Raw genomic sequence first — 47,945 nt, forward strand, 5'->3', positions numbered from 1 at the left:
ATTTCATTCAAAGATTATGCCTGAATGTTTAAGATTCTTCGGTACAAATAATCAGCAATAGATAGGTCGTTTTTTGATTTATGAAAGAGATCTAGTGATTTTGGTAAAATATGATCTATATCCCAATATCTACCATGCTGAGATGGGATCTGATGCTTACAATAGAAACATACATTATTGGTTTCTGTTAAATAATGAGCGCGAATTAAGCTTTTAAGCTCTAGAATTTCTTTACATTCCTTATTCCAAAATGTGTGATCTTCTTTATCATAAGTATTAATATATTCATCAAATTTTGAAGGAATAACAAATATCTTCATTATTCTGCCTCAAGATCTAATAAAACTTCAACTAAGGATTTTACTTTATCTTTCTCTTGGAATTTTTCTTCATAATACAGTTTTTTAATTAATTCCTTTGTGTGAATTTCATCTTCATTTAAAGCTACATTAGTATTTAATTTATTAAGGATAATAAGTATTTTTCTTAATAAATATTCATTATTATTCCCTGGGGCACTAAATACTTCTGTTAATTGAAAATCAGCAGATCGGTTAATAATTTCTTTAGAACTTTTTAATTCTTTGGAGTTTAATTTTAGTACAAAAGAATTTTCACTGTTAATATTTGATATTATTTGAGGAGAGTGAGTCGCAATAAAAAATTGGCAGTCAGTATACCTGTTACTTAGTATCTCAATTAATTTAATTATTTCTGTTTGCCATTCTGGGTGAAGATTCAATTCAGGTTCATCGATACATACTAAGCTACCATTTTCAATCGATGATATTAATGCTAGTCCTAAAGTTAGAATAGATAGTTGCCCTGAACTTAATGATGTTAAAGGTAGTTTTTTATTTTCATGAGGGTATGAGATTTTAGTAATGGATAATAATTTGAGTTGTAATAATTCTATAGTTTCTTTTTTTAATGAGAATATATTTTCTATAGAAATGATGAAATTATCTTCTTTACATAATTTATCTATCTTTAGTTCTGATCCATTTTTATTTTCTTCTAAGTATTTTTTTAATTTTTTAAAATGAGAAGATTTTGTTATTTTGAATTCAATAGAATCGGGAAGATTTAAGAATTTAGAAATAATATTCCAATCATTAGCTTTCATTTCTTGATTTTTATTAGAGGTTATAAAAATTTCAAATAGTTGAAATATATGTAAGGAGCTAATGTTGCTCTTTATCGAAAAATCTATTTCATTTTTTTCAATGTAATTTTCTATTATTTTTTTATATTTGTCTAAGTCTTTATGATATTTATCTTGACCGAATACAAAATCTGCTGGATTTGTAGAAAATTTAATATAATTTTTGTGAATTTTCCAAGGTGTGGGAAGTTTGTTAAAATGTGCTGAAGAAAAGCCAATGATTTTAGAAAAATTATAATCTTCTTTACTAGCTAACATAATTATTTTATTGAGTAGTCTACTTTTCCCTGAATTGTTTGAGCCAATTATAATTGTAAATGAATTTTTATTGGAATTTAGATTTTCTATTGGATAAAGTGAAATTTTATGATGATCTAAATCGGTTTCTATAATTTTTTTCATATTAAACAATAAAGGGCTGAATAATCAGCCCTTTATATTACAGATTAAATTGTAGTCTTTAAAGCATTAAAGCGCTGCAATCTGTTCCATATTCGCTTTAATCTTCGCTAACTGGTCAGCAAACTCAGCCAATTTCACTTTTTCTCCTTCAACCACAGCCGCAGGTGCTTTGGCTACAAAACCTTCATTCGAAAGTTTGCCTGCAATGACGTCATGTTGCTTTTGCACTTTGTCTAAGTCTTTCTGTAAACGCCCCAATTCTGCTTTCGGGTCAATTAAACCTTTCATTGGAACAAAGACAGACGCATGTCCAACCACAGAAGAAGAAGACAATGGCGGTTGCTCACCGTCAGCCAAGAACGTAATGCTTTCTACTTTTGCCAATGCTTTAAACAAGGCTTCGATACGTGTGATCTGTGCTTTCTCAGCTTCTGTCGTGTTTTGTAGCAATACTGGTAATAAACGCGCATTACCTAAGCCCATTTCACCACGGATGTTACGTACTGCACCAATCAAACCTTGAAGCCATTGCATATCTGCTTCAGCTTGTTCGTTTACACGCTCAGGGTTGGCAACAGGGTACTGCGCCAGCATGATGGTTTCGCCAGAAATACCAAGTTTCGGTGCAAGTGTCTGCCAAATTTCTTCAGTCAAATACGGCATGATTGGGTGTGCAAGACGTAAAGACGCTTCCATCACCGCAAGAAGTACACGACGAACTTCAGCTTTACGCTCAACCGATACATTTTCATCGTTCAGAACAGGTTTGGTCAGCTCTACATACCAGTCACAGTATTCATTCCAAATGAACTCGTAAATCGCTTGTGCAGCCAAGTCTAAACGATAAGTTGCAAAGGCTTGTTGTACCGCAGCTTCTGCTTTTTGCAGACGACTCACGATCCACTGTTCAGGCAATTCCCAAAGGTCTTGACGAACTTCAGTACCAATCACTTGTTCTTCACAATTCATCATCACGAAACGGGTTGCGTTCCAGATTTTGTTGGCAAAGTTACGGTAGCCTTCAACACGTTTCATATCGAACTTGATGTCACGCCCCGTATTCGCAAGCGCACAGAAGGTGAAACGCACCGCGTCCGTACCATAGGCTTGAATGCCTTCTGGGAACTCTTTACGGGTTGATTTTTCAATCTTCGCCGCTTGTTTTGGGTTCATCAGACCTGTAGTACGTTTTTGTACCAAAGTCTCAAGGTCTACACCGTCAATCAAATCGAGTGGGTCAAGCACGTTGCCTTTCGACTTCGACATTTTTTGACCTTCGCCATCACGGACTAAACCGTGAACGTATACCGTTTTAAACGGTACTTGTGGCGTACCATCTTCATTCTTCATGAAGTGCATCGTAAACATAATCATACGAGCAACCCAGAAGAAGATGATGTCAAAACCAGTCACCAATACATCAGTTGGGTGGAAGGTATTGAGGAAATAGTTTTCCGCATCTTTCTTGGCATCGCCAGTCCAACCCAAAGTTGAGAAGGTCCAAAGCGCAGAAGAGAACCATGTATCCAGTACGTCTTCATCTTGGCTAAGCGCAACATCAGCAGGGATGTTATTTTTGGCACGGACTTCCGCTTCGTCACGACCGACATAGATGTTGCCTTCAGCATCGTACCAAGCTGGGATACGGTGACCCCACCAAAGTTGACGAGAGATACACCAGTCTTGAATGTTGTTCATCCACGCCATGTACATGTTGCTGTACTGCTCAGGAACAAACTTGATACGTCCATCTTGAACCGCTTCAATGGCAGGTTGTGCCAATGGTGCAATTTTTACATACCATTGATCTGTCAATAATGGTTCAACAATTACGCCTGAACGGTCACCGCGAGGTGGTTTCAAGGTGTAGGGTTGAATTTGATCTAACCAGCCTTCAGCTTCCGCTTGCTCAACCAGTTTCTTACGTGCTTCAAAACGCTCTAAACCGATGTAATCTGCAGGTGCAGGGATGGTTTTAGAAATTTGCTCACCCGCTTTCGCGATGTATTCAAATTCAGCCAATACTTCTGCATTTTTATTGAAGATATTGATGATTGGCAATTCACAACGCTTACCGACTTCATAGTCGTTAAAGTCGTGCGCAGGCGTGATTTTCACACAGCCTGTACCGAATTCTTTATCCACATATTCATCTTTAACGATTGGAACAGCACGACCTGTAATTGGTAGAATAATGTTCTGACCTACAAGGTGCGTATAGCGTTCATCATCTAGTGCCACAGCAACAGCAGTATCACCCAACAATGTTTCAGGACGTGTGGTTGCGACAACGATGTGGTCTTTGCCATCATGGGTACGTAGATTTTTATCTTCAAAGAAATATTTGAAGTGCCACAGGGAACCTGCTTCTTCTTTATCCGACTCAACTTCTAAGTCAGAAAGCGCGGTTTGTAGTTTCGGGTCCCAGTTTACTAGGCGTTTTCCACGGTAAATCAAACCGTCTTCGTGCAGTTTAACGAACACTTCTTTTACGGCATTCGATAGACCTTCATCCATGGTGAAGCGTTCACGCGACCAATCGACTGATGAACCTAAACGACGGATTTGACGGGTGATGGTGTCGCCTGATTGCTCTTTCCATTCCCAGATTTTTTCGATGAATTTTTCACGGCCAAGGTCATGGCGGCTGACACCTTGAGCACCCAATTGACGTTCAACCACCATTTGCGTGGCAATACCCGCATGGTCTGTACCCGGTTGCCATAAGGTATTTTTACCTGACATACGGTTGTAGCGTGTTAAGGCATCCATAATGGCATTGTTAAAACCATGACCCATGTGCAAGCTACCGGTGACGTTTGGCGGCGGAATCATGATACAAAATGACTCACCTTTTTCAGAGGGCTTGAAATAGCCACGCTCTTCCCAAGTTTGGTACCATTTTTTCTCGATCTCGGTCGGATCGTAAGTTGTAGCGATATTTTGCGCTGAATCAGTCATAGTTCAAACAGTTCAAAAGTAGATAAAAAATTGCATCTATTGTAGCAAAGAAATCGCAAATGGGGGCATGTAAAGCAAATGCGTTGATCTAGCAATTGCGACATGATGCAGAGCGCTTTATGATGTGTCTAAACCTAGAGTGCGCTTTGTTCGCAGTAAAAATCAAAAAAAGGGGGGATCACGATGACTTATCAAATATCATTAAAATTAAAACCTGAAACTCACCAACGCTTTGCCCACATTCATCAACAGCTTAATGCCGGCGAAAGCCAAAGTCTTGCCAAACCTTTGGGTGAGGTTTTAGCGGATATTTCATGTGAAGTGATTGATCAAGTCTTTGGCGATCTTGCGCGCTTGTCTACCTCAGGCGATGGGGAGTCTGAGAAAATTATTCAGCACATTGTGGAAACTATGCGTAAGTACATGCCGTGGTCCGTGTCTTTTTTTTCAAATGACCGTCTAATTCCAATGGTGAATTATCTAGAGCAAAGGATGTATGACACCGAGAGCATACATTTTTTAAGTTACCCAGTAGAAAAAACCTTAGTTACCGAACTTTTGGGTTGTGCGGAACAGATGGAAAAGGGCAATAACAGTTATGTTGCTCCAGCTTTGAAGGTATTTACGCAAATTGTCGATCAAGGGGTGACCAGTCTGGTCCGTGAACCTAAAAAAATGCTTAAATTTAATCTGGTGGTCGATAAAACACTAAATGGGGTGATTAACTTGACGACCCAGTTGGGCTATAAACGTTTTGATAAGTTAGGGCGTATCTATGATGCGCAGATGATGAGACAATATTTCGATCATTTCCTGACTTTTTTAAATGATCAATCTGCAAATAAAACTTCGGTATGAGGCAATAAGGACATGGCACAGTTAAACAGTTTAGACGCTAAGGTGGTGTGGATTACGGGGGCATCTTCAGGGTTAGGAGAAGCACTGGCTAAAGAATGTGCTTTACAGGGTGCTGAGGTGGTCCTCACGGCAAGACGTTTTGACGAACTCGAAAAAGTTCGTGTCGGGCTGCTCAATCCAGATCAACATATTTCCATTTGTGCCGACATTACCGATGAAGCTCAAGTTCGTCATGCCTATGAGCAAGTGCTACAGAAAAAAGGTCGAATTGATTGGTTGATTAATAATGCGGGTTTAAGCCAACGTGCCTTGATTACTGACACCAGCATGCAGACTGAACGTGCGATTATGGAAGTGGATTATTTCTCACAAGTGTTTTTAACCAAAACCGTTCTGCCGACATTTTTAGCGCAAAAATCTGGCCGTATTGCTTTTGTTTCGAGTGTTGCGGGGTTGTTGGGGACGCAGTACCGTGCCAGCTATTCAGCAGCCAAGGCTGCCATTCATATGTGGGCAAATAGCCTGCGTGCCGAAGTGGCCAATGAGGGTGTGGACGTATCGGTGATTTTCCCAGGCTTTGTTAAAACCAATGTCTCGTTTAATGCTTTAAATGGCGAAGGTAAACCGCAGGGTCATCAAGACGAAGCGATTGAAAATGGTTTAGAACCCGATATTTTTGCGCAAACGGTGGTGAGTGCTTTGCTTAAAGGTGAAGAATACATCGTAATCGGTGGACGTAAGGAGAAAATGGGGGTTCTGGTGTCTCGTTTATCGCCTACAACGTTGTATAAAATGATTCGTAAGATGAAAGTGAAGTAAATTTAAAAAGGCAGGAGGAACGTCACTTCCACCTGCCTTTTTGGGGATGTTGTTCCCATATTCCCTATACTTTGATAGGGGAGATAGAGTTGTACTACTTACTGATTTTATTTAAATAGTTTAAAAACAATTCCGCATTTTTCCCACGCACTTGCCAAGACAAACAGCGCACACCGCCGCCCATATGACAGACATTAGAAGACTGTATTGGGACAAGAGTACGTTTGGTTACGCTACGAATTTGTTGTAAAGCGACAGTATCCTCTTTAATCCCAAATTGCGGGAAGTAAATCCGTTCATGCGTCACCAGCATATTGGTGTATAGGCCACATGCAGAACCAAATTTTTCATCGTAGATTTCGCTGCCATCATAAGGGGTGATGATTTCACGAATTTTAACATTGGGAATGCCGCGCTTTAAATCGGCTTTGAGTTGCTTGGCATAGTCGGGATCTTCAGGGTAAGAGTTAATCACCAAGGTGTTTTGATCGACAAAGCTGACCACACCATCGGCATGTTCCAAGCCACCTTGTTCATCGGCTTCAATGAATGCAATCTGCTTTGCACCTGTTAAAGCCATTAATTTCTTACGGGCTTCACTTTCGGTGAGCTTGTTATCCGCTAGGAATTTGGTGCTGAGGACGACATTGCCATAACCATCTTCCACCCAGTTTCCGCCATCATTCAATAGTTTGCTTTGCGTAAACTGTAAGCCAGCCTTTTGGCTGTAGTATTTAAACTCGTCTTGCACTTCATCTGAAATGGCCTGACCTTTTTTAGCGCCACCTTGTCCTGCCGCCGTGTAGCGGAACATGATGGGTTGAGCTGGGTTGAGCTGGGTTGGCGCTGGTGAAGTCGCGCATCCAAATGTCATGCATCGGTGCGATTGCCACATGCTTGTTGCCCAAAGCTTTTACATAGTCGGGGTAGAGGCCCTTGTCCGTCAGAACAACGACATTATCTCCATTTTTAATAATTTTTTTTGCATAATCGACGTGAAAATCAAAAATATCATCAATCATTTTTGCATAGTACGCATCATTACTTTGAGGCGATGCCAGTATAATTAATTCAGCTTTGGCTACAAGTGGAATCATGCTGAGTACAGCCATACTTATTTTCAGTGCTAAAGATTTCATTATCTGTGACCTATTTACAGTGTAGGTAATGTCCATTTTTATTGTGTTCAGTGTAGAGAATTATGCTCTAGTGAGCAATCTACCATCCGAATGTACGATAGAAGGTGAGCGAGCATGAGCTATTTTGAACGCTCATGCTGTTTGAGTTTAGTGAATGGATGATTGGTCAATAGTCGCTGTTTAAGGATTTTGAATGGCAGTCCCATAAGCAAAGACTTCGACTATACCGCCTTGCATGCCCATTTCTGTGGTCGCCAGTCGCATACAAGCAATATGCATTGCGCCGTGTTTTTCCGCTTCAAGTTTGAGTCGGACGATGGCTTCACGACGGGCGCGATCGACGACACTTTCATAGCTGGTGAGTCTCCCACCAAAAAAGTTTTGTACGGTCGCCAATACATATTTGAAATAATCATGAGAAATCACAACATTGCTACTGATCATGTGCCCAGACTGTTCGAAGCTTACTTTGCGTAAATTACCCACGGTAATGTAGGCAAGACGCTTCTCATTCTGTTCAAGCTCCGCCAAATGTTTACGTTCATTGTAGCGACCAAAGCCAAAACCGACGCTAAAGAGCACCGCAAAGATCAGCAGTTGGAAAACTAAACTTTCCATTGCTTAGGCCTGTGTTGGAAATGGATCGGGGAGATGGTTGTCTAACGGTGTGACACGGACTGCAGTGCCATAAACAAATAACTCAGATGCACCTTGGGCAATATTTGAGGTTGAAAAACGAATACCTACAATGGCATTGGCCCCTAAGCCTTGTGCTTTTGCAATCATACGATTCATGGCTTCTTGGCGTGATTCTTCTAAAAGCTCGGTATAGGCAGTGAGTTCACCACCGACAATATTTTTTAACCCTGCCAAAAAGTCGCGCCCGACATGTTTACTTCGAACCGTACTGCCATAGACCACATCCAGTTGTTGAGAAATGGTATGTCCAGGAACAGACTCAAGGTTACTTAAAAGCATAATGTTCAATATTCAAATGATTTGATTATCTTTGAAGATAGGAAAAAGCCCAGCAAAAAGCAATAAAAAAGCCCACCGAAGTGAGCTTTTGATGTTGCAAACCTTAGTTTGCTGTTTTGTTGTATTTCACATCTGAAGATGAAGGCTGTTTCACCACTTGATCCGTCGTGTTGGCTTTTACACCGCCACCGAGGGTTTTATACACTTCAACTTGGTTGTTTAAGTTTGCTTGTTCAAGCAATAACAACCCTTGTTCCGCTGAGTACGATGTACGCTGTGCATCAAGTACAGTCAGGTAGTTATCGATACCTGCACGGAAGCGAGCAGTTGAAAGTTTATAAGTGGTGTTGGTTGCATCTACCAGACGACGTTGCGCTGCTAGACGGTCACCAATATTTTCACGTACTGCCAAGGCATCATTCACTTCACGGAAAGCGGTTTGAATGGTTTTTTCATAATCTGACAACGCAATTTTTTGGTCAGTTTCTGAAATCTTCACATTGGCACGACGTGTGCCCCAGTCAAAGATTGGAATATCCAAGCTTGGGCCAAGTGACCATACAAAGGCACCTGATTTAAACAAATCGCTTAAATCTGTCGATGCATAACCGGCTGTACCCGTTAAGCTGATGGTTGGGTACAACTGTGCTTTTGCCGCACCAATGTTGGCACCCGCAGCAGACAATTGATATTCCGCAGCACGGACATCAGGACGGTTATTCAACAAGTCGCTTGGTAAGCCTGCTGTCAACGCCGTACTTTGAGTAATGCGTTTCACAGGTTGAGGAGACAATAAGTTTGCAGGAACAGGCTGACCCACCAACAGGTTGAGCAAGTTCTGAGCTTGTGCAAGTTGAGTCTTGTAGTTCGCAACGTCATTACGCGCGGTTTCAACCGAAATTTGCGCTTGACGTACAGGGACTTCGCTGTCGATACCTACATCAAAACGTTTTTTGTTTAGATTGTACGACTCAAGCTGTGCTTTTAAGGTTTGGTCTGCCAGTTTTAAGTTGGCATTGGCAAACGAATAGCTCAGCCATGCTTGCGCAACCTGACCAATCAACGAAATTTGTGTTGCATCACGTGCACTTTGAGTTGCCAAATAGCTGTCTAAAGCATTGTCTTTTAAGCTACGAACACGACCCCAAAAGTCTAACTCATAAGCAGTTACGCCAAGGCCAACATTATAGGTTGTCATGGGTTTGTTGCTGCTGAGTGTATCTTGGCGAAGAACACTACCACTTGCACCAATGGTTGGTAGTTGGTTGTTTTCGCTAATTTGATACGCTTGCTGAGCACGTTGAATATTTAAAGTCGCCGTACGGAGGTCACGGTTATTGGCTAATGCTAACTCGATGACTTGGACTAAACGCTGATCAGCAAAAAAGTCTTTATAGCCTTGTTCTGCAACAGAAGGACCTGTCGTTGAACCAATATATCCTGTTGGGATATCCGCTTGAGCGACGGGTTCTGGACCACGCATGCTTTGACATGCAGTCAAAGCAAGCGCAAGTGCAGATACCGCAATGCTACGACCTGAAATAGACCATACTTTTTGCATCACGATGTTTGCTCCTGATTATTTTGTTTCTTAGGTTTGTATTTGAAAATACTACGAATCCAAACAAAGAATACTGGAATGAAGAAAATACCCAACAGTGTAGAAGTAATTACACCACCAAGGACACCAAAGCCTACTGAGTGTTGGCTACCTGCACCAGCACCTGTTGAAAGGGCAAGCGGAAGGACACCAAAACCGAAAGCAAGGGTGGTCATGATAATTGGGCGTAAACGCATTTTTGCAGCATGAAGGGTTGCATCAAACAAGTCTTCACCTTGTTCTTGCAACTCTTTTGCAAACTCTACGATCAAGATCGCATTTTTCGCAGAAAGACCAATTACGGCAACAATTGCAACTTGGAAGTAGATGTTAAACGATAAGTTTGGATCGCCCTTAATGATCATACCTAACCATGTCAATGCAAATGCACCAAGAATACCGAGTGGTACAACTAGTAATACTGAAACAGGGATAGACCAACTTTCATACAATGCGGCAAGACATAAGAAGACGATAAGCATTGAAAGAACAAGCAGCGGAGCTGTTTGATTGCCCGAATCACGTTCTTCTAAAGATAAGCCTGTCCATTCATAGTCGAAACCTTGTAAGCCCATAGATGGTAACTTACCAATAATTTCTTCCATCGCGAGCATTGCATCACCTGAACTTACGCCCGGTGCTGGAGTCCCTTGAATGTTTACAGAAGATACACCGTTATAACGCTCTAGACGTGGTGAACCATAAGTCCATTCGCCTGTTGCAAATGCTGAGAAAGGAACCATTGTGCCGCTACTATTACGTACATACCACTTGTTCAAGTCTTCAGGCATCATACGTGCATTTGCTTCGCCTTGCACATAGACTTTTTTCACACGACCACGGTCTACGAAGTCATTAATATATGAACCACCCCAAGCCATGCTCATGGTTGTATTGATATCCGCAATACTGACACCCATTGCGCCTGCTTGTGCTTGGTCAATACTAATTTGATACTGAGGTGTATCTTCTTGACCATTTGGACGCACACCTGTAAGGCGTTTATCCTGTGCTGCCATACCTAAAATCGCATTACGTGCAGCAATCAGTTTTTCATGACCTTGACCACTCGCATCTTTTAATTGGATGTCAAAACCAGCAGATACACCTAATTCAGGCATTGCAGGTAACTGTAATGGCATGATGTAAGATGCGTCTTTCACAATCATATTCAATGCCATACCACGTTGGATGATGGCACCAATTTGCGACTCAGGTGTCGTACGCTCACTCCAGTCCTTCAGCTTGATAAAGGCAAGACCTGCGTTTTGACCAACACCTGTGAATGAGAAACCAGAAACAGTAAAGATAGACTCTACATGTTCTTTTTCTTTATTCATGAAATAGTCTGTCATTGTGGTGATGACTTTATCGGTACGTTCAAGGCTTGCACTTGGTGGAAGCTGAACTAAAGTCATGACGACGCCTTGGTCTTCGTCAGGCAAGAATGAGGATGGTAAAGCTTTATATAGGCCAACTAAGCCTGCAAGCACCAGTAGATAAACCACACCAGAAAATACTTTATGATGGGTCATACGGTTGACACCACCTTGGTATTTTACGGATAGCTTTTCAAAGCTGCTGTTAAACCAACGGAAGAAACGCGCAAAAATATTATTACTTTCTGCTTTATTCGGATCGTGTTGTTTTAACAAGGTTGCACACAGGGCAGGGGTGAAGGTTAATGCCACGATCAGTGACAAAATCATTGCGGTAACTAGCGTAATCGAGAACTGACGGTAAATAACACCGGTTGTACCTGCAAAGAATGCCATCGGTACAAATACCGCAGTTAATACACTGGTAATACCGACCAAGGCACCAGAAATCTGTTGCATTGATTTTTCGGTCGCAGCTACAGGGTCGAGGTGTTCTTCTTGCATTACCCGTTCGACGTTTTCCACCACAACAATCGCATCATCGACCAGAAGACCAATCGCTAAGACCATCGCAAACATGGTGAGCGTGTTGATTGAGAAACCGAAGATGTTAATGACAGCAAATGTGCCCAATACAACCACTGGAACAGCCAATGTTGGGATAATCGTGGCACGCCAGTTCTGTAAGAATAAGAACATGACAATGAACACCAACACGACAGCTTCAATCAACGTGTGTACAACACTTTCAATCGACAGCTTAATAAACGGTGTGGTGTCATAAGCCAGTTGATCTTTTAAACCATTTGGGTAGTTTTTACGAAGTTCACTGAGGCGCTTTTCTACAGCCGCTGCTGTATCTAGTGCATTTGCACCAGTTGCCAGTTTAATCGCAACACCGCCAGCAGCCTTACCATTAAATTTAGAGTCGAACTGATAGTTATCTGACCCGAGTTCAACACGCGCAACATCACCCAAGCGAACCTGAGCACCTGAAGCTGTATTTTTTAGAAAAATATTTCTAAATTGTTCAGGGGTTTGCAACATGCTTTGAGCATTCACTGTTGCGTTCAGCACTTGACCTTGCACAGATGGTGCACCGCCTAACTGACCTACCGCCACTTGTGAGTTTTGCGCATTAATGGCAGTTGCAACATCACTTGGAGTAATTTGTAAACTGGTCATTTTCGCTGGATCAAGCCAAATACGCATCGCGTATGAACCACCAAAAACTTGGACTTCACCCACACCTGCAACACGGCTCAGCGGTTCAGAAATGTTTGAGTTTACATAGTCTTTAATGTCGGCAGCAGATAAGCTTCCATCTGGAGAGTAAAATGCAAGAACTTGCATAAAGCTCGCACCAGACTTGGTGACTTTTAGACCTTGACGTTGTACATCTTCAGGTAAAAGCGCCGTTGCCGATTGTAGTTTATTCTGTACTTGAACTTGAGCAATATCAGGATCGATGCCTTGTTCAAAGTTTAAGTTAATAGACGCTTGACCGTTACCCGCACTGTTTGAAGAGATATAACGTAGACCATCCAGACCATTCATTTGTTGTTCAATGATCTGAGTGACTGTGTTTTCAACAGTCTGTGCAGAAGCACCCGGATAAGTTGCAGAGATTGTCACCGAGGGCGGTGAAATCGTCGGATATTGGGCAACCGGCATTTTTGTCAGCGTGATAATACCCGCCAACATAATCACCAGTGCAATCACCCACGCAAAAATGGGGCGATGAATAAAAAATTGAGCCATTCAGTCTACCCCTTATGCATTTGAAGTAGCTTTTTGTTCAGTTTTCGCACCAGTTTCTGTCTTTTTAGCATCCGTTGTTGGAGCTTGAGGTGCTGCTGCTTGAGGTTGATACGGTTTCGCAACAACTTTCTGTTCAGCTTTAACTTTCGCTATTCCGTCAACAATAACTTTTTCACCTGTTTTAAGGCCTTCAGTCACAATCCAGTCTTGGCCTTGAATACCAACTGTGGTGATTTGACGAGGCTCTACTACGCCTTTGTCATTCACAATCATTGCCATCGCTTGACCTGTTGGTGTGCGAGTCACCGCAATTTGCGGCACTAACATCGCATTTGGGATTACGCCTTGAACGATTTGTGCATTGGCAAACATACCAGGAAGCAACAAGTGATTCGGGTTCGGGAACACCGCACGAATCGTCACAGTCCCTGTATCTGGATTGACACTAGCATCAGAGAACGCTAAACGACCTTCGACTGGATAGTCACTGCCATCTGCAAGTTTCAGCTTCACACGCGTGTTGTTACTGCTGTCTAAGCTACCTTTACTCAATTGTTGACGTAAACGAAGAAGTTCAGAACTCGATTGGTTGATATCAACATAGATCGGGTCTAAACGTTGAATTGTCACCAATGGCTCTGTTTGGTTTGCAGTCACCAAAGCACCTGCAGTAACTGTAGAGCGGTTGGTTTGACCTGAAATTGGTGAGCGGATGGTTGAATAACCTAAGTCCACTTCAGCATTTTTAACTTGAGCACGTGCTGCTGCCACTTGTGCCTCAGCTACATTTACTTGACCCACTAAGTCGTCATAGTCTTGTTTTGCAACAGCGTTGCTTGAAACCAGTTGCTGATAACGATTCAGTTTGGTTCTGAGTGTGCTTAAATTCGCTTCTTGTTGTAATAATGCTGCTTTGGCATTATCAAATGTTGCGCGATTGGTACGAGAATCAAGTTCATAAAGTGCCTGGCCTTCACGTACATAACTGCCTTCCGCAAACAAACGTTTTAGAATGATCCCACTCGTTTGTGGGCGAACTTCAGAGATTTCAAATGCCGTGGTTCTGCCAGATAACTCTACAGATTGTTCTACATTTTGCGGTTGTGCAACAATGACACCGACTTCAGTAGGTGGCATTTGTTGAGAAGCGCCAGCTTGCTGCGCATCCTTTGGATCTTTGCTACAACCAACAAGTGCAATACTCGTTGCTAATGCGCAAGCGGTAAGGGCTGGGGCCCAAAGCTTTGCCGACATCATTGTTCCACCTCGATTAGATTCTTATCTAAAAATAATGTGTATTTAATTGGGTATATCTGCCACACAAGATGTAAAGCAGTGAAATCCAGATAATACTAATGCTCCAACCTGCGAGAACGTCGGATGGGAAGTGTACTCCAAGATAGACTCTTGAAATTCCCATCATCAGCATCCATAAAAGAGCAATGCATACAACATAACGATGTGCAGGAAATGGTCGACTTAAGAAAATGGCAAGACACGCCAAAGTGGCAGCATACATACTGTGCGCACTCGGAAAGGAAGCACCATAGCTCGTCACTAGGTGAAACATTTCTGGTGGGCGTGGTCTTGAAATTAGAAATTTAAGTAGCCAAGCAGAAGCAATACTTCCAACAACGCCTAAACCAATAAAAACAACATCTCTATACTTTTTATACCATGCACGATGGAAACACCATAGAGTGGTTAGAAATAATACAAACGGCATGCCACCGAGTGCCGATAAAAGTATTGCAAGTTTATCTATAGGCTCAGTTCTTAATGTGCTGAAATATTCGACCATCGCCAGATCTAAAGCGGTGAGTGGTTGAATGCTTAGAGCTAATGCACTGATTATAAATAAAATAATACCGATAAAAAGCAACAAGTAAGGCATGCTGGAACTCGTGTCATTTCAACCGATTTAAGCGCGGTTATTTACTGGGTTAAAGTGTACTCATCAGTACACTTTAATTCAAGTGTTGATTAATCATGTATAAAATTTTGTTCACAGTGTAACAAGAGCTCAAAATGGGTACAAAATCATTTTGTATGGTGTTTTGTATTGTTCGAACTTTCATCAACTTCAAGAGGCACTTTTGGTGGCCAAAAGAAGTCACTTGGTCGCGTTAGAAAATGGGTTAAAACCAATTTTGCTAACGGTTTCCACTGTTCAAAACGTACCCGACGTGCGCGTAAAGCCACAATAATCGTGAGGGTAAAACTGACAAATAAGTTCGTCAGGCCAATAGCGAGTACCCCGAGGAAAGATACAATAATCAAGCCAATCTCAGGACTACCATTAATATTCATCAGGCCTTGAATGAAGTTTGCTGAAGCAAAGGCAATATGGCGAATATCTAGGGGTAAACCCAAAATATAACCAATGGTTCCCATACTTCCTAACATAATCCCGAACAGAAAATTACCCGCCAACGCACCTAAGTTGCGTTCTATATAGCCTGCAAATTTGTCGAGTCTTTCTTGTCCCATGATGGTTTTGAGGCGAGGGTGTGCTTTTAAGCGTGGGCCGACTTTGCGATAAACCGCCATATTGTCAAAATAGCCTGCCAAAAGTCCCGATAAAAACAAACAGACGCCAGCAATGGCGGCATGCGGAATGGCCAAAGAGGTAAAAGGGTTTAAGTCATGTAAGACTTTCGCTGCTTTTGCATGGTTGAGTAACGGTTCATGCATGCCAGTTGCCCATGCCCACGTAATAAATGCGGCAACAGGGATGGCAATTGAGATATTGCCTAAAATAGCAATAAACTGCGTGCGAATAATGTTAATAATCAGCGCCGCCAATTCAGCAATTTGTGCTGTTTTTGAACCTTTACGCTGTTGTACTGTTGCCGCGAGTGCCGCCGCGGTCATCGCTGGTTGTTTGGTTGCCACAGTAAAGTGCAACACATGAATCAACATAAACCCTAATGAGTAGTTCATGCTGTAAACAAAGGCTTGCATGAGCGGTGCCATGATCATCCGTGCGGACAAGATTTTCAGGGTGGCCATGGTTGCAATAATGACACCCGCACCCGCTGCGGATTTATACATGGCTAAAAAGCCTTGCTTGTCTGTACTTACATAGTGTTCGCCCGTTTTACTGGCATTTTCAGTCACCTGTAAAGCAATCAATTCACTATTGGTCGTCAGTAAAGAGCGCACACTCCGTTCACTATAAATCGCAGCGGTAATATCGACTAAGAGCAAGCTCACCGCTTCATAGTGTGCTTCGCCTTCTTCTACAATTAAATTGAGCAACAATTCGACACGGTCTAAGCATTGCTCAAGTAAGGAAATCAGATAGGTTAAACTGACACTAACCCCAATGCGTTTGGTCGCACGGCGAATTTTTAATACTACATCACGACACTGCTCAATCATGACCAGTGCTTGAGAGGCATCGGGTGGGGCAACCACACTCGAGGTTTCTGCTTCTTGATGTGCCTTTTTATACTGTTGAATGAATTCAACAATTTCGCGGTTCTGCACTAAAAAAGGCGATTCATATTCGGTCAGTTCAGGATGCGCATTAATAAACTCTGGATATAAACCAATACCACTAATCCGATAAGACAGCACCGTAATGGCTTTAATCACTTCACTGCGAATTTTGACTTTTTCTTTTTGATTGGCATGTCCGTGATTGAGCAGGTTCAGCAGTTGTAGCCAGTCACTGTCCCGGATGTTATCGAGCCAATATTTATCACTTCGGTTGGGGAAAACGCGACGGACTAAATCTTGTAGTTGAGTTTCGTCATTAATCAGCGGGAGAAAATGTGCCCCTAAACGCTGCGACAATTGGTTCCAAAACCCATCTAAAGACAAGATGCCTGTGTCGGCATAAAGACTGGTTTGTTTATATTGGGAAATAAGCCGCAGCACAAAGCTTTGTAAGGTCGATGCGGCATCGGGTGTGATGAGTAATGCTTGAATGAGCGCTTGAAATTTTTGATGGATTTCATCGGTTTGATACGCATCTATTGGACGAATACGCTCCACCAACTCAATTAAAAGTTGATCATTTAAAACAGCTTGAGGTTGCTCAAGCTGTTGCTGCATTTGAGAGAACAGATCATTAAATTTTATATGCATAGGCAAGTTAAAAACATTTTAAAGCATCATTTGTTATTGAATTCGATGTAAAGCCAGTTGGGTTAAATTGACCAGTGCTTGACGATATTGGCTGTCAGGTAAAGCCTGTAATGCTTGAAGTGCGGCTTCGGTTTCTTCATGCGCCCGTTGTCGACAGTAATCTAGTGCGCCAGAACTGTTTACGATAGCAATGACTTGATCAAGATCTGTTGTTCCACCTGTCGCAATACTTCGACGAACAATGTCATGTTCTTCACCCGTTGTATTTTTCAATGCTGAGATTAACGGCAAAGTCGGTTTACCTTCCATTAAATCATCGCCAATATTTTTACCTAATGTTTCAGCATCTGAGGTGTAATCTAAAATATCATCAATGATTTGAAAGGCATTGCCAAAGTGGCCTGCAAATAAACGTAGTGGTTTACGGTACTGCGGTGTCCCAGAAAGAATGGCAGCCCCTTCAGTTGCCAGTTCAAATAAACGTGACGTTTTACCGTGAATAATATCTAAATACGTTTGTTCTGTGGTTTCAGGTTGGTGCTGTGCTTGAAGTTGTAGCACTTCGCCTTCGGCAATTTCACAAGTCCCTGTAGAAAAATCTTTGAGTAAGGTCATATCACCGAGATCGACCAATAAATCAAAGGCACGTGAAATTAGAAAGTCACCCACCAGTACAGCGGTCTGATTGTTCCAAGTTGCATTGGCCGTTGGGCGACCACGACGTAAGCCAGATTCATCGACCACATCATCATGGACTAAGGTTGCGGTATGCAGCATTTCAATGATTGCAGCAAGTTTACGCTGGCGTTCTAGGTCTTCTGCACCACAGGCTTTGGCAGCCAATAAACACATAATGGGACGCATGCGTTTACCACCTGCTTCAACCACATGTTTACTCACCGCCATGACCAATGCCACTTTAGAGGTAATGCCTTCATTAATAAATGTGTCCATCGTGGCAAAGTCTTGAGCTACAGGGGCGAGAATATCTTGCTTAAAGTCGATGGTCATTTGAAGAGCGGCCTCATCTATATAAAGTGATAAAAATCAGCATTACCAGTATTGTGTAAATAGGAATACCTGTCTAAATGATTCATTTCAATCATAAATAAGACTCGCTAGTGTGCGAGACTGTATTTTACGAAAGACAGTTCCTTACTTCCCCAATGTATAAGCGTACTGCATTTGTAGGCTTATTTACATTTTAAAAATCAATTCATCTATACTATAGCGGATTGATTTTAAAAATCTATTTCATTGTAAGCAAAGTCAAGCCAGAGTTGAACTGTAATTTGTTGATTGAGTTTTTCTCGATTATTAAATAATCGTTAATTTAGTCTAATAAGTTCGGCAAATCTCTTGTTGTTTGAGTCAATATCACTTAAAATCCTTGCCCTTGATTAACCCCAGTGGCGTTCGTATTAAGATCGATATCTTCCTTTATCGGCACGACGACACGGGCATGTTTGGAGTACATTATGTACGCAGTAATCCAAAGCGGTGGTAAACAGCACCGTGTTGTAGAGGGTGAAACCCTTAAAGTTGAATTGTTGAAAGCTGAAACTGGCGCAACTATTACGTTTGATGACGTATTAATGCTAGTAAATGGTGACAGCATTCAAATCGGTGCTCCAGTTGTTGCTGGCGCTACTGTAACTGCTGAAGTAGTTAGCCATGGTCGTCACGACAAAATCCGTATTGTAAAAATGCGTCGTCGTAAACACTACCGTAAACAACAAGGTCACCGTCAATGGTTCACTGAGTTGAAAATTACAGCTATTTCAGGCTAATCACGAGGAGTAATGAGACATGGCAACTAAAAAAGCCGGTGGTTCGACTAAGAACGGTCGTGATTCGAACCCTAAAATGCTTGGTGTTAAAATTTACGGTGGTCAATCTGTGACTGCTGGTAACATCATCGTTCGTCAACGTGGTACAGAATTCCACGCAGGTCAAAACGTTGGTATGGGCCGTGACCATACTTTGTTTGCAACCGCTGACGGCGTAGTAAAATTCGAAGTGAAAGGTCAGTTTGGCCGTCGCTACGTAACTGTTGAAGCGTAAGTTTTAATAGTAAGAAAAACCCACATTCTGTGGGTTTTTTTTCGTCTATTCATATGGTTAGCTTAATTTTCTTGTGTTTTTATATTTTGAAATAAAGCACTAAATACCAATAAATAGTGATGTGTATCACAAAAAATAGGTGTGTAATAAAGAAACAAAATTAAAAGAAAGGCAGACGGATATGAATAAAATAGATACAAATGTCTTGGGTAATCCAGACAGCTAGATAATGAAAGTCTCTGGTCAGAACTTAAAACAAGAACATACTCATATTAGTACTGCAGTTTCTGCTGCAATGAATCTACAAACACTTAAGCCAAACCATTGTCTACAAAGGTTTGCTATGAACGTGCTTGTTTTAAGTGCGATTTTAATGACAGCGAATACAAATGTTTTTGCAGGTTCGTGTAATTCTAATCAAGACACAGGTAGTTGTCCTGGAAGTGGAATACCAGGACCAGCAGGACCTGCAGGAGCTGATGGTGAGGATGGGTTGAGTGCATATGAAATTGCGGTCAATACAATGAGTTATAATCCTGATCCAAATAAAACTGATCTCGAAAATGAAACAGCTTGGATAGAGAGTCTTCAGGGTGCCACTGGAGCACAAGGTGAACAAGGTCTCCAAGGTTTACAGGGTGAGCAAGGTATCCAAGGTGTGAAAGGTGATACTGGAGCAACGGGTGCTACAGGAGCCAAAGGTGATAAGGGAGACAAGGGCGACAAAGGTGATACTGGAGCAACAGGTGCAACTGGAGCGCAAGGTGAACAAGGTTTACAAGGTGTGAAAGGAGATACTGGAGCACAAGGTGTGAAAGGAGATACTGGAGCACAAGGTGTGAAAGGAGATACTGGAGCACAAGGTGAACAAGGCCTCCAAGGCTTACAGGGTGAGCAAGGTATCCAAGGTGTGCAAGGTGAAACGGGAGCGACAGGATATAATGCTTATCAAGTTGCGCAAGTTAATGGTTTTGACGGTAGCATCACTGAATGGCTCGCGAGCTTAAAAGGCGATATGGGTAACACAGGGATGACTGGTGCAACAGGTTTTAGTGCTTATGATGTTGCAGTTGGTAATGGTTTTGAGGGCAGCATTACTCAATGGTTAGCAAGTCTTAAAGGTACAAACGGTACCAATGGGATCTCTAAAGAAGTGATGGATGCTGCTGACACCTACATCCTGAATGAAGCAAAAACTTATGTAAACCAAGTTGGGCAACAAACCCTCAACCAAGCAAATGCTTATACTGATAGTCGTGTAAATGCTTTGAACCGAGACATGCGAAAACTCGAAGATCGAACCTATGCAGCAGTGGCATCAAGTATTGCAATAGCATCTTTACCGCAACCGACAGATGCTGGCTACAATATGTTTAGTGCCGGCGTGGGTACATGGGAAGGTGAGCAAGGTTATGCTTTTGGTCTCAGCGGTGTGACTGAAAGTAACAAATATGTATACAAAGTAGCTGTGACAACCAATAGTGAAGGTGATTTCGGTGCAGGTGCAGCAATTGGTTGGCAATGGAAATGACAGTGATAATTCTTAACCTCAGTTAGAAAAGCCTCTGCACATTCAGAGGCTTTTCTATATGTAAAGAGCACATCTGATCTTCATCATGATGGATATTTCACAACATTAAGCACCAATAAATATACAAATCTTCTTATATTCTCAATTATTAGCCATAAAATTTGATTTAAGATAGCTCATCTAACAAATTGCGACTGCGCAAATTATAAAAGGTGAGATTATGAAAATGCTTCGTAAGACTTTATGTGCAATGACAGTAGGTGTAGTAACACTTGGCCCTGTTATGAGCAGTACAGTATTTGCAGCTCCGGTTGCAGCATCGGAGCAACAAGCGACGACGAGTTTAGTGAAACAGTTGAGTGGTATTCAAAGTATCAGTTCTAACTTTGAACAAACCACCAAAGTCACAAATTCATCTAAAGCGCCGAAGAAACAAGGTTTATCAGCCCAGCATATGAATCAGACCTTTAAAGGGGTGATGAAAGTTGAGCGTCCAGGGAAATTCTATTGGGAAACCACAAGCCCTGCAAAACAAACCATTGTGACTTCGGGCAAAACGGTATGGATTTATGATCCAGACTTACAGCAAGCGGTTCGTCAAACTTTAGATGAACAGGTGGCGAATACCCCTGCACTATTATTGTCGGGGAATACGGAACAGATTCGTAAGTCATACCGTATTACGCAACCAAATCAGAGCAAAACCTACTATACCTTGTACCCAAAAAGCGATGATGGTGCATTTCAAAGCTTAACGATTAGTTTTGGTGCGAAAAATGCGCCGACGTTAATGATCTTAGAAGATTCTTTGGGACAAACAACCTATGTGCGTTTTAATAACACCAAGGTAAATACCAATATTCCAGCTTCAACCTTTAATTTTACTCCACCTAAAGGCACAGACATTATTGACCAATAATATGAGTCTGTTGTTCAAAACCACCTTCGGGTGGTTTTTTATTAGATCAAGTTCAGTTACATAACGTGGTGGGAAGTTATGGCTGTGCTTTGTATAGTCTGTGCTATTGAATACTTAACAGCGGGTAAATCATGATATTACTTCATAACAATAAAATTGGATCTGTCTTCGCAATGATGTTGTGTGCTGGATTACTCAGCGCATGTCAGCCACGAAATGACAGTAATGCTGCAAAAAGTGAAGAGACAACTAAACCAGCTCAAGTCACACAGACTTTGCCACTGATTGAGGCAAAAGTTCGACCATTACAATTGGCGCATTCTATTGCTTGTGATGAGGAAGGATGTACCCAATACCAGCTGTACAGCTTGGAAACCAATGTCCCATGGATCAATCAATATTTTGATGAACGGATGAAAAAAGCCAATCCTGTGGCATTTGAAAGTTTGAAGCAGTCAAAGCCACAGATTGATGAAAACATGCTCAGTGAAACTTTGTCTGATGTCCGTTATGTGGCGCAGCGTGGAAAATATGCTGATTTTGTCTTGATGTATTATCACTACCCAGCGCGTGCCGCACATGGCATGTATCACAACGAGTACATCACCTTAGATTTGGCAACGAAAAAACGGGTTGCGCTGAGTGATATCGTGGTAGACAAGACAGAGTCTCAATTATTAGATGCATTGTATGGTGCCAATAGCATGTGGCTGTCCGATCATAATATTTCACGCGAGCAATTGAAGCTGACCGATAATTATTATATGAGTGCCAAAGGTGTGGTGTTCGTCTATCCCTTATACGAATTAGCATCTTATGCAGAAGGGATGTCTGAATTGGTTTTACCTTATCAACAAGCCAGTGGCTTAATTAAGGCGGAATATTTGCCAAGTTTTGTCGATTATGCAGCTGAACGAGAAAAAGCGAGCAAAGAAAAGCCATGAAAATTGCTGTAATAAGCCACAGCTAGTGATCGCGTGACTGTATTTTTCGGCTTGAAGCGCTTACACTATAGCCAGTTTTTTTCTTTGCAAAAGATTGGCTATGATCGACCCGAAATTACTCAGAAATAATATTGAGGCTGTAAATTTAGCCTTAGCAAAACGTGGTGTACAACTGAATGTTGAAGAATGGGCATCACTAGAAGCTCGCCGTAAAGAGATTCAATCCAAAACTGAATCTCTTCAGGCTGAACGTAATTCGGGTGCAAAACAAGTTGGCCAAATTAAAAAAGCTGGTGGTGATGCATCTGAAATTATGACGCGTATGTCAGCGATTGGTGATGAAATCAAAGCTGCAGAAGTCGCTTTGTCTGAATTACAAGCTGAACTTGAAGCGAAATCACTCAGCATTCCAAACTTGCCAGATGAGTCTGTTCCTGAAGGAAAAGACGAAAGCGATAACGTGGAAATCCTCACATGGGGTACCCCGCGTACGTTTGACTTCGAAATTAAAGATCACACTGACTTAGGTGAGTGGATGGGTGGCCTTGAGTTTGAAACTGCGACCAAATTGACAGGTTCTCGTTTCAGCGTGCTCAAAGGACCACTTGCTCGTTTACAACGTGCGATTACCCAGTTCATGTTGAATACGCATACTTTGGAAAATGGTTATACCGAAGCTTATGTGCCGTATTTAGTCAATGCTGACTCACTCCGTGGTACAGGCCAATTGCCTAAATTTGAAGAAGATTTATTCAAATTACAAGGTGAAAAAGAGTATTACCTCATTCCAACTGCGGAAGTTCCTGTAACCAACTTCGTGCGTGATGAAATTATTGATGCAGACCGTTTACCACTGAAATATGCAGCACATACGCCATGTTTCCGTAGTGAAGCAGGTTCATATGGTCGTGATACGCGTGGCTTGATTCGTCAACACCAATTCGACAAAGTTGAAATGGTGCAAATTGTTAAACCAGAAGACTCAATGCAAGCGCTTGAAGAGCTTACAGGTCATGCTGAAGGGATCTTGAAAGCACTTGGTTTACCGTACCGTAAGATCATTCTTTGTGGTGGTGATATGGGCTTCGGTGCAACTAAAACTTACGATCTTGAAGTCTGGGTACCAAGTCAAAATACGTACCGCGAAATTTCTTCATGTTCAAACATGGGTGACTTCCAAGCGCGTCGTATGAAAGCACGTTACCGTGCAGATCAAAAGAAAACTGAATTTGTACATACGCTGAATGGTTCAGGTTTGGCTGTGGGCCGTACTTTACTTGCGGTCATGGAAAACTACCAACGTGCTGATGGTTCGATTGAAATCCCAACCGTGCTTCGTCCTTATATGGGCGGCGCTGAGTACATTGACTAATAAAGTCGATGTACTGCACAGTTTTGTGCACAATAATTGCTTTAAGACAGTCAGATAAAACTCATTGAGGTCGTGTGTGGATATTTTTCCAATCTCTTTAAAGTTGCAACAGCAACCTTGTCTGATTGTCGGTGGTGGGCATATTGCTTACCGTAAGGCAGTGTTGTTACATAAAGCAGGAGCGGTGATTCATGTCATTGCTCCTGATATTGATGCAAATTTATTGCAACTGGTTGAAGAAAGCCAAGGGCAATATATCCAAGCGCTATATCCTGCGCAGATTCAACTCAATGACTACCGTTTAGTGATTGCTGCAACAGATGATTATGCGGTGAATACTCAAGTCTTTGAGGACTGTGAAGCGCTGAAAATACTGGTCAACAGTGTTGATGATCCACCACATTGTCGTTTTATGGTTCCTGCCATTGTCGATCGTTCGCCTTTGGTGATTTCAGTGGCCAGCAATGGTACATCCCCCGTGTTATCTCGCCAAATTCGAACCCAGCTTGAAACCAGTATTCCACATGGGATGGGTAAGCTGGCTGAATTTTCAGGAAAATGGCGTGCAGCGGTGAAAGCGAAGATTTCTAATCCTGACGAGCGCCGTGTTTTCTGGGAAGATCTATATGCAAGTCCACTGAAAGAACAAGTTTTTCATGACAATCTGACAGAAGCAGATAGTTTAATCGAGCAAGCACTGGCAGAGTGGAAAACCCCGAAAGGTGAAGTGTATTTGGTTGGTGCAGGTCCAGGTGATCCTGAGTTGCTGACCCTTAAAGCACTGCGTTTGATGCAACAAGCCGATGTGGTGATTTATGATCGTTTGGTTTCCCCTGCGATTATGGAACTCTGTCGCCGAGATGCAACAAAAATTTATGTGGGTAAAGCCCGTTCTAACCATGCTGTTCCGCAAGAAGGCATTAATGCCTTACTAGTGGAATATGCCTCAAAAGGTCAACGTGTTTGCCGTTTAAAAGGTGGTGATCCTTTCATCTTTGGTCGTGGTGGTGAAGAAATCCAAGAGCTTTTTGCTGCAGGTGTACCATTTCAAGTAGTGCCGGGGATTACTGCCGCTTCGGGTTGTTCGGCTTATGCAGGCATTCCTCTGACACATCGCGATTATGCACAAAGCGTGCGTTTCCTTACCGGACATTTAAAAGAAGGTTCGCCTGAGTTACCGTGGGATGAGTTGGTCTATCAGAATCAAACGCTTGTGCTGTACATGGGCTTGGTTGGTTTAGAAAAAATTTGTGAAAAGTTAATTGAGCATGGCCAGCGTCCAGATATGCCCGTTGCTTTGATCTCGAAAGGTACCACGCTAGAACAAAAAGTGTTGGTCGGGACCTTAGCGGATATCGCATCAAAAGTTGAAGAAAATCATATTCAAGCGCCTACATTGACCATCATTGGTGATGTAGTGAGTTTGCGTGAACAATTACAGTGGCAAGATTAACTTTTGCCATATTGAAAGAGTAGAGAAAAGCTGTGATCCATGTTGTTTTATACGAGCCCGAAATTCCTGCAAACACAGGGAATATCATTCGTTTATGTGCCAATACTGGAGCGCAGCTGCATTTGGTTAAGCCACTTGGCTTTGAGCTGGATGATAAAAAACTCAAACGTGCAGGTTTGGACTACCACGAGTGGGCGCGCATGCAAATTTGGGAAACATTCGATGAGTGTTTAGCAAATTTAGCTGAAAAAGGTGTCGATATAAACGCGATTTATCCTCTAACCACCAAAGGAACGGAAACACCGCATACTTCGGATTTGAATCGCCCTGTGGCTTTACTCATGGGACCTGAGACACGTGGTCTGCCTGAACAGGTTCGTATGTTGTTTCCAAAAGAGCATTGGATTCGTTTGCCCATGGCTGAAAACTCGCGCAGTTTGAACTTATCCAATGCGACAGCCGTGATTGTGTATGAAGCATGGCGTCAGCAGGGTTTTAAGCCTTTAGCCTAATCAAATTACTGTGACAGAGCCCGCTTAAGCGGGCTCTGTTTTTTCTAGCTTTTGATCGAATCCAGCTCTGGATTTTAAAACTTTAAGCATATTGGCTTCGACCCAATCTTTCATTTGATAGGCATTTTGAGCAAAGTCTTTGCCAATTTCAGTTAACGCATATTCCACTCGAATCACATTGTCTTCATGAATGGTTCGCGTCAAAAAACCATCGCGCTCTAAGATCTTTAATTTTTGTGACAGTACTTTAGGTGAAATACCTAAAACATTTTTCTTAAGCTCATTAAAGTGCTGTGACTCTTGATCCAGCGTATACACAATCAATAAAATCCACTTGTCTGCAAATTTTTCAAAAAAAAGACGTGCAGGACAATCTGGATGAAAAATATTAAATTTCATTGGCTTATTCATTTCTAATCATGCTCCTTTTACGTTCTATCTTCATTTGAAACAGCGAATTTGACCAGTTACCAAGTAGTAACTAATTGATACTAGGTTTCATAAGTGTATCATGAATACAGACTTAATGCAGCGCTGTCATCAGACTACGCTTTCACAAGATACTGGCAATTGGATGGATCACATGATGAAAGTTTCAGAGGCTGTTGTTTTTATTACGGGTGCGAATCGTGGCTTAGGACTTGCCATCGCTCGGGAGGCACGTCGTCAGGGCGCTAAAAAGATTTATGTGGGTATGCGCCAGATCGGCAGCTTTCAGGAAGAGGGGCTTATTCCGATTCAACTGGATGTAAATGATGAAGCATCTATTCAGCAGGCAGCAGAACAATGTGCAGATACCACGATTCTTGTGAATAATGCGGGCATTGCACTTTTGAATGAACATCCTGTCGAAGCCAATATTATTACGACTACGCAAAAGATTTTGGAAACTAATTTATTGGGCTTGATGCGGGTGACGCAAATTTTTGCTCCGATCTTACAAAAGAACCAACAGGCTTATGTGGTCAATATTCTCTCAGATGTATCTTGGGAGACAAGCACTTTTTTGACCAGTTATGCCATTTCTAAAGCGGCAGCATGGTCCTATACCAACTCAAGTCGTCAGTGGTTGTCTCAATTTAATATTCAGGTCATGGGGGTGCATGTGGGTTTTATTGACACCGATCTGACTCGTTCATTACCCATTACTAAGATTGCGCCAGAAACAGTGACTCAAGAAATCTTTCAAGGCATCGAGCAAAATGCTTACGAAGTTTTGGTCGGTGAAAAGACCCAGCAGTTGAAACAGGGCCTAAGCGATGAAGTTGCAAGTTATGTGAAACTTAAGCCCGATCAGGCAAGTGTTTAAGATATTTCATACTGTTTATTTTTAATGGTTTACGTGGCGCAGCGTCATGCTTGACGAAGCAATGCCAATCAAGTGATTCAAAAGAGGAAACTAAAATGTCGAATATTTCAGTGGTTTTTTATTCAGGCTATGGACATACCAAAGTGATTGCACAAACTTTTGCGCAAGAAATTGGTGCAAATTTGGTGGAGATTGACCTAAATGGAGACATTTCAGAGCAAGATTGGCTGATGCTGGATCAATCTGATGCAATTGTATTTGGTGCACCGACTTATATGGGTACTGCACCGTGGCAATTTAAAAAGTTTGCCGATGCCTCTTCAAAAAATGGTTTACCCGCGCATGGCAAGATAAAATTTTTGGTGGCTTTACCAATAGCGCAAGCTTAAATGGTGATAAGCAAGTGACCTTAATTCAACTGCAAACACTTGCATCGCAGCATGGCGGTATTTGGGTAAGCTTGGGCTTATTGCCTGCCAATAGTAAAGCGGCAACCCGTCAAGATGTAAATAATTTGGGTGGTTCTGTAGGTTTGTTGGTTCAATCACCATCGGATGCAAGTACGGATGAAATCCCAGCCGGGGATCTCGAAACCACAAAAGCCTATGCACAACGTATTGCTAAAATGACTAAACAATTTAAGGGCTAGTTTTTTAGCTCTAGTTTAAAAAAGAAAAAGACGCACTTGGCGTCTTTTTCTTTTTGAATGAAAGATTAGAGCGGATCGTCAAATTCATTATGTTGTGGTGCAGGTTGCTTAAAGCCTTTGGTTTTATAACCTAAGTATAAAATACCAAACATTGCCCACCATAAACCGAATTTCAACGCGGTTTCTTCAATCTCTAGCCACATGGCAAAGATACTGAGGAATCCACACATTGGAATTATCACAAAGCTAAAGATATCTTTAATATTCTTTGTGCGGCCATCACGCAGTGCATATCTTGAAATCACCGATAAGTTTACAAAGGTAAATGCAGTTAATGCACCGAAGCTGATCATCGAAATAACGATGTCTAAGTCCATGAAGCCAGCGGTTAATGCTACAGCACCTACAATGAGAATGTTATAAGACGGTGTGAAGCTTTTCGGACTAATATGACCAAAAATCTTCTTGTTAATCACTCCATCGCGGCCCATCACATACATTAAGCGTGAAACGCCTGCATGTGCCGAAATACCCGATGCCATAACAGTTACAATTGCGAAGTACAACACCACCGTTTTAAACGCAACGCCACCGACGGCTTGTAAAATGTCAGGCTGTGTTGCAGCAACATCTTCAAAGTAAGTCTTTGGATCGTTCGGGAAGTAAATCTGCATGAAGTAGGTGCTGATAATAAAGATCACACCAGCCAAGAGTGCCGTTAAGAAAATCGCTTTAGGTAGAGTTTTCTCGGTATCTTTTGTTTCTTCTGCAAGCGAGCTGAGCGAGTCAAAACCTGTGAATGAGAAGCACAGCAAAGTTGCACCTGTAATCAGGGCACCCAGTGAAGTAAGCTCATTCCAGAATGGCTCTAAACTCCATAACTGATATTTAGCATTGACCAAAGTACCATCTGCGTTGACGCCACCAGCAAGCAAGCTGTAAACCATCCACGTGAAGTAAGCAATCACACCCAACTGCACAAAAACGATCAAACCATTAAAGTTTGCAACGAAGCGTGCACCACGTAAGTTGACCGCGGTCATAAATGCAGTTAAACCAACCACCCAGACCCAATGGTTTACATCCGGGAATAAGGCCTCAAGGTAAATCACGGCAAGAATGATGTTGACCATTGGAGACAATAAATAGTCTAACCATGATGACCAACCGACCATAAATCCGACATTCGGATGGATGGATTTTTGCGCATAGGTATAGGCTGAACCCGAGGAAGGGTAGCGACGAATCATGTGACCATAACTGATCGACGTGAATAAAATTGCAATTAAAGCAATGATATATGACGTTGGCACATGATAATGACTTTCTTCTGATACTAAACCGAAAGTATCAAATAATGTCATTGGTTGAATATAAGCTAAACCAATAATAATGATGTGCCAGAGACCTAGCGTTTTTTGCAGTTTAGCTGCCGATTGAGTCCCAGAAATATTAGTCAACGGCGTTATCCTCTTAATCGTTGATCAAGGATCAGTCATGTTTAATAAGGATCGTTTGAGACGAACGATCCCCCCTGTGTTTAATTTCAAAAGTGCGCCAATCTACATTAATTTGGCCGCTTTTGTCAGTAACTTTTTCAGATTTTTTAGCAGTTTTTATGCCAATAGGTATAAGGAAAGCATTATTCCTTATGGCAAATAAAAGCCCGATGTTTAAAAAAGCATCAGGCTAAGATTGTCGCTATATTGGCTGATTTTTTATGAATTACCAAGCTTTTTCTAAAATTGCTTTTAAATCTTTTAAGCTGGCTTCTTTCGGGTTGTAAATGATTGAACCATCGTTGAGGGCTTTTTCTGCCACCTCATCGAGTTGTTCTAAGGTCACTTTTCCTGTTTCACTCAAGGTACGGGGTAACTTGGTTAGGGTAAATAAGCGATCACGCATGGTGAGTAATGTGCTGATGGCTTTGTCTGCACGTAAGTGGGCAGGAGTCTGCGCATAAATGTCTGGCCCTGCAAGCGGTAACAGGAGCTCTGCAATCTTGTCTCCATTCACTTCCTTATTAAATTCAAGCACATAAGGGAGGAACAGGTTCATGCATAGTCCATGCGGCAAGTGTGCCACTGCACCTAAGGCATGTCCAAGTGAGTGTACAAGGCCCACCATCGAGTTTGAAAATGCAATGCCAGCCATGGTCGAAGCTTGAGCCAATTCTAAGCGGCCGTTGGCATCGCTTGGATTATCCAGCACATCAAACAAATGATTGCTGACTTTTTTAATTGCTGCCGTAGCATAGGCATCTGAAATCGGATTGTGTGCCATGCATGTATAGGCTTCGACGGCATGGGTCATGGCATCCATTGCGGTCATCGCAGTTAAGTGCGGTGGCAGGGTTTGGGTCATACGTGGATCGAGAATCGCAGCATGCGGCATTAAATAGTACGATGCGAATGGCAGTTTGACATTTTTCTCTGGATCAGACACCACCGCAACCATGGTGACTTCAGACCCTGTACCTGATGTGGTTGGGATCACAAAAAAGGGTTTGAGTGGTTTAGGTAGGTTGTGTGCCCCAGAGTATTTCAGTAAGTCATCACCACCTTCAGACACCAAAATATTGGTGGCTTTCGAGGTATCAATCACCGATCCGCCACCGACAGCAATAATGGCATCGCACTGGTGTTCACGATATAAATTGGCCGCTTTACGTACTGTCTCTAAGCTTGAATCGGGTGGAACATCATCAAAAATTGCACCAATCACCGCATCGGTAGACTCAAATGCTGCTTCAATGGGTGCCAGTAAATGATTGGCACGTACACCTTTGTCGGTAATGATTAAAGGTCGGGTTGCCCCTAATGTTGCCAGTTCAAACGGAATGTGTTCTAAAGCAGCATGACCAGCGATCACTTTTACAGGACAGAAAAATTCGTAATAAGGCTTCGCCATGTTATGCACTCCGTTTTAAATATGATTGGGCTACTTTGAGATAAATATTTGCAGCACCAGTGAGTTTTTCTTTTAAGCCCAATTCAGTTGGGTATTCTTTGACTGCGAGTTCCGCAACCATTTTCGGTAAAATCAACGATTCCATTTTATTTAGACAGCGGACGAGGCGAATTGCATAGGAAATATCTCCATCTGCAATCATACGGTCGTGTGCAAAAGCTTGTGCTGTACTTTCTTGAAATGAAAACACCAAAAAGGCATGGCTTAAATGTTTAAAGGTGATGGTTAAATCTGCCTTTAAACTTCCCGGAGTAAGTAGTTCGAGTTGATGGTTTTCGGTCACTTTGGCTAAAAAAGCCGGGCCGTTTGGAAAGACATTCATCGATAAGGTGAAATTGGCTGGAAATTTGGCAACTTCTTGCTGAATTTCACTATCGACTTGGCTGGCCATGACCAATCCTCGGCCAATCACATCCATCATAAGTTTGACATAGGTCAATTGCAGAGCGGGTTTCACTGAATTTACGTTAATCACTCGCTGTTGTCCTTTCTAAAAATAATTATTAGTTTAGAGTAAATACTCTAATTTATTTTTCCATGAAAAGCAAAGCCTTTATATATGCTGTACTTGAACTTCTTTAAAGTAACCGCTGTGCTGTAAAGTTTCAATAATGTCGGCACATAAGTTTTCAAAACGCGGGTAGTCTGATTTGAGGTCTGAGATACGCACCATTTCTAAGCCCGCATAGCCGCATGGATTAATGGTGTGAAAACCAAATAAGTCACAGTCAATATTTAAGGATAAACCATGATAACTGCGGCCTTTACGAATTTTAAAACCCAATGAGCCAATCTTGCGTCCATCGACATACACGCCAGGTGCATCAGGTTTAGCATAGGCTTCAATCTTATATTTTTTGAGTAACTCAATCATTAGGTTTTCAGCATAAGACACCAAGGTACGGACGTTCCAACCAAGCCGATTGAGGTCAAACATAAAATAGGCAACCAACTGCCCAGGACCATGCCAAGTGACTTGCCCCCCACGATCCGTTTGTACCACGGGAATGTTGCTGCTCATGAGGATGTGTTCAGGTTTTCCAGCTTGACCTTGAGTAAGAACATCATGATGTTGCAGAATCCAAAGTTCATCGGGTGTGTCTGCATCCCGTTGTTCAGTCAATGTTTTCATTTCAACAAAGCGCTCAGCATAAGAAGTTAAATTATCAAACTGACGAATAATCAGTTGTGGTTTGAGAACGTCATCTGACACGGCACTTGCGTCCTTATAAAACAAAAAGTATGTATGAAATTATAAAGAAAAGATCTAGAGCGTAGGGGGATTTCTTCAGTGAATAAGCTGAATTCAATAGATCAAAAATTTAGGCACAAAAAAACACGCTCTTAAGCGTGTCTCATTGATACATCATTTGAATTACAGCGCCGTTTTAATTAACGGACAAGCCGCAAGGTCTGCATACAGTTGATGAACTTGTTCTAATTCTTCAAAACGCAATTGAGCAGTTAAAGAATGGTATTTACCTGTGCGTGATGGTTGGACTTGGATCGATTCACCATCAAACTCTGGAAAATGTTTGACTAAAATTTCAACCACTGCAACATGTAACTCAGTGCTGGCAAAGCCAATGAGTTTGATTGGGTAGTCCATAGGGAATACCCAAAGATGTTCTTGTAATTCACGTGATGGTGTACGGTCTAACATAGTCATGAGCGTCAGTCCCCCTTATTTCAAACGCCTACGAAACTGCAGACGTTAGGTGTTGCTCTTAAATACTTAGTGGAGACTCGTGATTAAATTTCAAGTCTCCAACGTATCGGTATCAGTTAGTCGTTTTCTAGGAATGAACGTAAGTGTTCAGAACGAGAAGGGTGACGAAGTTTACGTAAAGCTTTGGCTTCAATCTGACGAATACGTTCACGTGTCACGTCAAACTGTTTACCTACTTCTTCCAAAGTATGGTCCGTTGGCATGTCGATACCAAAACGCATTTTCAAGACTTTCGCTTCACGTTCAGTCAAGTTTTCAAGCACTTCACGCGTTGCTTCTTTTAAGCCTTCAGATGTTGCAGCATCGACAGGTGAAGTGATGTTGCTGTCTTCAATGAAGTCACCCAAATGTGAATCTTCATCATCACCAATCGGTGTTTCCATCGAAATTGGTTCTTTGGCGATTTTCAGCACTTTACGCACTTTAACTTCATCCATTTCCAAACGTTCACCGAGTTCTTCAGGTGTTGGTTCACGGCCCATTTCTTGTAGAAGTTGGCGTGATACACGGTTGATCTTGTTAATGGTTTCGATCATGTGTACTGGAATACGAATGGTACGTGCTTGGTCGGCAATCGAACGAGTAATGGCCTGACGAATCCACCACGTTGCATAAGTCGAGAACTTATAACCACGACGGTATTCAAACTTGTCTACCGCTTTCATCAAACCAATGTTACCTTCTTGGATCAAGTCCAAGAATTGTAAGCCACGGTTGGTATATTTTTTCGCAATCGAGATGACCAAACGTAAGTTCGCTTCAACCATTTCTTTTTTGGCGCGGCGTGCTTTCGCTTCGCCTACAGCCATACGTTTTGAAATCTCTTTGATGCCTTTAACATCAAGGCCCAAATCTTTTTCAATGTCTGCAATTTTTTGTTGGAACGCTAAAACGTCAGGGCGTACTTTTTCAAGATAGCCTTTTTGGTCTGGCGAAGCTTTCGCAATTTGTTCATCTAACCAAGCAAAGTTTGACTCTTGACCTGGGAAAGAGGTGCGGAATTGAGTACGATCCATACGACCACGACGTACTGCATAGCGCATTACTTCACGTTCAGAGGTACGGATTTGTTCATGTGTACCACGAATCATTTCTGAAATGATGTCAAATAAACGTGGTGTAAATTTGAACATCATAAACACAGTTGCAAGTGACTCTAAAGCGTCTTCTGCTTCTTTGCTTGAACGACCATGTTTCTCGATGATGGTTCGGGTGTTTTTCCAAGCAGCAGTCAGTTCGTCAAAGCGCGCTTTGGCAATTTCAGGATCTGGGCCAGATTCACCCTCAGAGTCATCATCACTTTCAGACTCTTCTTCTTCCTCGTCATCATCCAATTTTACATCTTTGGTTGATTTGGTTGAAGAATCATCTTCTTCATCAATTTCAGACTCTTCTTCGAGGACTTCTGGAATCGCTTCATCAGTTTCAGGATCTAAATAACCTGAAAGGATGTCCGCAAGGCGACGTTCGCCTGCTTCATAATCTTTGTATTCTTGTAATACCACTTCAACCGCATTTGGCCAGTAAGCAATCGAGTGAAGAACGTCACGAATCCCTTCTTCTATACGTTTTGCAATACTGATTTCGCCTTCGCGCGTCAACAGTTCAACAGTACCCATTTCACGCATATACATGCGGACAGGGTCAGTGGTACGACCGGGTTCATTTTCTACAGAGGCAAGAACAGCAGCGGCTTCTTCTTCAGCAACTTCATCGGCAGCTTCATTACCGCCTTCAAACATTGCATCATCAGATTCAGGCGCACGTTCGTGCACAGGAATACCGACGTCTTGAAGCATTTGAATAATGTCTTCAATCTGTTCGCTTTCAGTGATCGAGTCTGGGAGATGATCGTTAACCTCAGCGTAAGTTAGGTAACCTTGCTCTTTGCCTCGGCTAATCAGAGCCGCTACTTGTGAAGTAGGGGAAGTCATATCGCTCATCTTTGCTTACTCTTCGTTGAATCTGTGGCAGTGGAAAACTGTGCATCTGGGCACAATTTGCTTCATAAACTTATTTGTAAATAACTGCGTATTCCATCAGGGATAGTCAGCAAAAAGCTGCCTGATAAAATATTAAAAATATAAATTCAGTGATTTAGATGGGGGTGAATTTGTTGTTTTCAAGTTCATCCCGAGCGTACTCAAGTTCAAAATCCAAATTTGCAATCTGAAAGATTTGGATTTTATGTGACCATTTAAAGTCGTAAACTACAAAGACGCAGGGTGGATTATATCATGCCATAAAAATTGGTTAGAAATAAAGACTAAAAATCAAATTAATTGCTCTAAATGCAAATAAAACTTGACAAGGTTCTGGAACCCATATAAATAGCGGCTAAGACCCTTCACATTTTTTCACTATGAGGTAGTTTTAGTGTCTTCTACAGATTTTGAACTAGATGATAACTACGCTGATGATGATGTTAATTTTGATGAGTCATCAAGTAAAATTAGTGCGAAAGAATCATTAGAAAAACGTCGCCTGATTGATGACCTTCTTGCACAGCGCCGTTTGGAACGTGAGCTTAAAGATTTTGATTACGACATCGACGATGACGACGATTTTGACGACGAAGAAGACTAAAATCAGATGTAGCATCGTGTCTGAAAATGCTATGCTAATGCCCTAATCAGTTTCTGAATTTGGATTTGAAATGAGTGCTTTAGATTTAGACTTATTGAGTGAATATCTAGATGGTGACCAAAATGAGTATGGTCTAGATTTTGCAGCGACTCATGGTTTTTTGTGTGCAATTGCAGTTGGTCCTACTTTTGCAAAATGGTTGGATGAACTTTTTGATAATAATCAAAAGAAAGTGCCTGCCGAGATCATCTTACAAGTGAAAGCTTGGCTTGAGTCTATTCGTCAAAACCTTGCCAATGAAGAAGGGATTGAATTTCCTTTTGAAATTGAAGAGGCCGATGTTGAGTCAAGTCTAGGGGATTGGAGCGTTGGTTTTGTCGATGCAATGTTCCTCAATGAAGATGCATGGTTCACGCCTGAGTTTGAAGAGCAACTGGTCGATCTTACTTTACCAATTATGGTATTTAGTGGGATTGATGAAGAAGATCCGCAAATGGAAACTTTCCGTCGTAACGGTCAGTTAATGGATGAGCTTGCAGAAGAAATTCCAGAGAACTTAAACGAACTTTATCTCATGTATCATACGCCAGCATAATTGTTCTTGCGTCGTGACATCAGCGACGTAGGCACTAGCAAGCAAATAAAAAAACGTCCCTAGAGGACGTTTTTTTATGCCCAAATTTTAGTGTTTAAATGCAGGTATCACTCATGTTTAGTTTGTGAGAAATAAGCAAAGTCCTAAAGTTGCGAGTACGGTACCGATGACACGGTTTATACTCACTTGTTTGCGTAAAATTTTATTTCGGATCACTGGGGTTGAACAGAATAGTGAAATGAGCAAAAACCACAGCAGATGACTGGCCGAGATAAACATGCCATAACCGATTAAATGCGTTAGACCATGATTGCCTCGCAGTAACTGTGTAAAGATACTCATCACAAATAGCGTAGTTTTGGGATTCAAACTGTTGCCCAGAAAACCTTGTATAAATGCTTGCCGTGGGCGCAGCAAAGCATGAGTTACATGGTCATTAATTTGCTGTTGGGTAAATGTTTTGTACCCGATATACATCAGATACAGTGCGCCAATATATTGAATGATATGCAATAGGTTTGGAATGTAGTGCTTTAAGAAGCTGAGCCCCAGTACGCTATAGCTAATGTGGATCCATACAGCACAAGCAATACCATATGCGGTATAGATCCCTTGTTTGCGCCCATATAGATAACTATTTCGGCTGACCAAAGCGAAGTCAGCACCAGGACTGATGACTGCAAGTAGGGTGATGATTGCAATCGCTATAATTTCATTCACTCATTGATCCTTGTTCGGATTGAATTAAAGGATTTATATATTTTTCATATATTTGCTATAGTGAAAATCGATTTTAATTCTTTCCTATCGATGAGTTTTTGGAATGATTGAGCGCGTGTCACTGAATTCTCTTAAGTTTTTTTATTATGTCGCCCGCTATGACAGTGTCACCATCGCTGCTGAAAAACTTTTTGTGACTCAAGGGGCGGTCAGTAAGCAGTTAAAAAATTTGGAAGAGGCACTTGGGCGTCGTTTATTTATTCGTGACTGCAAAAAGTTACAGCTGACGGGTGATGGCCTCGCACTGTTTGATTGTTGTGAGCAGGTGTTTCCTCAGATTGACCAGTGCCTCGTGCAGATGACAAGAGAAAAGAAGAATGAGAAGAAGACCTTAATCTTATCCTGTGAGCCGACCATCGCCATGAAATGGCTGATTCCGCGCTTGGTTCAATTTAAGCTGCGTTATCCTGAGATTGATATCAGTTTGTTAACAGCGGGTGGAGAAGCGGATTTTAAAGCGCAAAACATTGACTTGGCCTTAAGGCGTAATGATTTTGAGTGGGGCAAGGCCATTTATAGCGAAAAAATGGCTGATGAGCATATGGTTGGGGTATCGCGTCATAATCATTTAGCGTCGATGTCTCAGCTGTTTATTTCCAGTTCGCGACCTAAAATTTGGACACAATTTAAGGATGCATATAAAGCCCAGTTTACGCATTTTCAAAAAGTAGCATTGGAACATTTTTATTTGTGTATAGAGGCATGTTTAGCAGGGTTAGGGGCAACAGTAGTGTCAGCCTATATGGTTGAAAAAGAACTTGATTTTCAAATGTTAGATATGCTTACCCCGATTGTGCAAGACGGCTCCGCTTATTATTTACTTTCCGCATCTCCTATTGAGGATGATCCGCATAAAGTCATTTTTAAAGATTGGTTGATTGAAGAAATGAGATTTAGCCAAACAAAGTTAATGGCACTTTCCGCTCAAAAACACTAATCACGTGCGGCATTTGATCGCTATCTATAGACCATAAAAAAACACCTCAAACGAGGTGCTTTTTTTATGGCAACTTTTTAAAACAATAGTCTGCGTACCAACCATAGGCAATATGAAAAATAGCACCATGAATCGCGACCATACACAGCATAACGACAGCGGTGAGTCCAATGCCAGCATTATCGACGGATTTCATAATCGCTTCAGCATTGGGGTTCATTAGCACTAAAAAAAGTACAAAGAAACTACCGATGATAATTGCGACAGCACTTGAACCCCAAACCAGTTGAATTTTTTCATGATTGTTTGGAACACGGTGTTCTTTTTTTACGAAGTGCCCGACACTAATTAGTGCACAAGCCACTAAAGTCGGAATTAAGGTTAAGCCGCCAAGGTTTAAACCAAAGACCAGTACGGTGATTAACAGCACCAAAGCAATGCTATATACCGCCGCAAAATGCAGTAAATAGTGTTTCATGTATTTCCCCAAAATAAATAAATTAGCCGCGTGTTTTACCTAAATGTCTGCGATATAAAAACCAAAGGATAATCACAGCGACAATGGCAATAATGACATAACCGACTTTGCTAAAAATTTGATGCATCAGTGCTTGGTTTTCACCAAAGTAATAACCGACTGTTGCTAAAAATGTCGTCCAGATAATCGTACCGAGCCCACTATAGAACATGAACTTCCAAAAGGGCATACGGCTCATTCCCGCAGGGATGCTAATCAGTGAACGTACCGCAGGAATCATGCGACCAAAAAATACAATACGGTGACCATACTGCTCAAACCAATCTAAGGATTTTTTCACATCGGTGGATTTGATAAATAGATATTTACCATAGTGGTCGACCCATCTGAAAATGTACTCTTGTTTACATTGATAGCCAATCCAATACAGCACTGCTGCGGCAAAGAGTGAACCAATACATCCTGCAATAATGACCCCAACTAACACCAACTCACCTTGTGATGCGGCATAACCTGCCGAAGGCATGATAATTTCAGAAGGAATGGGCGGAAAAACATTATCAAGAAACATCAGTAAGGCTATTCCCCAATAACCCAGTTGTTCCATGACGGAGATGATCCATGCAGTGAGGTTCATATAAACCATAAAATAAATGCGATAAGTTATTTTAAGGACTTATCGCATGTGGGTAAAGAATTGAAATGTATTGTTTTCTATTCATCGAAACGGGTATGGGTCAGGGTGTGAATATAGACTTTACGTAAGCTATAGGCCAGTGCAACTGGGATTAAACTGAGCAACGTATAATTTAAAAGATTTGAGCTTAGATGGTAACCAATGCCGAGCGCGATACTTGAACCAATCAACATGCCCAAAACCACGATAAATAAATGCGTGCGCTGTTCAAGCTTGGCTTTGATTTGGTTGAAGCTAGTATTGTGATATTGCTCGATACGGTTTGCTGCGGCATTGCGAATCAGTGTGCGATGGCGTGGCATGATTATTTTATGCATGGCAATCATCCTATTTTCGTCGTTTAGGCATGTCATTTTTATTGTTATGTGGAGACCTTCAGGGCACCACTTTAGCTTATTATTTATACAGTATGGCTCAGATTGAGTTCAATGTTGTGACAAAATTGTTAAATATTTTTAAAAAACGCGAACTGCATAAAAGAATAAGCCCTCATTTGAGGGCTTATTCTTGACTTAAATCATCTGAATGATTTTAAAGGCGTTTACGTTTAGCCGCAGCAATTTGTGACTGGCGCATACGGAAGCCTTCTTTTTGTTTTTCTGAGGTGTTGTCGATACAGTATTTGCATGACACACCATGTTCATAGCTAGGTTCTTCTGCTTCAGCAGGAAGAAGTGGCCAACCACAAGCATGACACTTAATGTTAAGGCCTTCTTCAACACCATGAGTGACGGCAGTACGGCCATCAAAAACGAAACATTCACCTTCCCACATGCTTTGTTCAGCAGGGGTTTCTTCTAAGTATTTTAAGATACCGCCTTTTAAGTGATAAACCTCGTTGAAACCTTCTTGAAGAAGAAGAGAGGTCGATTTTTCACAGCGGATACCACCTGTACAGAACATCGCAATTTTTTTATCTTTGTGCTGTTCAAGGTTTTGTTTAACGTATTCTGGAAATTCGCGGAAGCTTTCTGTTTTCGGGTCAATAGCACCCTTAAATGTTCCGGCTTTGTATTCATAGTCATTACGAGTATCGATCAAAATGACGTCATCACGAGCAATCAGGTCATTCCATTCTTTCGGATCAAGGTAGTGACCGACTAAATCACGTGGCTTTACTTCAACGCCTAAAGTCACGATCTCTTTTTTAAGTTTAATCTTCATTTTACGAAATGGTTTGTCTGCACTGTCAGACTCTTTGTATTCCATTTCGTTAAAACCTTCATTCAGAAGGAATTGATGAATCATATCGATCGCGGCACGGTCGCCTGCAACCGTACCATTAATGCCTTCGCCCGCTACAATCAGAGTACCACATAGGTTGATGGTTTTTACCAAGTCTAAAAGACGTTGTTGAAGATCAGCAGGATCTTGAACTTCTTTGAATTGATAAAGTGCGGCAACAACCCAACCAGTCGTCGCTTGCTGTTCTACAGGTGCAAGCTGTTCTACAGTAGCGTTCATGGAGTACTCCAATGTATTTTGATAGATAATTTTAAGGCGCACATTTTACATGGAATTGAATCAAGATGCGAGATAAGTAAACATTTTAAATGGCTTCTCAAGTGGTAGGGGAGCGTGTATATTCAGTTGCCAAAGACAAAATCCGTTTTGTTTTGGTGCGTTTATTAACAGGAGTATGTTTTGAGTACAGATCGTCGAATTGCCTCTTTGACCCCATGTGCAGGGCGTTGTTCAACGGTATTTGGTGATTCTGTGTGTCGTGGTTGTCGTCGTTTTAATCATGAAGTGATTCAGTGGAATACCTACACTTCGGAGCAGCATCGTTCAGTTTGGCAACGCTTAGATGCACAACTAGATCAAATTTTAGTGCCAATGTTGCCTTTTGCTGATGTGCAGCAGGTCGAAGCTTTTGTTTTATCTAAACGCGTTCGTTTGCGTCCCGATGCATCAAAAGGGCGAAAGCTTTATCATGCGTTAAAAGTATGTGAAAAAAATAAGAACTTTACCGAAGAAAGTGGTTTAGGCATTCAAGCGCAGCAAGTGAAATCGATTTGGCAAGAGTTTGAGCGCCGTGTTCTTGCACTTGCTACAGCCAGTTATGATTTGGCTTTTTTGCGTGCTGACGCAATTCGGCAACATCTCATCCATATGGAAGAGGACGAATAAGTCCTCTTGGTTTGATATAGAAAAAGAATACTCCGCATACCTAAGCTATTTGCGAGAGTGACTGGGGAAAAGGTTTTTTTCGATGGTGAATGTATTTGAGCTGGTGTTGTACTGTACGGCTGTAGTGGTCATGATCGCAACACCTGGGCCAGTGATGTTGTTGGTTGCCAGTGCAGGTCTAAAAGGTGGATATAAACAAGCCTTAAAAACCATTTTTGGGACGAATTTAGCTTCTTTGGTTCTCATTGTACTATCTGTGCTCATCTTAAAAGGCTTTTTAAACATTGCAGAGCATTGGCTAAATGCGATTAAAATTTTAGGCTGCGTATATATTGCCTATCTCGGTTTTCAAATTTTAAAAGAAGCCATTGCACAAGAAACAGAAACATCACCTGTGCAACTAAAGACGGTGCAGGGGGGCTTTAAGCAAGGTTTCTTGGTGGGGATTTCAAATCCGAAGGATATTATTTTCTTTGCCTCATTTTTCCCACAGTTCATTGGGGTAACCAGTGATGTCGATGTCAGCCTTGTACTATTGACCATTCTCTGGATTATTCTAGACTTCAGCACGTTGTCTTTGGTTTATTTGGGTTTTAATAAACTATCGCAGTCCGCTTTGTACAATAAGCTGTTAGGCGTTTGTGGTGCGATATTGGTCACAATTGCGCTCTATGGTATTTATACTGTCTTTGTTTGATGCTGATGGTATTGCATCAAAAAGCCTCCAACATGGAGGCTTTTTGATTAGGAGCCTAAAAATTAAACTCCGTGTTTAATGCGATATTGCACCAATTCTTCAATGGTGATCACAGTCAATTGATGTGTTTGCGCATATGCCAACACTTGAATGCCAGAGGCCATAGTTCCATCGGCATTGGTCAGTTCACACAAGACACCTGCTGGTTTTAAGCCTGCTAAACGTGCTAAATCAATCGTCCCTTCGGTATGACCGCGACGGGTGAGCACACCGCCTTGGCGTGCACGAAGCGGGAATACATGACCAGGGCGGTTTAAGTCGCTGGCAACAGCCCCATCTTTAATTGCTGCTTTGACTGTGGTGGTACGATCTTGTGCAGACACACCAGTAGTCACGCCAGTTGCAGCTTCAATGGTCACAGTGAATGCTGTTTTAAACTGACTTGAGTTATCTGACACCATAGGCACAAGGTCTAAGTGATCGGCCAGTTCATCGGTCAGACATAAACAGACAATGCCAGAACCATCACGAATCATGCGTGCCATTGTTTCGACGGTGAGAGTTTCAGCAGCCACAATGAGGTCGGCTTCGTTTTCACGGTCAAAGTCATCCATCACCAAAACAGGTTTGCCTTGGCGGATATCTTCTAAAGCTTGTTGGATACGTTGTTCAGCTGGAGAAAGGGCTGAAAAGAAAATTTCGGGTTGAATCAAACTAGACATTGAAACGCTCGCGTAAAATTGAAGTACGGTTGAACATTTCAGGACTTTGAAAAATTGGCGTAGCAATAAATCCTCACAGGTTTGTACCTGAGATTCTATTGGTCACGTCGTCTTCTTTCATCCGGACTATACCGTCGGCTTTGGAATTGAACCAAATCTGCGAGCCAAATAGATGATTTCTGCTTGGCTGGCTCGTGGGCTGATTCAGTCTGAGTCATTCAACTGAACTTACCACCGGTGGGGAATTTCACCCCGCCCTGAAGCGATGTAAATCCATTATAGTGCTAAATATTTAGAAAAACAGGGGGAGTTTTAGAATGATCAGTTTTATACATAGAATAATTTTTGCTATAGCTTTGCTAAAGACCAACACTCTCTCCGCATGATTTCATTTAGTATGAGTTTAATGTTCAAAAATGAATACTTTAGAAGAACCATAAAACATGAATAAGAAGTTTTTTCTATAGGTTGAATGGTTTGAAATGATCAAGATAAAAATAAGAGAGGGGGCAGAGTGATTAAAATTCGTGAGTCTGAATATTCTTGGAATGCTGAATCCTTCATCAAGCATCTTCAAGTTTTTGGCTTTACCCTCATTGCGGTCAGTATGCTGTATTTGGTTGCTGCTAATTGGTTTATGTTGCCACAGAATATTCAGCTGGCTATTCCTCAGTTGTTATTGTTACTTAGTGCGATTTGCAGCTTGTGGCTGACAAAACATGATTTTCTCGTGCAATGTTTACATAGTATCTGTGGTTTGATGATTGGTTTAAGTCTGGCTGTGATTGGTCAAATTTATCAAACGGGTGCTGACAGCTATTTATTATTTCTACTTTGGTCTGTGCTGCTTTTACCGTGGTTATATCGTCCGAATATCGGGGTATTTTTCCTTTTATGTATTATCAGCCAATTGGCGCTGTTTCTGTTTTTTATACAAACCTTTTGGGGGGATCAATATCCAGATCTCTTTTTAATCAGTATTCATGTATTTGCACTGATTCAATTCTATTTCTGCAATAAATATTTTTCGAAACTTCGTTATTTATTCTTACTATGGTTTGCCATTCTCTCGATTTGGCATATGGCGATGTATCTCTATGCGGATAAAAGCATTCTTTATTTCACAGTGTCTTTTCTCTTGTTGGGCATTTCACTGGCTTACTATTATCAAAATAAAGATCAGCTATGTAGCGCACTTTCAGCAGTTGGCTTAGGCATTAGCTTTACCTTGATCATTGTGAAGGCGGTGATGGAGTGGTTTGGTCAGAATGAAATTTTTGAATTATTTTTTATCGCACTGATTATTTTTGCGTGGTTTGCTTTCATCACTTACATGTTGATTAAATTTATTCCACATAGTCGGTTCAATGCTATTCCACTTGCCGTGGGAGCTTGGATTGCGGGCATCGTCTTTGCTACGTTGATGCTGACCTTTTTTGGGAATTTCTCTTTGATTATGGGTATTGTCTTTGTAGTGTTGGCAGCTTATCTGTTAAAAGCCAAACAAAGTTTGTTTTTAAGACAATTTGCTTATTGTCTTTGGGTTGCAGGACAAATTGCGGTGATCTTTCACACCGTTGATTTAATCAATCAAATTCTTCCTATTCTATTTTTACAATTGGCGATGCTAGCACTCGCTTATTTCATGCGAACACATTGGTTCTTTGTCTTTATTCAAATTTTGGGTTTATATGCAGCAGGTGTGGCGTGTATTTGGGATATCAATGCACATCTCAGTTGGCGTAATATTGTTGAAAATTTTGTTTATCTAGCACTTTGGAATTATGTTTTTTATCTGGGAATTTTGGCCATAAAATTCATACAGCCAACTGAATATCAACGCAGTTTATTACTTTCTGCACTTGGGATTATTCTATTTTCTATGGGTTTTTATACTTTATTTGGGAAATACGAATTAGCGAAAATTGAGCATATTCCGATATTGGCTTTTGGCTTACCGATTTTATGGTTTGTACTTTTTGTCTTTTTACATATTCAAAAGCAGTTTCATTTATTTGCGCATTTTATTTTGACTACTTTTGCAGTAGGGCTGATTTTTTATGGTTATTTCGATATTTTTATTTGTTTGGCCATTATTTCATGGGCATTAAAAACACAAGATAAAGTAATCTATGGATTTGCGCTGGCAACTTTCGCTGTAATTTTAGGGTTTTTATATTATTCCCTTGACGTGACCTTCCTAATTAAAAGTTTAAGCATGTTCTTGTCAGGTCTGATGTTGCTCTTGCTGACATTGAGCTTGATGCTATTTAAGCAAAAAGAGGAGTTCAGCATATGAAGAAAATGATTCCTCTTGCTTTGGCATTACTCAGCATCGCGGTATTTTTAGGCTTAATTTTTAAAAATGAATGGCACTTAAATAATAGTCAAAGCATGTATGTGCGTTTGCAACCTGTAGACCCGCGTTCGATTATTCAGGGGGATTATATGGCGCTGAATTATCAACTTTATTTTGCGCCTCAGCATTTGAGTCCAAAAAGTACCAGCCCAGTCAACATCAATCAAGAAGATCAGATTTTTTCAGGTCATTATTTTGATGAAGTGATTAAGAACAAATCTTCGGTGCTCACTTATGTTGAACTCGATTCACAGGGGCGCGTGATCCATAGCTATTTTGAGTTGCCGAAAAATGTTCGTACAGCTCGACTGATTTTACAAAACCCGAATAATCGCTATAGCGGGCTTTATCCTGCGTCGAGAAGTTTTTTATTTGCAGAAGGTTTAGTGGATTGTTATCAGCAGGCAGAATATGCTGAGTTTAAAGTCGATGAGCAGGGCAGTGCGATACTCACGGAATTGAAAGGTGATCAGCTACAAGATTTAGGCTGTGAGAGCAAACGAGATTGGTTGAGCGGGTTTCGTGCTACTCAGAATTGATCCAATTGCATTATTCTACTCATTAAAAAATCCGCACGCAGCGGATTTTTTAATTTATTGAGCTTAAGCCACTTGTACTGGAATACAGTTTGCCATGTGACTTACAGTATTGTCTGGATTTGCATAAACTAAACGTGGTTTATGTGCATTTGCTTCAGCTTCTGTAAAATCACCAAAGGTAGCAATAATCATTAAATCGCCTACATCGGCCTGATGTGCTGCACCACCATTGACTGAAATGATGCCAGAACCTTCTTCACCACGAATTGCATAGGTACTGAAACGCTTACCATTAGTCACGTTCCACATGTGAATTTCTTCATATTCGCGGATACCGGCTAAATCCAATAAAAGACCATCGATTGCACATGAACCTTCATAATGAAGTTCAGCTTGAGTAACAACACAACGGTGGATTTTTGCTTTTAATAAACGAGATAGCATGGCTAGCGTCTCCTGAGTGGACCTAAGATCGTTATCTTATGGTTGAATCAATCTGAACTTGCTGGATAAGCAATCAGGCAAGCGCATTTTGCCTTTAAAATGACAGTATAGCAAGCAGCATGGTTCAACATTTTTTTGACTTATCAGTTTGGTTTGTAAGCATTGATTTGATTCATGGCAGGCTGAATCTCACCATTCACCAGCATTTTAGTGCGAGCCAATGCGTGATGGATTGCGTCATCCATTAAATTTTGTTCATTGCTTGGTGCTTTGCTTAAGACATGTCCTGAAACACGTTCTTTTGAACCGGGGTGACCAATACCAATGCGTAAGCGATGGAAGTTTGGACCGATATGAGGGACTATGTCACGTAAACCATTATGACCACCATGACCACCACCTGTTTTTAGGCGAATGACACCGGGGTTCATATCCAGTTCATCGTGAGCAATCAGTATTGCTTCTGGAGCAATATTGTAGAATTTCGCGAAAGGAACAACACTTTTACCAACAAGGTTCATAAAGGTTGTGGGTAATAGCAGACGGACGTCTTGACCTTCGATATTACCACGCCCACTCATTCCATTGAATTTTGGGTCTTTTTTAAGCGTAATGCCATATTGTTCTGCAAGGCGTTCAACAAACCAAAAGCCTGCATTATGGCGGGTTTGGGCATACTCAGAACCTGGGTTGCCCAAACCAACAATCAGTGAAATATTTGACACTAATTACACCAATAACACTTATGCGCGAACGAAGTCAGCGTGCATAGGCGTGTTTTTAGCTGGGTGACGTTGTAACGCTTTGATTTTAACGCTTTCAACTTTGTCGCCAACTTTGATTTCAACAACTTCTTCGAAGAAAGCGTTGTTTTCTAAAGCTTTAACAAGCTCACGAAGTTCTAAAGTAACAGCTACAGGTTCAGCAGCACCACCGTAGATAATAGCTGGAACTTGAGCAGCATGACGAAGGCGGCGGCTCGCACCTTTCCCTTGGTTAGCTGCTTCACGCGCTTGAGCGTTTAATACGAAGTTTGCCATGATAGACATCCTTAATTTAAGTTTTAAATAAACTAGATCTGCGACCGACCTAGTGAGACAAAGCCCTGCACTGGGCAGGGCTTTTAAAATTCAGCGCTATATTATAGATAAGAATCAAACATTGCGCTAATAGATTCTTCGTTGTTAATACGACGAATTGTTTCAGCAACCATACTCGCAACTGAAACTTGGCGAATCTTACCAAGAGCTTGAGCTTCTTCAGAAAGAGGAATGGTGTCTGTAACAACCAATTCATCAATCACAGAGTTTTTCAAGTTTTCGATAGCTTTACCTGATAAAACAGGGTGAGTTGCATAAGCAACCACTTTGCGCGCACCAAATGTTTTCAATGCATCAGCAGCTTTACATAACGTACCTGCAGTATCCACCATGTCATCTACGATGACGCAGTCACGGCCTTTAACATCACCAATCAAGTGCATGACTTGTGATTCGTTTGCCTTTTGACGACGTTTGTCGATGATAGCAAGGTCAATATCGCCCATTTGTTTAGCAACAGCACGTGCACGAACGACGCCGCCAACGTCAGGAGAAACCACCATGAGGTTATCATGAGATTGTTGACGAAGGTCAGCTAAAAGCGCTGGTGTACCGTAGATGTTGTCTACAGGGATATCGAAGAAACCTTGGATTTGGTCAGCGTGAAGGTCGATCATTACCACACGGTCAATTCCTACAGTTGTCAGCATATCTGCGACAACTTTTGCAGTAATTGGAACACGTGATGAACGAGGACGACGGTCTTGACGCGCATAACCGAAATAAGGAATCACTGCGGTAATACGACCAGCACTTGCACGACGCAAAGCATCAGCCATAACGAGGATTTCCATCAGGTTATCATTCGTTGGGGCGCAAGTAGGTTGTACGATAAATACGTCTTTACCACGAACATTTTCAGTAATTTCGACAGCAATTTCACCGTCAGAAAATTGACCAATAGATGCAGCACCTAAAGGGATGTGCAAGTGGCTTACGACTTTTTGGGCGAATTGTGGATGTGCAGATCCACTAAAAACGACAAGATTGGGCATGAAGCACCCTTGGCGGTTGGCAATTTAGGAATTAGATGGCAGGGGTAGCTGGATTCGAACCAACGGATGCCGATATCAAAAACCGGTGCCTTACCACTTGGCGATACCCCTAATGCGGCAGAACTTTAATATTTTTGCGTCTTTCTGTCAAGGTAAATTAACAGTAGAACAGCAAAGTGTTGTTCTGTCTTTTTTGGAAAATGGCAGGGGTAGCTGGATTCGAACCAACGGATGCCGATATCAAAAACCGGTGCCTTACCACTTGGCGATACCCCTA

At 41.6% G+C, this 47,945-nt stretch carries 46 protein-coding genes, 2 tRNA genes, 2 pseudogenes and 1 riboswitch; of the genes and pseudogenes, 19 read left to right on the top strand and 31 right to left on the bottom strand.

All coding sequences use genetic code 11. From position 1 onward, the window contains the following. Positions 1-14: 14 nt before the first annotated feature. The 3 genes from AXW61_RS07880 to AXW61_RS07890 all read right to left on the bottom strand — a co-directional run bounded on the left by AXW61_RS07880 (position 15) and on the right by AXW61_RS07890 (position 4,528). Complete coding sequence (locus tag AXW61_RS07880) at positions 15-320, bottom strand: HNH endonuclease domain-containing protein (protein ID WP_062033938.1); 306 nt, start codon at positions 318-320, stop codon at positions 15-17. After that, positions 320-1,567, bottom strand: a complete 1,248-nt coding sequence (locus AXW61_RS07885; RefSeq protein ID WP_062033939.1) for an ATP-binding protein — start codon at positions 1,565-1,567, stop codon at positions 320-322. The genes AXW61_RS07880 and AXW61_RS07885 overlap by 1 nt, the downstream gene beginning before the upstream one ends. Positions 1,568-1,633: 66 nt before the next feature. Beyond that, entirely contained in the window at positions 1,634-4,528 is a 2,895-nt protein-coding gene (locus AXW61_RS07890) for a valine--tRNA ligase (protein ID WP_062033940.1), read from the bottom strand. Positions 4,529-4,711: 183 nt separating this feature from the next. On the opposite strand from AXW61_RS07890, the gene AXW61_RS07895 reads away from it, so the two are divergent. Next, positions 4,712-5,386 carry a hypothetical protein gene (locus AXW61_RS07895; protein WP_062033941.1) on the top strand — a complete coding sequence of 225 codons (675 nt, stop codon included), beginning with the start codon at positions 4,712-4,714 and terminating at the stop codon, positions 5,384-5,386. Positions 5,387-5,398: 12 nt separating this feature from the next. Beyond that, positions 5,399-6,205 (top strand): SDR family NAD(P)-dependent oxidoreductase, encoded by an 807-nt coding sequence (locus AXW61_RS07900; RefSeq protein ID WP_062033942.1) that lies wholly within the window; start codon positions 5,399-5,401, stop codon positions 6,203-6,205. Positions 6,206-6,299: 94 nt separating this feature from the next. Here AXW61_RS07900 and AXW61_RS07905 read toward each other — a convergent pair. The 9 genes and pseudogenes from AXW61_RS07905 to sdsA all read right to left on the bottom strand — a co-directional run bounded on the left by AXW61_RS07905 (position 6,300) and on the right by sdsA (position 18,168). Further along, positions 6,300-7,344 (bottom strand): annotated as a pseudogene (locus AXW61_RS07905) (agmatine deiminase family protein). 180 nt (positions 7,345-7,524) lie between these two features. Next, a complete protein-coding gene (locus tag AXW61_RS07910) occupies positions 7,525-7,962 on the bottom strand; it encodes a heavy metal-binding domain-containing protein (RefSeq protein WP_062033943.1) in 438 nt (145 codons plus the stop codon). 3 nt (positions 7,963-7,965) lie between these two features. Next, on the bottom strand, positions 7,966-8,322 hold the full coding sequence (locus AXW61_RS07915; RefSeq protein ID WP_010327337.1) for a YbjQ family protein: 357 nt from the start codon (positions 8,320-8,322) through the stop codon (positions 7,966-7,968). Positions 8,323-8,425: 103 nt separating this feature from the next. After that, positions 8,426-9,883, bottom strand: a complete 1,458-nt coding sequence (gene adeK, locus AXW61_RS07920; RefSeq protein ID WP_004695429.1) for a multidrug efflux RND transporter AdeIJK outer membrane channel subunit AdeK — start codon at positions 9,881-9,883, stop codon at positions 8,426-8,428. Then, complete coding sequence (adeJ, locus tag AXW61_RS07925) at positions 9,883-13,062, bottom strand: multidrug efflux RND transporter permease subunit AdeJ (RefSeq protein ID WP_062033944.1); 3,180 nt, start codon at positions 13,060-13,062, stop codon at positions 9,883-9,885. Before adeJ ends, adeK begins: the two co-directional genes overlap by 1 nt. A gap of 12 nt (positions 13,063-13,074) precedes the next feature. Further along, entirely contained in the window at positions 13,075-14,319 is a 1,245-nt protein-coding gene (locus tag AXW61_RS07930) for an efflux RND transporter periplasmic adaptor subunit (RefSeq protein WP_062033945.1), read from the bottom strand. 25 nt (positions 14,320-14,344) lie between these two features. After that, a complete protein-coding gene (locus AXW61_RS07935; RefSeq protein WP_062033946.1) occupies positions 14,345-14,956 on the bottom strand; it encodes a phosphatase PAP2 family protein in 612 nt (203 codons plus the stop codon). 146 nt (positions 14,957-15,102) lie between these two features. Beyond that, positions 15,103-17,157: a site-specific recombinase gene (locus AXW61_RS07940; protein ID WP_029575090.1), complete on the bottom strand. Its 2,055-nt coding sequence runs from the start codon at positions 17,155-17,157 to the stop codon at positions 15,103-15,105. Between the two features lie 33 nt (positions 17,158-17,190). Beyond that, entirely contained in the window at positions 17,191-18,168 is a 978-nt protein-coding gene (sdsA, locus tag AXW61_RS07945) for an All-trans-nonaprenyl-diphosphate synthase (RefSeq protein ID WP_062033947.1), read from the bottom strand. A 467-nt stretch (positions 18,169-18,635) separates the two neighbouring features. On the opposite strand from sdsA, the gene rplU reads away from it, so the two are divergent. From rplU to AXW61_RS07990, 8 genes are all read left to right on the top strand, one after another. Further along, positions 18,636-18,947 carry a 50S ribosomal protein L21 gene (gene rplU, locus AXW61_RS07950; RefSeq protein WP_004695441.1) on the top strand — a complete coding sequence of 104 codons (312 nt, stop codon included), beginning with the start codon at positions 18,636-18,638 and terminating at the stop codon, positions 18,945-18,947. Positions 18,948-18,966: 19 nt separating this feature from the next. Further along, on the top strand, positions 18,967-19,221 hold the full coding sequence (rpmA, locus tag AXW61_RS07955; protein WP_004695443.1) for a 50S ribosomal protein L27: 255 nt from the start codon (positions 18,967-18,969) through the stop codon (positions 19,219-19,221). 343 nt (positions 19,222-19,564) lie between these two features. Beyond that, positions 19,565-20,752, top strand: a complete 1,188-nt coding sequence (locus AXW61_RS17780; protein WP_240487446.1) for a YadA-like family protein — start codon at positions 19,565-19,567, stop codon at positions 20,750-20,752. Positions 20,753-20,972: 220 nt separating this feature from the next. Continuing rightward, positions 20,973-21,671: an outer membrane lipoprotein chaperone LolA gene (gene lolA / locus AXW61_RS07970; protein ID WP_010327331.1), complete on the top strand. Its 699-nt coding sequence runs from the start codon at positions 20,973-20,975 to the stop codon at positions 21,669-21,671. A gap of 131 nt (positions 21,672-21,802) precedes the next feature. Then, positions 21,803-22,615 (top strand): RsiV family protein, encoded by an 813-nt coding sequence (locus AXW61_RS07975; RefSeq protein WP_062033948.1) that lies wholly within the window; start codon positions 21,803-21,805, stop codon positions 22,613-22,615. A 100-nt stretch (positions 22,616-22,715) separates the two neighbouring features. Next, positions 22,716-23,987, top strand: a complete 1,272-nt coding sequence (gene serS / locus AXW61_RS07980; protein ID WP_004695457.1) for a serine--tRNA ligase — start codon at positions 22,716-22,718, stop codon at positions 23,985-23,987. Between the two features lie 76 nt (positions 23,988-24,063). Then, the gene (cysG, locus tag AXW61_RS07985; RefSeq protein WP_062033949.1) at positions 24,064-25,440 is read left to right on the top strand and encodes a siroheme synthase CysG; all 1,377 of its coding nucleotides are present in this window, start codon (positions 24,064-24,066) and stop codon (positions 25,438-25,440) included. Between the two features lie 32 nt (positions 25,441-25,472). After that, entirely contained in the window at positions 25,473-25,952 is a 480-nt protein-coding gene (locus AXW61_RS07990) for a tRNA (cytidine(34)-2'-O)-methyltransferase (RefSeq protein WP_010327328.1), read from the top strand. A 24-nt stretch (positions 25,953-25,976) separates the two neighbouring features. Here AXW61_RS07990 and AXW61_RS07995 read toward each other — a convergent pair whose 3' ends face one another. Then, positions 25,977-26,363: a helix-turn-helix domain-containing protein gene (locus AXW61_RS07995; RefSeq protein ID WP_004695464.1), complete on the bottom strand. Its 387-nt coding sequence runs from the start codon at positions 26,361-26,363 to the stop codon at positions 25,977-25,979. Positions 26,364-26,478: 115 nt separating this feature from the next. Here AXW61_RS07995 and AXW61_RS08000 point away from each other — a divergent pair, with 115 nt between their 5' ends. Both AXW61_RS08000 and AXW61_RS08005 read left to right on the top strand, forming a co-directional pair. Next, positions 26,479-27,261, top strand: a complete 783-nt coding sequence (locus AXW61_RS08000) for an SDR family NAD(P)-dependent oxidoreductase (protein ID WP_062033950.1) — start codon at positions 26,479-26,481, stop codon at positions 27,259-27,261. Between the two features lie 95 nt (positions 27,262-27,356). Continuing rightward, positions 27,357-27,910 (top strand): annotated as a pseudogene (locus AXW61_RS08005) (flavodoxin family protein). A 65-nt stretch (positions 27,911-27,975) separates the two neighbouring features. Here AXW61_RS08005 and AXW61_RS08010 read toward each other — a convergent pair. From AXW61_RS08010 to rpoD, 6 genes are all read right to left on the bottom strand, one after another. Then, a complete protein-coding gene (locus AXW61_RS08010) occupies positions 27,976-29,370 on the bottom strand; it encodes an APC family permease (protein WP_004695470.1) in 1,395 nt (464 codons plus the stop codon). A gap of 265 nt (positions 29,371-29,635) precedes the next feature. Then, positions 29,636-30,820, bottom strand: a complete 1,185-nt coding sequence (locus AXW61_RS08015) for an iron-containing alcohol dehydrogenase (RefSeq protein ID WP_062033951.1) — start codon at positions 30,818-30,820, stop codon at positions 29,636-29,638. A 1-nt stretch (position 30,821) separates the two neighbouring features. Beyond that, the gene (locus AXW61_RS08020) at positions 30,822-31,355 is read right to left on the bottom strand and encodes a hypothetical protein (RefSeq protein ID WP_004982822.1); all 534 of its coding nucleotides are present in this window, start codon (positions 31,353-31,355) and stop codon (positions 30,822-30,824) included. Positions 31,356-31,433: 78 nt separating this feature from the next. Beyond that, positions 31,434-32,093, bottom strand: a complete 660-nt coding sequence (lipB, locus tag AXW61_RS08025) for a lipoyl(octanoyl) transferase LipB (RefSeq protein WP_062033952.1) — start codon at positions 32,091-32,093, stop codon at positions 31,434-31,436. Positions 32,094-32,255: 162 nt separating this feature from the next. Next, positions 32,256-32,543: a DUF493 domain-containing protein gene (locus AXW61_RS08030; protein ID WP_010327321.1), complete on the bottom strand. Its 288-nt coding sequence runs from the start codon at positions 32,541-32,543 to the stop codon at positions 32,256-32,258. 122 nt (positions 32,544-32,665) lie between these two features. After that, positions 32,666-34,552 carry an RNA polymerase sigma factor RpoD gene (gene rpoD, locus AXW61_RS08035; protein ID WP_062033953.1) on the bottom strand — a complete coding sequence of 629 codons (1,887 nt, stop codon included), beginning with the start codon at positions 34,550-34,552 and terminating at the stop codon, positions 32,666-32,668. A 433-nt stretch (positions 34,553-34,985) separates the two neighbouring features. On the opposite strand from rpoD, the gene AXW61_RS08040 reads away from it, so the two are divergent. Together AXW61_RS08040 and AXW61_RS08045 are read left to right on the top strand one after the other, a co-directional pair. Beyond that, positions 34,986-35,195: a hypothetical protein gene (locus AXW61_RS08040; RefSeq protein WP_004982817.1), complete on the top strand. Its 210-nt coding sequence runs from the start codon at positions 34,986-34,988 to the stop codon at positions 35,193-35,195. A gap of 70 nt (positions 35,196-35,265) precedes the next feature. Beyond that, positions 35,266-35,790 (top strand): YecA family protein, encoded by a 525-nt coding sequence (locus AXW61_RS08045; protein WP_062033954.1) that lies wholly within the window; start codon positions 35,266-35,268, stop codon positions 35,788-35,790. A 117-nt stretch (positions 35,791-35,907) separates the two neighbouring features. On the opposite strand, the gene AXW61_RS08050 is transcribed toward AXW61_RS08045, so the two are convergent. Then, the gene (locus tag AXW61_RS08050; protein ID WP_062033955.1) at positions 35,908-36,510 is read right to left on the bottom strand and encodes a LysE family translocator; all 603 of its coding nucleotides are present in this window, start codon (positions 36,508-36,510) and stop codon (positions 35,908-35,910) included. Positions 36,511-36,613: 103 nt separating this feature from the next. Here AXW61_RS08050 and AXW61_RS08055 point away from each other — a divergent pair, with 103 nt between their 5' ends. Further along, the gene (locus tag AXW61_RS08055) at positions 36,614-37,507 is read left to right on the top strand and encodes a LysR family transcriptional regulator (RefSeq protein ID WP_062033956.1); all 894 of its coding nucleotides are present in this window, start codon (positions 36,614-36,616) and stop codon (positions 37,505-37,507) included. 64 nt (positions 37,508-37,571) lie between these two features. Here AXW61_RS08055 and AXW61_RS08060 read toward each other — a convergent pair whose 3' ends face one another. From AXW61_RS08060 to AXW61_RS08075, 4 genes are all read right to left on the bottom strand, one after another. After that, entirely contained in the window at positions 37,572-37,985 is a 414-nt protein-coding gene (locus AXW61_RS08060) for an ABZJ_00895 family protein (RefSeq protein ID WP_004695488.1), read from the bottom strand. 22 nt (positions 37,986-38,007) lie between these two features. Next, positions 38,008-38,622 carry a DedA family protein gene (locus tag AXW61_RS08065; protein WP_062034014.1) on the bottom strand — a complete coding sequence of 205 codons (615 nt, stop codon included), beginning with the start codon at positions 38,620-38,622 and terminating at the stop codon, positions 38,008-38,010. A 77-nt stretch (positions 38,623-38,699) separates the two neighbouring features. Further along, positions 38,700-38,999: a hypothetical protein gene (locus AXW61_RS08070; protein WP_062033957.1), complete on the bottom strand. Its 300-nt coding sequence runs from the start codon at positions 38,997-38,999 to the stop codon at positions 38,700-38,702. Between the two features lie 214 nt (positions 39,000-39,213). Next, a complete protein-coding gene (locus tag AXW61_RS08075; RefSeq protein ID WP_062033958.1) occupies positions 39,214-40,146 on the bottom strand; it encodes a rhodanese-related sulfurtransferase in 933 nt (310 codons plus the stop codon). Positions 40,147-40,326: 180 nt separating this feature from the next. Here AXW61_RS08075 and AXW61_RS08080 point away from each other — a divergent pair, with 180 nt between their 5' ends. Together AXW61_RS08080 and AXW61_RS08085 are read left to right on the top strand one after the other, a co-directional pair. After that, positions 40,327-40,812, top strand: coding sequence for a DUF1289 domain-containing protein (locus AXW61_RS08080; protein WP_005400387.1), 486 nt, complete (start codon positions 40,327-40,329; stop codon positions 40,810-40,812). 85 nt (positions 40,813-40,897) lie between these two features. Beyond that, on the top strand, positions 40,898-41,509 hold the full coding sequence (locus AXW61_RS08085; protein WP_062034015.1) for a LysE family translocator: 612 nt from the start codon (positions 40,898-40,900) through the stop codon (positions 41,507-41,509). Between the two features lie 62 nt (positions 41,510-41,571). On the opposite strand, the gene ribB is transcribed toward AXW61_RS08085, so the two are convergent. Beyond that, complete coding sequence (gene ribB / locus AXW61_RS08090; protein WP_004695499.1) at positions 41,572-42,231, bottom strand: 3,4-dihydroxy-2-butanone-4-phosphate synthase; 660 nt, start codon at positions 42,229-42,231, stop codon at positions 41,572-41,574. Positions 42,232-42,336: 105 nt separating this feature from the next. Next, a riboswitch (FMN riboswitch) is annotated at positions 42,337-42,499 on the bottom strand. A 246-nt stretch (positions 42,500-42,745) separates the two neighbouring features. Between ribB and AXW61_RS08095 the strand changes: the two genes are divergently transcribed. Both AXW61_RS08095 and AXW61_RS08100 read left to right on the top strand, forming a co-directional pair. Next, complete coding sequence (locus tag AXW61_RS08095) at positions 42,746-44,530, top strand: DUF2157 domain-containing protein (protein WP_062033959.1); 1,785 nt, start codon at positions 42,746-42,748, stop codon at positions 44,528-44,530. Further along, positions 44,527-45,129, top strand: coding sequence for a GDYXXLXY domain-containing protein (locus AXW61_RS08100; RefSeq protein ID WP_062033960.1), 603 nt, complete (start codon positions 44,527-44,529; stop codon positions 45,127-45,129). The genes AXW61_RS08095 and AXW61_RS08100 overlap by 4 nt, the downstream gene beginning before the upstream one ends. A 63-nt stretch (positions 45,130-45,192) precedes the next feature. Here the strand turns inward: AXW61_RS08100 and panD are convergent, their stop codons facing one another. The 6 genes from panD to AXW61_RS08130 all read right to left on the bottom strand — a co-directional run bounded on the left by panD (position 45,193) and on the right by AXW61_RS08130 (position 47,944). Beyond that, on the bottom strand, positions 45,193-45,573 hold the full coding sequence (gene panD / locus AXW61_RS08105; protein WP_004695506.1) for an aspartate 1-decarboxylase: 381 nt from the start codon (positions 45,571-45,573) through the stop codon (positions 45,193-45,195). Between the two features lie 143 nt (positions 45,574-45,716). Next, entirely contained in the window at positions 45,717-46,298 is a 582-nt protein-coding gene (gene pth / locus AXW61_RS08110) for an aminoacyl-tRNA hydrolase (protein WP_004695508.1), read from the bottom strand. 18 nt (positions 46,299-46,316) lie between these two features. Then, the gene (gene rplY / locus AXW61_RS08115) at positions 46,317-46,613 is read right to left on the bottom strand and encodes a 50S ribosomal protein L25 (protein WP_004695511.1); all 297 of its coding nucleotides are present in this window, start codon (positions 46,611-46,613) and stop codon (positions 46,317-46,319) included. Between the two features lie 101 nt (positions 46,614-46,714). Next, positions 46,715-47,668 (bottom strand): ribose-phosphate pyrophosphokinase, encoded by a 954-nt coding sequence (locus tag AXW61_RS08120; protein WP_004695513.1) that lies wholly within the window; start codon positions 47,666-47,668, stop codon positions 46,715-46,717. A gap of 36 nt (positions 47,669-47,704) precedes the next feature. Then, positions 47,705-47,779, bottom strand: a tRNA-Gln gene (locus tag AXW61_RS08125). Positions 47,780-47,869: 90 nt separating this feature from the next. Continuing rightward, positions 47,870-47,944: transfer RNA gene (locus AXW61_RS08130), tRNA-Gln, on the bottom strand. Between the last annotated feature and the right edge of the window lies 1 nt (position 47,945).

The sequence above is a fragment of the Acinetobacter sp. BMW17 genome, from assembly GCF_001592855.1.
Classification (GTDB): Bacteria; Pseudomonadota; Gammaproteobacteria; order Pseudomonadales; family Moraxellaceae; genus Acinetobacter; species Acinetobacter johnsonii.

What these genes read in the sequence shown, in the direction of transcription:
- AXW61_RS07880 (WP_062033938.1), bottom strand. Translation starts at nt 320, where the DNA reads ATGAAGATATTTGTTATTCCTTCAAAATTTGATGAATATATTAATACT.
- AXW61_RS07885 (WP_062033939.1), bottom strand. Translation starts at nt 1,567, where the DNA reads ATGAAAAAAATTATAGAAACCGATTTAGATCATCATAAAATTTCACTT.
- AXW61_RS07890 (WP_062033940.1), bottom strand. Translation starts at nt 4,528, where the DNA reads ATGACTGATTCAGCGCAAAATATCGCTACAACTTACGATCCGACCGAG.
- AXW61_RS07895 (WP_062033941.1), top strand. Translation starts at nt 4,712, where the DNA reads ATGACTTATCAAATATCATTAAAATTAAAACCTGAAACTCACCAACGC.
- AXW61_RS07900 (WP_062033942.1), top strand. Translation starts at nt 5,399, where the DNA reads ATGGCACAGTTAAACAGTTTAGACGCTAAGGTGGTGTGGATTACGGGG.
- AXW61_RS07910 (WP_062033943.1), bottom strand. Translation starts at nt 7,962, where the DNA reads ATGGAAAGTTTAGTTTTCCAACTGCTGATCTTTGCGGTGCTCTTTAGC.
- AXW61_RS07915 (WP_010327337.1), bottom strand. Translation starts at nt 8,322, where the DNA reads ATGCTTTTAAGTAACCTTGAGTCTGTTCCTGGACATACCATTTCTCAA.
- adeK (WP_004695429.1), bottom strand. Translation starts at nt 9,883, where the DNA reads ATGCAAAAAGTATGGTCTATTTCAGGTCGTAGCATTGCGGTATCTGCA.
- adeJ (WP_062033944.1), bottom strand. Translation starts at nt 13,062, where the DNA reads ATGGCTCAATTTTTTATTCATCGCCCCATTTTTGCGTGGGTGATTGCA.
- AXW61_RS07930 (WP_062033945.1), bottom strand. Translation starts at nt 14,319, where the DNA reads ATGATGTCGGCAAAGCTTTGGGCCCCAGCCCTTACCGCTTGCGCATTA.
- AXW61_RS07935 (WP_062033946.1), bottom strand. Translation starts at nt 14,956, where the DNA reads ATGCCTTACTTGTTGCTTTTTATCGGTATTATTTTATTTATAATCAGT.
- AXW61_RS07940 (WP_029575090.1), bottom strand. Translation starts at nt 17,157, where the DNA reads ATGCATATAAAATTTAATGATCTGTTCTCTCAAATGCAGCAACAGCTT.
- sdsA (WP_062033947.1), bottom strand. Translation starts at nt 18,168, where the DNA reads ATGACCATCGACTTTAAGCAAGATATTCTCGCCCCTGTAGCTCAAGAC.
- rplU (WP_004695441.1), top strand. Translation starts at nt 18,636, where the DNA reads ATGTACGCAGTAATCCAAAGCGGTGGTAAACAGCACCGTGTTGTAGAG.
- rpmA (WP_004695443.1), top strand. Translation starts at nt 18,967, where the DNA reads ATGGCAACTAAAAAAGCCGGTGGTTCGACTAAGAACGGTCGTGATTCG.
- AXW61_RS17780 (WP_240487446.1), top strand. Translation starts at nt 19,565, where the DNA reads ATGAACGTGCTTGTTTTAAGTGCGATTTTAATGACAGCGAATACAAAT.
- lolA (WP_010327331.1), top strand. Translation starts at nt 20,973, where the DNA reads ATGAAAATGCTTCGTAAGACTTTATGTGCAATGACAGTAGGTGTAGTA.
- AXW61_RS07975 (WP_062033948.1), top strand. Translation starts at nt 21,803, where the DNA reads ATGATATTACTTCATAACAATAAAATTGGATCTGTCTTCGCAATGATG.
- serS (WP_004695457.1), top strand. Translation starts at nt 22,716, where the DNA reads ATGATCGACCCGAAATTACTCAGAAATAATATTGAGGCTGTAAATTTA.
- AXW61_RS07995 (WP_004695464.1), bottom strand. Translation starts at nt 26,363, where the DNA reads ATGAATAAGCCAATGAAATTTAATATTTTTCATCCAGATTGTCCTGCA.
- AXW61_RS08000 (WP_062033950.1), top strand. Translation starts at nt 26,479, where the DNA reads ATGCAGCGCTGTCATCAGACTACGCTTTCACAAGATACTGGCAATTGG.
- AXW61_RS08015 (WP_062033951.1), bottom strand. Translation starts at nt 30,820, where the DNA reads ATGGCGAAGCCTTATTACGAATTTTTCTGTCCTGTAAAAGTGATCGCT.
- AXW61_RS08030 (WP_010327321.1), bottom strand. Translation starts at nt 32,543, where the DNA reads ATGTTAGACCGTACACCATCACGTGAATTACAAGAACATCTTTGGGTA.
- rpoD (WP_062033953.1), bottom strand. Translation starts at nt 34,552, where the DNA reads ATGAGCGATATGACTTCCCCTACTTCACAAGTAGCGGCTCTGATTAGC.
- AXW61_RS08045 (WP_062033954.1), top strand. Translation starts at nt 35,266, where the DNA reads ATGAGTGCTTTAGATTTAGACTTATTGAGTGAATATCTAGATGGTGAC.
- AXW61_RS08055 (WP_062033956.1), top strand. Translation starts at nt 36,614, where the DNA reads ATGATTGAGCGCGTGTCACTGAATTCTCTTAAGTTTTTTTATTATGTC.
- AXW61_RS08060 (WP_004695488.1), bottom strand. Translation starts at nt 37,985, where the DNA reads ATGAAACACTATTTACTGCATTTTGCGGCGGTATATAGCATTGCTTTG.
- AXW61_RS08065 (WP_062034014.1), bottom strand. Translation starts at nt 38,622, where the DNA reads ATGAACCTCACTGCATGGATCATCTCCGTCATGGAACAACTGGGTTAT.
- AXW61_RS08070 (WP_062033957.1), bottom strand. Translation starts at nt 38,999, where the DNA reads ATGCATAAAATAATCATGCCACGCCATCGCACACTGATTCGCAATGCC.
- AXW61_RS08075 (WP_062033958.1), bottom strand. Translation starts at nt 40,146, where the DNA reads ATGAACGCTACTGTAGAACAGCTTGCACCTGTAGAACAGCAAGCGACG.
- ribB (WP_004695499.1), bottom strand. Translation starts at nt 42,231, where the DNA reads ATGTCTAGTTTGATTCAACCCGAAATTTTCTTTTCAGCCCTTTCTCCA.
- AXW61_RS08100 (WP_062033960.1), top strand. Translation starts at nt 44,527, where the DNA reads ATGAAGAAAATGATTCCTCTTGCTTTGGCATTACTCAGCATCGCGGTA.
- panD (WP_004695506.1), bottom strand. Translation starts at nt 45,573, where the DNA reads ATGCTATCTCGTTTATTAAAAGCAAAAATCCACCGTTGTGTTGTTACT.
- rplY (WP_004695511.1), bottom strand. Translation starts at nt 46,613, where the DNA reads ATGGCAAACTTCGTATTAAACGCTCAAGCGCGTGAAGCAGCTAACCAA.
- AXW61_RS08120 (WP_004695513.1), bottom strand. Translation starts at nt 47,668, where the DNA reads ATGCCCAATCTTGTCGTTTTTAGTGGATCTGCACATCCACAATTCGCC.